This is a genomic window from Comamonas flocculans, assembly GCF_007954405.1.
GTDB lineage: Bacteria > Pseudomonadota > Gammaproteobacteria > Burkholderiales > Burkholderiaceae_C > Comamonas_C > Comamonas_C flocculans.
This window is the reverse complement of record NZ_CP042344.1, coordinates 2,117,633-2,171,722: the sequence shown is the minus strand read 5'-3', so window position 1 is coordinate 2,171,722 and position 54,090 is coordinate 2,117,633. Positions and strand designations below refer to the sequence as shown.

General features: G+C 70.2%; 53 protein-coding genes, 1 tRNA gene and 2 pseudogenes (1 of these 56 running past the window's edge). 33 read left to right on the top strand and 23 right to left on the bottom strand.

The genetic code is table 11. The features are described from left to right. Positions 1-67: 67 nt before the first annotated feature. Positions 68-2,401, bottom strand: a complete 2,334-nt coding sequence (gene metE / locus FOZ74_RS10435; protein WP_146913004.1) for a 5-methyltetrahydropteroyltriglutamate--homocysteine S-methyltransferase — start codon at positions 2,399-2,401, stop codon at positions 68-70. Between the two features lie 103 nt (positions 2,402-2,504). Here metE and FOZ74_RS10430 point away from each other — a divergent pair, with 103 nt between their 5' ends. From FOZ74_RS10430 to glnQ, 4 genes are all read left to right on the top strand, one after another. Then, positions 2,505-3,425, top strand: coding sequence for a LysR family transcriptional regulator (locus tag FOZ74_RS10430; RefSeq protein WP_146913003.1), 921 nt, complete (start codon positions 2,505-2,507; stop codon positions 3,423-3,425). An 89-nt stretch (positions 3,426-3,514) separates the two neighbouring features. Next, positions 3,515-4,264: a glutamine ABC transporter substrate-binding protein GlnH gene (gene glnH, locus FOZ74_RS10425; RefSeq protein ID WP_146913002.1), complete on the top strand. Its 750-nt coding sequence runs from the start codon at positions 3,515-3,517 to the stop codon at positions 4,262-4,264. Positions 4,265-4,341: 77 nt separating this feature from the next. Continuing rightward, positions 4,342-5,169 carry an ABC transporter permease subunit gene (locus FOZ74_RS10420; protein ID WP_255437565.1) on the top strand — a complete coding sequence of 276 codons (828 nt, stop codon included), beginning with the start codon at positions 4,342-4,344 and terminating at the stop codon, positions 5,167-5,169. Further along, complete coding sequence (gene glnQ / locus FOZ74_RS10415; RefSeq protein WP_146913001.1) at positions 5,166-5,894, top strand: glutamine ABC transporter ATP-binding protein GlnQ; 729 nt, start codon at positions 5,166-5,168, stop codon at positions 5,892-5,894. The genes FOZ74_RS10420 and glnQ overlap by 4 nt, the downstream gene beginning before the upstream one ends. A gap of 7 nt (positions 5,895-5,901) precedes the next feature. Here the strand turns inward: glnQ and FOZ74_RS10410 are convergent, their stop codons facing one another. From FOZ74_RS10410 to FOZ74_RS10400, 3 genes are all read right to left on the bottom strand, one after another. Next, positions 5,902-7,233, bottom strand: a complete 1,332-nt coding sequence (locus FOZ74_RS10410; protein ID WP_146913000.1) for an ATP-binding protein — start codon at positions 7,231-7,233, stop codon at positions 5,902-5,904. Next, entirely contained in the window at positions 7,230-7,886 is a 657-nt protein-coding gene (locus tag FOZ74_RS10405; RefSeq protein WP_146912999.1) for a response regulator, read from the bottom strand. Before FOZ74_RS10405 ends, FOZ74_RS10410 begins: the two co-directional genes overlap by 4 nt. A gap of 67 nt (positions 7,887-7,953) precedes the next feature. Then, positions 7,954-9,471 carry a DegQ family serine endoprotease gene (locus FOZ74_RS10400; protein WP_146912998.1) on the bottom strand — a complete coding sequence of 506 codons (1,518 nt, stop codon included), beginning with the start codon at positions 9,469-9,471 and terminating at the stop codon, positions 7,954-7,956. Between the two features lie 211 nt (positions 9,472-9,682). Between FOZ74_RS10400 and FOZ74_RS10395 the strand changes: the two genes are divergently transcribed. The 3 genes from FOZ74_RS10395 to FOZ74_RS10385 all read left to right on the top strand — a co-directional run bounded on the left by FOZ74_RS10395 (position 9,683) and on the right by FOZ74_RS10385 (position 13,613). After that, positions 9,683-10,876 carry a CaiB/BaiF CoA transferase family protein gene (locus tag FOZ74_RS10395; RefSeq protein ID WP_146912997.1) on the top strand — a complete coding sequence of 398 codons (1,194 nt, stop codon included), beginning with the start codon at positions 9,683-9,685 and terminating at the stop codon, positions 10,874-10,876. Between the two features lie 178 nt (positions 10,877-11,054). Next, positions 11,055-11,420 carry a hypothetical protein gene (locus FOZ74_RS10390; RefSeq protein WP_146912996.1) on the top strand — a complete coding sequence of 122 codons (366 nt, stop codon included), beginning with the start codon at positions 11,055-11,057 and terminating at the stop codon, positions 11,418-11,420. Positions 11,421-11,546: 126 nt separating this feature from the next. Beyond that, complete coding sequence (locus tag FOZ74_RS10385; RefSeq protein ID WP_146912995.1) at positions 11,547-13,613, top strand: TonB-dependent receptor domain-containing protein; 2,067 nt, start codon at positions 11,547-11,549, stop codon at positions 13,611-13,613. 115 nt (positions 13,614-13,728) lie between these two features. On the opposite strand, the gene FOZ74_RS10380 is transcribed toward FOZ74_RS10385, so the two are convergent. After that, positions 13,729-13,818, bottom strand: a tRNA-Ser gene (locus tag FOZ74_RS10380). A gap of 32 nt (positions 13,819-13,850) precedes the next feature. Beyond that, a complete protein-coding gene (gene serS / locus FOZ74_RS10375; RefSeq protein WP_146912994.1) occupies positions 13,851-15,167 on the bottom strand; it encodes a serine--tRNA ligase in 1,317 nt (438 codons plus the stop codon). A gap of 159 nt (positions 15,168-15,326) precedes the next feature. On the opposite strand from serS, the gene FOZ74_RS10370 reads away from it, so the two are divergent. Continuing rightward, positions 15,327-15,992, top strand: a complete 666-nt coding sequence (locus tag FOZ74_RS10370; protein ID WP_146912993.1) for a CBS domain-containing protein — start codon at positions 15,327-15,329, stop codon at positions 15,990-15,992. Positions 15,993-16,020: 28 nt separating this feature from the next. Here the strand turns inward: FOZ74_RS10370 and FOZ74_RS10365 are convergent, their stop codons facing one another. From FOZ74_RS10365 to FOZ74_RS10355, 3 genes are all read right to left on the bottom strand, one after another. After that, positions 16,021-17,325, bottom strand: a complete 1,305-nt coding sequence (locus tag FOZ74_RS10365; protein ID WP_146912992.1) for a hemolysin family protein — start codon at positions 17,323-17,325, stop codon at positions 16,021-16,023. Between the two features lie 412 nt (positions 17,326-17,737). Continuing rightward, complete coding sequence (gene ispH / locus FOZ74_RS10360) at positions 17,738-18,733, bottom strand: 4-hydroxy-3-methylbut-2-enyl diphosphate reductase (protein WP_186764578.1); 996 nt, start codon at positions 18,731-18,733, stop codon at positions 17,738-17,740. 2 nt (positions 18,734-18,735) lie between these two features. After that, positions 18,736-19,206: an FKBP-type peptidyl-prolyl cis-trans isomerase gene (locus tag FOZ74_RS10355; RefSeq protein ID WP_146912990.1), complete on the bottom strand. Its 471-nt coding sequence runs from the start codon at positions 19,204-19,206 to the stop codon at positions 18,736-18,738. Positions 19,207-19,264: 58 nt separating this feature from the next. Here FOZ74_RS10355 and radC point away from each other — a divergent pair, with 58 nt between their 5' ends. Genes radC through FOZ74_RS10340 form a run of 3 tightly spaced genes read left to right on the top strand, consistent with a single transcriptional unit; the run spans position 19,265 to position 21,788 of the window. After that, positions 19,265-19,975 carry a RadC family protein gene (gene radC, locus FOZ74_RS10350; RefSeq protein WP_146914171.1) on the top strand — a complete coding sequence of 237 codons (711 nt, stop codon included), beginning with the start codon at positions 19,265-19,267 and terminating at the stop codon, positions 19,973-19,975. Continuing rightward, on the top strand, positions 19,975-21,132 hold the full coding sequence (locus tag FOZ74_RS10345) for an esterase-like activity of phytase family protein (protein WP_186764577.1): 1,158 nt from the start codon (positions 19,975-19,977) through the stop codon (positions 21,130-21,132). The genes radC and FOZ74_RS10345 overlap by 1 nt, the downstream gene beginning before the upstream one ends. 20 nt (positions 21,133-21,152) lie before the next feature. Beyond that, the gene (locus FOZ74_RS10340) at positions 21,153-21,788 is read left to right on the top strand and encodes a Smr/MutS family protein (RefSeq protein WP_146914172.1); all 636 of its coding nucleotides are present in this window, start codon (positions 21,153-21,155) and stop codon (positions 21,786-21,788) included. 101 nt (positions 21,789-21,889) lie between these two features. On the opposite strand, the gene FOZ74_RS10335 is transcribed toward FOZ74_RS10340, so the two are convergent. The 4 genes from FOZ74_RS10335 to FOZ74_RS10320 form a co-directional block, all read right to left on the bottom strand. Beyond that, complete coding sequence (locus tag FOZ74_RS10335; protein WP_146912988.1) at positions 21,890-22,993, bottom strand: M48 family metalloprotease; 1,104 nt, start codon at positions 22,991-22,993, stop codon at positions 21,890-21,892. A 24-nt stretch (positions 22,994-23,017) separates the two neighbouring features. Beyond that, on the bottom strand, positions 23,018-23,611 hold the full coding sequence (locus FOZ74_RS10330; RefSeq protein ID WP_146912987.1) for a LemA family protein: 594 nt from the start codon (positions 23,609-23,611) through the stop codon (positions 23,018-23,020). A 90-nt stretch (positions 23,612-23,701) separates the two neighbouring features. Continuing rightward, on the bottom strand, positions 23,702-23,965 hold the full coding sequence (locus FOZ74_RS10325) for a hypothetical protein (RefSeq protein WP_146912986.1): 264 nt from the start codon (positions 23,963-23,965) through the stop codon (positions 23,702-23,704). Between the two features lie 14 nt (positions 23,966-23,979). Then, complete coding sequence (locus FOZ74_RS10320; protein WP_146912985.1) at positions 23,980-26,532, bottom strand: ABC transporter permease; 2,553 nt, start codon at positions 26,530-26,532, stop codon at positions 23,980-23,982. 113 nt (positions 26,533-26,645) lie between these two features. On the opposite strand from FOZ74_RS10320, the gene FOZ74_RS10315 reads away from it, so the two are divergent. The 5 genes from FOZ74_RS10315 to FOZ74_RS10295 all read left to right on the top strand — a co-directional run bounded on the left by FOZ74_RS10315 (position 26,646) and on the right by FOZ74_RS10295 (position 32,759). Next, on the top strand, positions 26,646-27,371 hold the full coding sequence (locus FOZ74_RS10315) for a ferredoxin--NADP reductase (RefSeq protein WP_146912984.1): 726 nt from the start codon (positions 26,646-26,648) through the stop codon (positions 27,369-27,371). After that, on the top strand, positions 27,361-28,095 hold the full coding sequence (locus FOZ74_RS10310; protein WP_146912983.1) for an RNA polymerase sigma factor: 735 nt from the start codon (positions 27,361-27,363) through the stop codon (positions 28,093-28,095). Before FOZ74_RS10315 ends, FOZ74_RS10310 begins: the two co-directional genes overlap by 11 nt. 179 nt (positions 28,096-28,274) lie before the next feature. Next, entirely contained in the window at positions 28,275-29,888 is a 1,614-nt protein-coding gene (locus FOZ74_RS10305) for an FAD-dependent oxidoreductase (RefSeq protein WP_146912982.1), read from the top strand. Beyond that, positions 29,885-31,039 carry an L-lactate dehydrogenase gene (locus FOZ74_RS10300; RefSeq protein ID WP_146912981.1) on the top strand — a complete coding sequence of 385 codons (1,155 nt, stop codon included), beginning with the start codon at positions 29,885-29,887 and terminating at the stop codon, positions 31,037-31,039. The genes FOZ74_RS10305 and FOZ74_RS10300 overlap by 4 nt, the downstream gene beginning before the upstream one ends. 61 nt (positions 31,040-31,100) lie before the next feature. Beyond that, positions 31,101-32,759 (top strand): acetolactate synthase large subunit, encoded by a 1,659-nt coding sequence (locus tag FOZ74_RS10295; RefSeq protein WP_146912980.1) that lies wholly within the window; start codon positions 31,101-31,103, stop codon positions 32,757-32,759. A 46-nt stretch (positions 32,760-32,805) separates the two neighbouring features. Here the strand turns inward: FOZ74_RS10295 and FOZ74_RS10290 are convergent, their stop codons facing one another. Then, positions 32,806-33,285: an outer membrane protein assembly factor BamE gene (locus tag FOZ74_RS10290; RefSeq protein WP_146914170.1), complete on the bottom strand. Its 480-nt coding sequence runs from the start codon at positions 33,283-33,285 to the stop codon at positions 32,806-32,808. 61 nt (positions 33,286-33,346) lie between these two features. On the opposite strand from FOZ74_RS10290, the gene FOZ74_RS10285 reads away from it, so the two are divergent. Then, complete coding sequence (locus FOZ74_RS10285; RefSeq protein WP_146912979.1) at positions 33,347-33,577, top strand: DUF3460 family protein; 231 nt, start codon at positions 33,347-33,349, stop codon at positions 33,575-33,577. Between the two features lie 21 nt (positions 33,578-33,598). Then, positions 33,599-34,450: a segregation and condensation protein A gene (locus FOZ74_RS10280; RefSeq protein WP_146912978.1), complete on the top strand. Its 852-nt coding sequence runs from the start codon at positions 33,599-33,601 to the stop codon at positions 34,448-34,450. On the opposite strand, the gene pgi is transcribed toward FOZ74_RS10280, so the two are convergent. The 3 genes from pgi to FOZ74_RS10265 form a co-directional block, all read right to left on the bottom strand. After that, the gene (pgi, locus tag FOZ74_RS10275; RefSeq protein ID WP_146912977.1) at positions 34,435-36,060 is read right to left on the bottom strand and encodes a glucose-6-phosphate isomerase; all 1,626 of its coding nucleotides are present in this window, start codon (positions 36,058-36,060) and stop codon (positions 34,435-34,437) included. The genes FOZ74_RS10280 and pgi overlap by 16 nt on opposite strands. Positions 36,061-36,304: 244 nt before the next feature. Then, entirely contained in the window at positions 36,305-37,249 is a 945-nt protein-coding gene (gene tal, locus FOZ74_RS10270) for a transaldolase (protein ID WP_146912976.1), read from the bottom strand. A gap of 77 nt (positions 37,250-37,326) precedes the next feature. Continuing rightward, complete coding sequence (locus FOZ74_RS10265) at positions 37,327-38,535, bottom strand: M20 aminoacylase family protein (RefSeq protein WP_146912975.1); 1,209 nt, start codon at positions 38,533-38,535, stop codon at positions 37,327-37,329. Between the two features lie 211 nt (positions 38,536-38,746). Between FOZ74_RS10265 and relB the strand changes: the two genes are divergently transcribed. Then, a complete protein-coding gene (gene relB, locus FOZ74_RS10260; protein WP_146912974.1) occupies positions 38,747-39,184 on the top strand; it encodes a type II toxin-antitoxin system RelB family antitoxin in 438 nt (145 codons plus the stop codon). A gap of 49 nt (positions 39,185-39,233) precedes the next feature. Beyond that, complete coding sequence (locus tag FOZ74_RS10255; RefSeq protein WP_146912973.1) at positions 39,234-39,542, top strand: type II toxin-antitoxin system RelE/ParE family toxin; 309 nt, start codon at positions 39,234-39,236, stop codon at positions 39,540-39,542. Positions 39,543-39,659: 117 nt separating this feature from the next. On the opposite strand, the gene FOZ74_RS10250 is transcribed toward FOZ74_RS10255, so the two are convergent. Beyond that, entirely contained in the window at positions 39,660-39,908 is a 249-nt protein-coding gene (locus FOZ74_RS10250; protein WP_146912972.1) for a CopG family antitoxin, read from the bottom strand. On the opposite strand from FOZ74_RS10250, the pseudogene FOZ74_RS16555 reads away from it, so the two are divergent. Next, a pseudogene (locus FOZ74_RS16555) lies at positions 39,907-39,969 on the top strand (hypothetical protein); the annotation flags it as partial. The gene FOZ74_RS10250 and the pseudogene FOZ74_RS16555 overlap by 2 nt on opposite strands. A 9-nt stretch (positions 39,970-39,978) precedes the next feature. Here FOZ74_RS16555 and FOZ74_RS10245 read toward each other — a convergent pair. Together FOZ74_RS10245 and FOZ74_RS16510 are read right to left on the bottom strand one after the other, a co-directional pair. Beyond that, positions 39,979-40,173, bottom strand: a pseudogene (locus FOZ74_RS10245) (BrnT family toxin); the annotation flags it as partial. A 60-nt stretch (positions 40,174-40,233) separates the two neighbouring features. Beyond that, positions 40,234-40,644: a type II toxin-antitoxin system ParD family antitoxin gene (locus FOZ74_RS16510; protein WP_146912970.1), complete on the bottom strand. Its 411-nt coding sequence runs from the start codon at positions 40,642-40,644 to the stop codon at positions 40,234-40,236. 52 nt (positions 40,645-40,696) lie between these two features. Here FOZ74_RS16510 and FOZ74_RS16075 point away from each other — a divergent pair, with 52 nt between their 5' ends. Continuing rightward, positions 40,697-40,855, top strand: a complete 159-nt coding sequence (locus FOZ74_RS16075) for a hypothetical protein (protein ID WP_186764576.1) — start codon at positions 40,697-40,699, stop codon at positions 40,853-40,855. Positions 40,856-40,887: 32 nt separating this feature from the next. On the opposite strand, the gene FOZ74_RS10235 is transcribed toward FOZ74_RS16075, so the two are convergent. Further along, complete coding sequence (locus FOZ74_RS10235; RefSeq protein ID WP_146912969.1) at positions 40,888-41,892, bottom strand: porin; 1,005 nt, start codon at positions 41,890-41,892, stop codon at positions 40,888-40,890. A gap of 197 nt (positions 41,893-42,089) precedes the next feature. Further along, positions 42,090-42,539: an OsmC family protein gene (locus FOZ74_RS10230; protein ID WP_146914169.1), complete on the bottom strand. Its 450-nt coding sequence runs from the start codon at positions 42,537-42,539 to the stop codon at positions 42,090-42,092. Between the two features lie 135 nt (positions 42,540-42,674). Here FOZ74_RS10230 and ilvA point away from each other — a divergent pair, with 135 nt between their 5' ends. After that, positions 42,675-44,240 (top strand): threonine ammonia-lyase, biosynthetic, encoded by a 1,566-nt coding sequence (ilvA, locus tag FOZ74_RS10225; RefSeq protein WP_146912968.1) that lies wholly within the window; start codon positions 42,675-42,677, stop codon positions 44,238-44,240. A gap of 142 nt (positions 44,241-44,382) precedes the next feature. On the opposite strand, the gene FOZ74_RS10220 is transcribed toward ilvA, so the two are convergent. Further along, positions 44,383-44,865, bottom strand: coding sequence for a type II secretion system protein N (locus tag FOZ74_RS10220; protein WP_146912967.1), 483 nt, complete (start codon positions 44,863-44,865; stop codon positions 44,383-44,385). Positions 44,866-44,984: 119 nt separating this feature from the next. Here FOZ74_RS10220 and gspG point away from each other — a divergent pair, with 119 nt between their 5' ends. The 10 genes in view from gspG to FOZ74_RS10170 are tightly spaced (at most 41 nt apart) and all read left to right on the top strand, a layout consistent with a single transcriptional unit that may run on beyond the window. Continuing rightward, positions 44,985-45,362, top strand: coding sequence for a type II secretion system major pseudopilin GspG (gspG, locus tag FOZ74_RS10215; RefSeq protein ID WP_255437852.1), 378 nt, complete (start codon positions 44,985-44,987; stop codon positions 45,360-45,362). After that, positions 45,337-45,825, top strand: coding sequence for a type II secretion system protein (locus FOZ74_RS10210; RefSeq protein ID WP_146912966.1), 489 nt, complete (start codon positions 45,337-45,339; stop codon positions 45,823-45,825). Before gspG ends, FOZ74_RS10210 begins: the two co-directional genes overlap by 26 nt. A 5-nt stretch (positions 45,826-45,830) precedes the next feature. Continuing rightward, the gene (gene gspI, locus FOZ74_RS10205) at positions 45,831-46,184 is read left to right on the top strand and encodes a type II secretion system minor pseudopilin GspI (protein ID WP_146912965.1); all 354 of its coding nucleotides are present in this window, start codon (positions 45,831-45,833) and stop codon (positions 46,182-46,184) included. Then, positions 46,184-46,879 (top strand): PulJ/GspJ family protein, encoded by a 696-nt coding sequence (locus FOZ74_RS10200; protein WP_146912964.1) that lies wholly within the window; start codon positions 46,184-46,186, stop codon positions 46,877-46,879. The genes gspI and FOZ74_RS10200 overlap by 1 nt, the downstream gene beginning before the upstream one ends. A 41-nt stretch (positions 46,880-46,920) precedes the next feature. Next, positions 46,921-47,874 carry a type II secretion system minor pseudopilin GspK gene (gene gspK, locus FOZ74_RS10195; RefSeq protein WP_146914167.1) on the top strand — a complete coding sequence of 318 codons (954 nt, stop codon included), beginning with the start codon at positions 46,921-46,923 and terminating at the stop codon, positions 47,872-47,874. Then, the gene (gene gspL, locus FOZ74_RS10190; RefSeq protein WP_146912963.1) at positions 47,871-49,091 is read left to right on the top strand and encodes a type II secretion system protein GspL; all 1,221 of its coding nucleotides are present in this window, start codon (positions 47,871-47,873) and stop codon (positions 49,089-49,091) included. The genes gspK and gspL overlap by 4 nt, the downstream gene beginning before the upstream one ends. Further along, complete coding sequence (locus tag FOZ74_RS16355; RefSeq protein WP_146912962.1) at positions 49,088-49,579, top strand: type II secretion system protein M; 492 nt, start codon at positions 49,088-49,090, stop codon at positions 49,577-49,579. Before gspL ends, FOZ74_RS16355 begins: the two co-directional genes overlap by 4 nt. Next, the gene (gspN, locus tag FOZ74_RS10180; RefSeq protein WP_255437564.1) at positions 49,576-50,370 is read left to right on the top strand and encodes a type II secretion system protein N; all 795 of its coding nucleotides are present in this window, start codon (positions 49,576-49,578) and stop codon (positions 50,368-50,370) included. The genes FOZ74_RS16355 and gspN overlap by 4 nt, the downstream gene beginning before the upstream one ends. Before the next feature lie 4 nt (positions 50,371-50,374). After that, entirely contained in the window at positions 50,375-52,708 is a 2,334-nt protein-coding gene (gene gspD / locus FOZ74_RS10175) for a type II secretion system secretin GspD (protein ID WP_146912960.1), read from the top strand. A gap of 5 nt (positions 52,709-52,713) precedes the next feature. After that, positions 52,714-54,090: the 5' portion of a GspE/PulE family protein gene (locus FOZ74_RS10170; RefSeq protein ID WP_146912959.1), read on the top strand. 12 nt of this gene lie beyond the right edge of the window; only the first 1,377 of its 1,389 coding nucleotides appear in the window; its start codon is at positions 52,714-52,716; its stop codon lies off the right edge, out of view.

Sequence of the window (54,090 nt, the reverse complement as noted above, 5' to 3'; positions counted from 1 at the left end):
CATTATAGCGGGCTGCGGGAAAGCTCCCGCCCCGCCGCAGACGCCGGACGCGCAGGCGCCGGCCATGCTAGGCGGCGGCCTGCGCCGCTTCGCGCAGCGGCGTGGGCACGCGCAGCTGGCGCGCTGCCGCCACCATGTGCGCGAGCGACGGCACAACCTCCTTCCACTGACGCGTTTTCAGCCCGCAGTCGGGGTTGACCCAGAGCTGGCTGGCCGCGATGCGCCGCGCCGCCGCGCGCATGCGCTCGACGATCTGCGCCTGCGTGGGCACGTTGGGCGAGTGGATGTCGTACACGCCCGGGCCGATGCCGTTGGGGTAGGCAAAGTCCTCGAAGGCGGCCAGCAGCTCCAGGCCCGAGCGGGAGTTTTCGATGGTGATCACGTCCGCATCCATGGCCGCGATGGAGGCGATGATGTCGTTGAACTCCGAATAGCACATGTGGCTGTGGATCTGCGTCTCGTCACGCACGCCGTTGGCCATGAGACGGAAGGACGCAATCGCCCAATCCAGGTATTCCTGCCAGTGCGCACGGCGCAGCGGCAAGCCTTCACGAAAGGCCGCCTCGTCGATCTGGATGATGGGCACACCCGCTGCTTCCAGGTCCAGCACCTCGCCGCGCAGGGCTAGTGCCAGCTGGCGGCAACTGAGCGAGCGCGGCTGGTCGTCGCGCACGAAGGACCAGTTGAGCATGGTGACCGGGCCGGTGAGCATGCCCTTCATGGGCCGCCGGGTGAGCGACTGCGCATACTTGATCCAGTCCACGGTGATGGGGCGGGTGCGCTTGACGTCGCCATAGAGAATCGGCGGCTTGACGCAGCGCGAGCCGTAAGACTGCACCCAGCCATGGCTGCTGAAGGCATAGCCCGCCAGCTGCTCGCCAAAGTATTCGACCATGTCGTTGCGTTCGGCCTCGCCGTGCACCAGCACGTCCAGGCCCACGGCTTCCTGCTCGCGCACGCAGTGGGCGATCTCGGCGCGCATGGCCTTTTCGTAATCCGCATCGGACAAGTGACCGGCCTTGTGCTCCTTGCGCGCACGGCGGATTTCGGCGGTTTGCGGAAACGACCCTATGGTCGTCGTCGGCCACGCGGGCAGGCCGAGCTTCTTGGCCTGCAGCGGCGCGCGCACAGCGTAGGCGCTGTGGCGCTGCTCCAGGGCGGGCGTGGCCTGCTGCAGCGCCTGCGCCACTTGTGCATCGTGCACTCGGGGGGAAGCGCGGCGGCTGGCGAGCGCGGCGGCGTTGTGCGCCAGTTCGCTGGCCACGGCTGCGCGCCCTTCGTTGAGCGCGCGGCCGAGCACGCGCAACTCATCGAGCTTTTGCAGTCCGAAGGCGAGCCAGGATTTGATTTCCGGATCCAGCGTGGTTTCACTCTCCAGATCGACCGGCACGTGCAGCAGCGAGCAACTGGGCGCCAGCCACAGGCGCTCGCCCAGCTGCGCGGCCAGGGGTTCGAGCCAGGCCAGCAGCTCGCCGAGGTCGCTCTTCCAGACGTTGCGCCCGTCGATCACGCCCAGCGACAGCACTTTGTGCGGCGGCAGCAGGCCGATGAGTTGCTGCACGTCGGCGCGGTCGGCCAATGCATCCACGTGCAGCCCGGCCACCGGCAGGTTGGCGGCCAGGTATTTGTTGTCCAGCAGCGGCCCGAAATAGCTGGCCAGCAGGATCTTCACGCGGCAGCTCTTGAGCTGGTGGTAGGCGGTGTTGAAGGCATGCTGCCAGTCGGCATCAAGCTCCGTCACCAGAATCGGCTCGTCGATCTGCACCCACTGCACGCCCTGAGCCGCCAGTTGCTCCAGCAGCTCGGCGTACACCGGCAGCAGGCGATCCAGAAGCTCCAGCCGGTCGGAGCCATCGTGCGCCTTGCCCAAGGCCAGATAAGTCACCGGGCCTATGAGCACCGGCTTGGCATTCACGCCCTGTGCCTGCGCTTCGGCCAGTTGCGCCAGCAGGCGCGAGGCGTCGAGCTTGAAGGCGGTGTGGGCGTTCAGCTCGGGCACGATGTAGTGGTAGTTGGTGTTGAACCACTTGGTCATCTCGCCCGCGGCCACGCCGCCGCAGCAGGCGTGGTGCTCGTCGTGTCCGTGGGCGGCGCTGTCGGCGCTCCTGCCGCGCGCCACGCGGAAATAGTTGTCCAGTTCGTCACCGTGGTAGCCGCGCACGCGCTCGGGCAGATTGCCCAGGGTGAAGCTCATGTCCAGCACCTGGTCGTAGAGCGAAAAATCGCCCACCGGCACCGCGTCCAGCCCCTGCTGCGCCGCCCAGTGGCGCGCACGCAGTTCGGCGGCGGTGGCCAGCAGCGCCTCGCGCCCGCTCTCGCCCTTCCAATAGCGCTCCAGCGCCCATTTGAGTTCACGCTGCGCGCCTATGCGCGCAAAGCCCAGGTTGTGCAGTCTGGCCACGGTTTCCTCCTTCAGATTCGGGTTGACTGCGGGCATCGTAGGCAAGCCAACCCATGAAGTAAAATGGTATTAATTCACCGATTGATGAATTTGATTCATTCATATGCTGGAACGCATCCACCTGTCCGTCGTGGCCGAGGTCGAGCGGCAGGGCTCGCTCACCGCCGCCGCCGAGCAGCTGTGCCTGACCCAGTCGGCGCTGAGCCACAGCATGCGCAAGCTGGAAGAGCAGCTGGGCACCGCCATCTGGCTGCGCGAGGGGCGTGGCCTGCGCCTGACGCAGGCCGGGCGCTACCTGCTGGCCCAGGCCCAGCGCCTGCTGCCCCAGCTGGAGCTGACCGAAGCGCGCCTGCGCCAGTTCGCCCAAGGCCAGCGCGGCACGCTGCGCATAGGCATGGAGTGCCACCCCTGCTACCAGTGGCTGCTCAAGATCGTCTCGCCCTACCTCAGCGCCTGGCCGGACGTGGATGTGGACGTACGCCAGAAATTCCAGTTCGGCGGCATCCAGGCACTGCAGAACCACGAGATCGACCTGCTGGTGACGCCCGACCCGGTGCAGCACGACGGCCTGCTCTTCGAGCCGGTGTTCGACTATGAGCAGGTGCTGCTGGTGGCCGCCAGCCACCCGCTGGTCGGGCGCGAATACCTGCGCCCGCGCGACCTGGCGGGCGAGACCCTGATCACCTACCCCGTGCCCAGGGACAGGCTGGACGTGTACACGCAATTCCTGCTGCCCGCCGGCCAGGCGCCGCGCGAGCACAAGACCATAGAGACCACCGACATCATGGTGCAGATGGTGGCCAGCGGCCGCGGCGTGGCGGCGCTGCCGCGCTGGCTGGCACTGGAATACGCCGGGCGCATGGCGGTGGCGGCGCTGCGCCTGGGCAGGAAGGGCATCGCCAAGCAGATTCATCTGGGCGTGCGCGAGGGCGAGCTGGCCACCGACTACCTGGGCGCCTTCGTGCAGCTGGCACGCGCCTATCCGGCCGCCGCCGGGGCCGGTTCCAGCAACGGTGCGGGATAGAAAAACCCGCCCGCTTATACTTTTGCGCCTCAAAACACCTCTTTCAGGCAGGGCCACGAGCCCCTCGCCTTCTTGCTCCGGGAGACCCCATGAAATTCACCCAAACCCTCAAGGCGGCCGCCGTCGCCCTCGCCATGACTCTGGCCATGCCGGTCACGCACGCCGCCGACAAGACCCTGGTCGTGGCCACCGACACCGCCTTCGTGCCCTTCGAGTTCAAGCAGGACGGCAAGTACACCGGCTTCGACATCCAGCTGTGGGAAGCGATCGCCAAGCAGGCGAACCTGGAGTACAAGCTGCAGCCCATGGACTTCAACGGCATCATCCCGGGCCTGCAGACCAAGAGCATCGACGCGGCCCTGGCCGGCATCACGATCCGCGAGGACCGCGCCAAGGTGGTGGATTTCTCCGACCCCTACTATGAGTCGGGCCTGGCCATCCTGGCACCGGAAAACAGCACCATCAAGACCGCCAAGGACCTGGACGGCAAGACCGTGGCGGTGAAAACCGGCACCGTGGGCGTGGACTACATGAAGGCCAATGTGCCGGGCGCCAAGCTCAAGCTCTTCCCCAACATCGACAACGCCTTCCTGGAGCTGGCCACGGGCCGCATCGACGCCGTGGTGCATGACACGCCCAACGTGCAGTACTACGCCAAGACGGCAGGCGCGGGCAAGGTGAAGGTGACAGGTTCGCTCAAGAGCGGCGACTTCTACGGCATCGCCTTCCCCAAGGGGAGCGATCTCGTGCCCGTGGTGAACAAGGCGCTCAAGGAGCTCAAGGCCAACGGCACCTACGACAAGCTGTACGAAACCTGGTTCGGCAAGAAGCCCGACTGATCAGCCGCATTTGCGCCTGAAGACGCCGCCCTCTCCCGCAGGAGGGGCGGCTTTGTTTTTACTAGCGGAGCATCACGATGGTCTTTGACTGGTCTTCCATCTGGGCCGCCTGGCCCGACCTGATGGCGGGCGCCTGGATGACGCTGAAAATCACCGCCCTGGGCCTGCTCGGCGGCTGCGTGATCGGTGCGCTGTCGGGCATCGTCGTCACCTACATCCAGGTGCCCATCAACCGGCGCAGTGCGCTGTACGGTGCCGCCGTGCTGGTGCTGATCGGCCTGGTGGCGCACTTTGCCGGCGGCCCGCTGGCCCGGGTGCCGGGCGGCGTGCTGGCGGCCGCGGTGCTGGCGGCGCTGGCCCTGCTGCTGTGGCGCTGGCCCGAATGGCTGGGGCGCGGTGCGTCTATGCTGGCGCAGCTCTTCATCCTGGTGATACGCGGCACGCCCATCGTGGTGCAGGTGATGTTCATCTACTTCGCGCTGCCGCTGCTGGTGAACCTGCGCATCGACGGCTACACCGCGGCCATCTTCACGCTGATGATCAATTCCGGCGCCTACATCGCCGAGATCGTGCGCGCGGGCCTGCTGTCGGTACCCAAGGGACTGCACGAGGCCGGCCTGGCGATGGGCTTGCCCTTCCACAAGATCATGGCCTACATCATCGGCCCGGTGGCGCTGCGCCGCATGATCCCGACCATGGGTAACCAGTGCATCATCAGCCTGAAGGATTCATCGCTCTTCATCGTCATCGGCGTGGCCGAGCTCACGCGCCAGGGCCAGGAGATCATCGCGACCAACTTCCGCGCGGTGGAGATCTGGGGCACGGTGGCCATCATCTATCTGTTCATGACGGGCTGCATCGCGCTGGTGCTCAAGGTCGTGGAACACCGGACGCGCATCCTATGAGCATCGTCGAATTCAGGAACGTCACCAAGCGCTTTGGCAGCAACACGGTGCTCGACGGCATCAGCCTGGCCATCGAGCCGGGCGAGGTGGTGGTGATCGTGGGCCCTTCGGGCTCGGGCAAGTCCACGCTGCTGCGCTGCATCAACGCGCTGGAAACCATCGAGGGCGGCGACATCGTGGTCGATGGCCTGAGCGTGCGCGGCAAGCCCGCGCAGGTGCGCCTGCTGCGGCGCGAGGCGGGCATGGTGTTCCAGCAGTTCAACCTGTTTCCCCAGCTCACCGCGCTGGAGAACGTGATGTTCGGCCCCCTGCACACCCGCGCCGTGCCCAAGGCACAGGCGCGCGAGCAGGCACGCGCGCTGCTTTCACGCGTGGGCCTGGCCGAACGCGAGAACCACTACCCCGGCCAGCTCTCGGGCGGGCAGCAGCAGCGCGTGGCGATTGCGCGCGCGCTGGCCATCAAGCCCAAGCTGATGCTGTTTGACGAGCCCACCTCGGCGCTGGACCCCGAGCTGCGCCACGAGGTGCTCAAGGTGATGCAGGACGTGGCCGAAACCGGCATGACCATGATCGTCGTCACGCACGAGATGGAGTTCGCGCGCAAGGTGGGCAGCCGCCTGCTGTTCATGGACGGCGGGCGCATCGCCGAGGACGGCAACCCCGAGGAGTTGCTCACCCGCCCCAGTTCGCAACGCCTGCAGGAATTCTTGCAGCACGTGGCCTGAGGCGACGCTAGGCAAACGCCAGGCACACGCACAGCCCGCCCAGGCGCTCGGAGCGCCCAAGCCTCAGCCGCGCACCGTGGCGCTGGGCCACCGCCTGCACGATGGCCAGGCCCAGGCCGCTGCCCGGCGCCTGAGGCGCGCTGTGGGGCGAGCGGTAAAAGCGCCCCAGCACGCGCTCGCGCTCGGCCTCGGGAATGCCGGGGCCGCTGTCTTCCACGCGCAGCTGCACCGCCGCGCCGTCGCAGGCCAGCACCACGTCCACGCGCCCGCCCTCGGGGGTGTATTTGATGGCGTTGTCCAGCAGGTTGCGCAGCAGCAGGCGCAGCTCTTCGGCCACGCCTTGCACCGGGCAGGCAGCTGGCGCGGGTTGGGCAAGCCCGGCGTCGATGCCGCGCGCCTGGGCGCTGGCGGCCACGTCGGCCAGGGCCAGGCGGGCCACCTGCAGCAGATCGACCGGCGCCATGGCCCCAGCCGCGGCCTCCTGGCGCGCCAGCACCAGCAACTGCTCCAGCAGCCGCGCGGCGCGGTCGATGCCGGCTTCGAGCCGGGCCACGGCGCGCTCGCGCGTGGGCGCGTCGCCAGCGCGGCGCAGGCCCTGGGCCTGCAGCTTGAGCGCGGCCAGGGGCGAGCGCAGCTCGTGCGCGGCGTCGGCCACGAAGTCCTGCTGCGCGGCGAAGGCCCGGCGCACGCGCTCGAACAAGGCGTTGAGCTCATCGACCAGCGGCTGCACCTCGGCGGGCAGATCGGCCGCGTGCAGCGCGGACAGGTCCTGGGGCTGGCGCCGCGCCACCTGGGAGCGCACGCGCTCCACCGGCACGAACAAGCGCCCGAGCAGCCACCACACGGCCAGCGCCAGCAGCGGCGCCATCACCGCCAGCGGCAGCAGCGAACGCCAGGCCAGGCCGCGCGCCATCTTGCGCCGCACCGCCAGGTCCTGCGCCACCTGGATGACCTGCGAGCGCGTCTGCAGCGAGAACACGCGGTAGCTCCTGCCGTGGGCGCGCACGTCCTGAAAGCCCAGCACCGCGCGCTGGGGCAGCAGGTCGCCCAGGGCGGATTCAAAGATGCGCAGGCCCTCGTTGGTCCAGACCTGCACGATGAACTCGTTGTTCGCGTATTCCGGGCGCGGGCGGCCCATGCCCTTGGCGTCCGCGGGCAGGCCGGCGCGCAGCGCAAACGCCGTCTGCTGCATGTGGTAGTCGAACAAGGCGTCCGCCTCACCCAGCGCGGTTTTGTAGGCAAAAAGGCCTTGAACGCCCGCCGTCACTGCGATGGCAGCTATCAAGACGATGAGCAACCGCAGGCGCAGCGATTGCGGCAGGCGCCAGCGCGGACTCATTTGGGCACCATGTAGCCCACGCCGCGCACGTTCAGCACCAGCGCCGCGCCCAGCTTCTTGCGCAGGCCGTGGATGAAGACTTCCACCGCGTTGCTGCCTATCTCTTCGCCCCAGCCGTAGAGCTTGTCTTCCAGCTGCTGGCGCGAGAGCACCATGCCGGGGCGGGCAATCAGGGGCTCCAGCACCGCCCATTCGCGCGCCGAGAGCACCACCGGCCGGCCCTGCACCGTGGCCTCGCGCGTGGCCGGGTTGATGGCCACGCCCTTGTGCTCGTAGACCGGCTCGGCGCGCCCGGCGGCGCGGCGCAGCAGCGCGCGGATGCGCGCCAGCAGCTCATCGAGGTCATAGGGCTTGAGCACGTAGTCGTCCGCGCCCGCGTCCAGCCCCTCGATGCGCTGGGCCACGCCGTCGCGCGCGGTGGCGATCAGCACCGGCGTGCGGTCGCGCCGCGCACGCAGTGCGCGCAGCACCGCCAGGCCATCGCGCCCGGGCAGTCCCAGGTCCAGCAGCACCAGGTCGTAGCCCTGGGCGGCCAGCGCGGCATCGGCCTGGCGGCCGTCGCGCACCCAGTCCACCGCATAGCCCTGGGCGCGCAGCAGGTCGTGCACGGCTTCGCCGATCATGGCGTCGTCTTCCACAAGCAAAAGGCGCATGGGCGTCAGGATAAGACAAGGGACGGCGCGCCCGCGCGCGGCCCCTGCGCGCCAGGGGCCGGGCGGCTCAGCCGACGTTCACCGGCACGAAGATGCGGCTGCCATCGCGCTCGATCAGCAGCGCCACCGACTTGCCCGCCTTCTGCATGGCGGCGCGCACCTCGGACATGCTCTTGACCGGCGTGCCGTTGATGGCCAGCAGCACGTCGCCGCCCTGCACCCCGGCCAGTGCGGCCGGGCCGCGCGCCTGGGCGATGACCATGCCCTGGTCCACGCCCGCGGCCTGCGCCTCTTCGGGCTGCAGCGGGCGCAGCATCAGGCCAAGCTGGCCCTTGCCCAGCGCTTCGTCGGCGCGCGCGCTGGCCACGCCCTTGTCGCCGGCGTTGCCCAGCGTGGCCACGAGCGTGCGCGCCTTGCCGTCGCGCCAGACTTCGAGCTGCACCTTCTGCCCCGGCAGCGACTGGCCGATGTAGGCGGGCAAGTCGCCCGAGGTGACGATGGGCTCGTCGTTGATCTTCAGGATCACGTCCCCGCTCTTGAGGCCCGCCTTGGCCGCCGGGCCGTCCTCATCCACATTGGCCACCAGCGCGCCTTCGGGCTTGGCGAGCTTGAAGGAATTGGCAAAGGTCTGGTTCACGCCCTGCACCGTCACGCCCAGGCGCGCGTGCTCCACCTTGCCGGTCTTGACGATCTGCTGCTCCACGTGCTGCGCCACCTCGATCGGGATGGCAAACGACACGCCCTGGTAGCCCCCGGTGCGGCTGTAGATCTGCGAGTTGATGCCCACCACCTCGCCGCGCGTGTTGAACAGCGGCCCACCCGAGTTGCCCGGGTTCACGGCGGCATCGGTCTGGATGAAGGGCACGTAGCTGTCGTCGGGCAGGCTGCGGCCCTTGGCGCTGACCACGCCCGCGGTCACCGTGTTCTCGAAGCCGAAGGGCGAGCCGATCGCCAGCACCCACTCACCCACCTTCAGGTCGGCGGAGTTGCCCAGCTTGACCGTGGGCAAGTCCTTGGCGTCGATCTTGAGCACCGCGATGTCGGTCTTGGGGTCGCTGCCCAGCACCTTGGCCTGGAACTCGCGCCGGTCGGTGAGCTTGACCGTCACGCGGTCCGCGCCCTTGACCACGTGGGCATTGGTCAGCACCAGGCCGTCGGCGTCGATGATGAAGCCCGAGCCCTCGCCACGCATGGGCTGGGGCTGCATCTGCGGGCCGCGCAGGGCGCCGCCGGGTATGCCGAAGTGGCGAAAGAACGGCGCAAACGGGTCGTCGGGGTCGATCTGCGGGCCACGGCGCGCAGGCGCGCCGTCGTCCTCATCGTCCGAGACCTTGCGCACGCCGCTCACGCTGATGTTGACCACCGCCGCGCCATAGCGCTGGGTGATCCGGGAAAAGTCCGGCAGCGTGACCAGCGGCGGCGCGGCCTGCGGCGCACCGGCCGTTGCGCCCGCCACCGGCACATTGCCGAAGGAAAACGCGTGCGCGTCGCGCGCCGTCACCAGCCCGGCGCCCGTGGCGCCGAGCGCGCCGGCCGCAAGCAGCGCCACCACCAGGCGGCGCGGAGTGGAAATCAAGCGGTTCATGGTTTGCCCTTCCTTGGGAGATTGCTTCAATGCAAGGGCAGTGTGGACAAGCGCGCTTAGCGGAAACTTAAGCGCTGGCAGCAACAGCAGGCAGATGGACTAGGATTTGCATAGCGTCTTGCGCTCGCCACATAAGCATTTCAAATACAAAACACCCCCAATCTCTTTCACCACCAGCGCATACAGCTCTGTTTTTTGAAGATTCCCTTCCATGACGAAGACGCAGACCCGGCCCCGCCCGCTCGACGGCATCACCATCGTCTCGCTGGAACACGCGGTCGCCGCGCCCTTTGCCACGCGCCAGCTGGCCGACCTGGGCGCACGCGTCATCAAGGTGGAGCGCCCCGGCAGCGGCGACTTTGCGCGCGGCTACGACCAGCGCGTGCGCGGCCTGTCGTCGCACTTCACCTGGATCAACCGCAGCAAGGAAAGCCTGGCGCTGAACCTGAAGCAAGCCCAGGCCAGGGCCGCACTGATGCAGCTCCTGCAAACCGCCGACGTGCTGGTGCAGAACCTTGCGCCCGGCGCGACGGCGCGCATGGGCCTGTCGTACGACGCCTTGAAGGCGCACAACCCCAGGCTCATCGTCTGCGACATCTCCGGCTACGGGCAGGACGGCCCCTGGCGCGACAAGAAGGCCTACGACCTGCTGATCCAGAGCGAAGCCGCCTTCCTGTCCGTCACCGGCACGCCCGAAGCCCCCGTCAAGGCCGGCATCTCCGTGGCCGACATCGCCGCGGGCATGTACGCGTACAGCAGCGTGCTCTCGGCCCTGCTGCTGCGCGGCAGGACCGGCGAAGGCAGCCACATCGACGTCTCCATGCTCGAAGCCATGGCCGAATGGATGGGCTACCCGCTGTACTACGCCTTCGACGGCGCGCCGCCCCCGCCGCGCACCGGCGCATCGCACGCCAGCATCTACCCCTACGGCCCCTTCACCGCGGGCGACGGCGCCAGCCTCATCCTGGGCGTGCAAAACGAGCGCGAATGGCAGGCCTTCTGCGAAGGCGTGCTGCAGCGCCCGGAACTCGCCCGCGACCCGCGCTTTGCGGGCAGCAGCCAGCGCAACACCCACCGCGCCGAGCTGCAGGCGCTGATCGCGCAAAGCTTCGGCCGCCTGAGCGCCGCCGAACTCGCCCAGCGCCTGGACACCGCCGGCATCGCCCACGCCCGCGTCAACGACCTGGCCGGCCTGTGGGCCCACCCCCAGCTTGCCGCCCGCCAGCGCTGGCGCGAGGTCGGCTCCCCCGTCGGCCCCCTGCCCGCGCTGCTGCCGCCCGGCGCCAGCAACGCCTTCAGCTGCCGCATGGACCCCATCCCCGCCGTCGGCCAGCACACCCGCGCCATCCTGGCCGAACTGGGCTGGAGCGAGGAGCAGATCACCCGGCTGCAGGCGCAAAGCTGAACGCGGCGGCGCCGCCGGCATGCGCCAAACAAAAGCCTTGCAGGTGCTGTGCCTGCAAGGCTTTGCGGGTACGGGATGCGGCTGCCCACCGGCGGTCCCGAATTCAGCACCTGATGGAAGATCCTTGCCAGTCGGCGCCGGCAGGCCGCGCGCAGGGCGTTATCCTGCGGCCTTCGCCATGCTGCCCGCACACGCCCCTCGCCGCCATGCCCTGGCCCGTCGCATCGGGCTGTGGTGGCTGCTGCTTGCGCTGGTGCTTGCCCCCGCGCTGGCGGGCATGCACCGCGTGCTGCACCTGCCCACGGCCCCGGCGGGCAGCGTGCAGCAGCATGGCGGCGCGCACGGACTGGGCGCGCTGTTCGCAGGGCATTCCGCGTCCGACTGCCAGCTGCTCAACCAGTTGGCCCACGGCAGTGCGCCCGGCGCCTCCTGGGCCCTGCCCGTCACGGCTGCGCTGCCCGCATACCCTGCCGCGGCGCCCGTGCAGGCAGCGCTGCCACGCGCTCCGCTGCCCTTCCTGGCGCGCGCGCCGCCCCTGGCCTGAGTTCATCCTTTCGATAGCTGCCAGCGCTTGCTCCGCAAGCGCTGGCAGCCATTTTTTGCCGTGGCCGCCTGCTGGCCCACGGCGCTGCCGCGGTCGTGCGCCGCGGCCCACTCAGGAACCCTTTACATGCCTTGCTTTATCTCTCTGGGCGCCCGGCTGCGGCTGGCCGCCCTCGCCGGCGCACTGCTGGCCGGCACCCCGGCGCGGGCCCAGACAGCCGCGCCCGACGACGCCCCTACCCTGCTGCCCGAGGTCAACGTCTCGGCCAGCGGCCTGCAACTGGGCAGCAGCGACATGGCCACGCCCGTGAGCGTGCTCGAAGGCGACGAGCTCGTGCGCCGCCGCGCCGCCACGCTGGGCGAGACGCTGGACGGCGAACCCGGCATCCAGTCCACGCACTTCGGCGCGGGCGCGAGCCGCCCGGTGATCCGCGGCATGGACGGACCGCGCGTGCAAGTGCTCTCCGACGGCTCCGAGCTGCAGGACGCCTCCACCGTCAGCCCCGACCACGCGGTGGTGTCCGAGCCCCTGCTGGCGCGCCAGATCGAGGTGCTGCGCGGCCCCTCGGCCTTGATCCATGGCGGGGGCGCCATCGGCGGCGTGGTCAACGTGCTCGACGACAAGATCCCCACGGCCATCCCCGAAAAGGGCTACGAGGGCAGCGTCGAGCTGCGCGGCGCCAGCGGCGCGCGCGAGCAGACCGGCGCGCTGCAGCTCACCGGCGGCGCTGGCCACGTGGCCGTGCACGTCGAAGGCCTGGCGCGCGATGCGAGCGACTACCGCGTGGGCAGCGGCTGGAGCGGCGGCGCCGCGGTGCCCGGCAGCTTCAACCGCAGCGACGCGGGCAGCGTCGGCCTGTCCTGGATCGCCGACCGGGGCTACCTGGGCCTGGCTTATACGCGCCAGGGCGCACGCTACGGCCTGCCCGGGCACAACCACGGCTTCGAGGGCTGCCATGCCCACGGCGACCACCTGCATTGCGGCGACGACGGCCACGACCACGGCGGAGCGGACGAGCCGGAGCACGGCGCAAACGACGTGCCCGTGGTGGACCTGCGCAGCGGCCGCTGGGACCTGCGCGGCGAACTGCGCCGCCCCTTCGCCGGCGCCGAAGCCCTGCGCCTGCGCGCCAGCAGCACCGACTACCGCCACGACGAGGTGGAGGACGGCAGCATCGCCACCACCTTCCGCAACAAGGCGCACGACCTGCGCGTGGAACTGCAGCACGCGCCATTGGCGGGCTGGCGCGGCGTGCTCGGCGTGCAGGCGATGCAGCGGCGCTTCAGCGCCGAAGGCGAGGAAGCCTACGTGCAGCCCACCGAAACGCGCCGCGCCAGTCTCTTCATGCTGGAAGAAACCCAATGGCGGCAATGGCGCTTCAGCGCCGCGCTGCGCCATGAACGCCAGACGGTAGACGCGCTGGAATCAGGGCTGCGCAGCAGCCTGGGCGGCAGCTCGGTCGCGCTGGGGGCGGTATGGAAGTTCACGCCCGGCTACCAGCTTTCGGTCTCGCTCACCCATGCGCGGCGCATGCCCACGGCCGAGGAGCTCTATGCCAAGGGCCTGCACATGGCCACCAGCACCTATGAACGTGGCAACCCGGCGCTGCGGCCCGAGCAGGCGCGCTCCATCGATTTCGGGCTGCGCAAGACCGCTGGCGACACCACCTTTGCCGTGAGCCTGTACCGCAACCGCGTGAAGGACTATATCTACGGCCGCACGCTGGACGTGCTCGACGGCCTGCAGCTGCTGCAATACAGCCAGCAGGATGCGAGCTTCACCGGCATGGAGGCACAGCTGCGCCAGCGGCTCAACCGCTACCTGGGCGTGACGCTCTTCGGCGACCTGGTACGCGCGCAGCTGGCGGGCGGCGCGATGCTCGCGCGCATTCCCGCCGCGCGCGCCGGCCTGCGCCTGGATGGCGCCTGGCAGGGCTGGGACGGCCAGATCGAGTGGGTGCAGGTGATGCGCCAGAACCGCATCGCCGAGTTCGAGACCGCCACCCCCGGCTACGGCATGCTCAATGTCGGCGCCACCTACAACGGCCGCTTCGGCGACGGCACGCCCTGGCAGTTCTACGTGCGCGCGGGCAATCTGACCAACCGGCTGGCCTGGGCCCACACCTCGTTCATCAAGAACGCGGCGCCGCTCATGGGGCGCAACATCGTGGTGGGCATGCGCGTGCCGTTCTGAAACCCCGGCCCCGGGTGCGGCGCAGCCGCGTCCCGCCCGTCGCCGGCGCCACAAGGCGGCTCACGCGCAAAACAAAAGCCTTGCAGGCTCGGCACCTGCAAGGCTTTGCGGACTCTGGCGGAGAGGGTGGGATTCGAACCCACGGTACGCTTGCACGTACGCCTGATTTCGAGTCAGGTACATTCGACCACTCTGCCACCTCTCCGCGACTCGAACCGGCGATTGTAGCGGGGATTTTCAGGGTGCCAGCCGCGCGAGTCCGCCCATGTAGGGGCGCAGTACTTCGGGGATGGTGATGCTCCCGTCCGCCTGCTGGTAGTTCTCCATCACCGCCACCAGCGCGCGGCCGACGGCCACGCCCGAGCCGTTCAAAGTGTGCACCAGCTCGTTCTTGCCCTGGGCGTTCTTGAAGCGCGCCTGCATGCGCCGCGCCTGGAAGGCTTCGCAGTTGCTCACCGAGCTGATCTCGCGGTAGGTGTCCTGCGCGGGCAGCCACACCTCCAGGTCGTAGGTCTTGGCGGCGCCAAAGCCCATGTCGCCGGTGCTCAGGCTCACCACGCGGTAAGGCAGGCCCAGGCGCTGCAGGATGGTTTCGGCGTGGCCGGTCATCTGCTCCAGCACCTCGTAGCTTTGCTCGGGGTGCACGATCTGCACCATCTCCACCTTGTCGAACTGGTGCTGGCGGATCATGCCGCGCGTGTCGCGCCCGTAGCTGCCGGCTTCGGAGCGAAAGCAGGGCGTGTGCGCGGTCAGGCGGATGGGCAGTTCGGACTCGGGCACCACCACGTCGCGCAGGAAGTTGGTCAGCGGCACTTCGGCGGTGGGGATGAGGTAGAGCTGGGCATGGTCGGGCACGGGCTCGGCGTCCTGCCCGCCCTTGTGCGCGGCAAACAGATCGCCCTCGAACTTGGGCAGCTGGCCGGTGCCGCGCAGGGTGTCGGCGTTGACGATGTAGGGCACGTAGCATTCGGTGTAGCCGTGCTCGGCGGTGTGCACGTCCAGCATGAACTGCGCCAGCGCCCGGTGCAGGCGCGCGATGGCGCCCTGCATGACCGCAAAGCGCGGGCCGGTGAGCTTGGTGGCCAGGTTGAAGTCCAGGCCCAGCGGTGCGCCCAGGTCCACGTGGTCCTTGACCGCGAAGTCGAAGTTGCGCGGCGTGCCCCAGCGGCGCACTTCCACGTTGGCCGATTCGTCCGCGCCCACGGGCACGCTCTCATGCGGCAGGTTGGGCACGGCGGCCAGCATGGCCTGCAGCGCATGCTGGATCTGCTCCAGGCGCGCGGCGGACGTATCGAGCTCGCCCTTGAGAGCACCGACCTCGGCCTTGGCCGCCTCGGCCGCGTCCTTGTCGCCCTGGCCCATGAGCTGGCCGATCTGTTTGGACAGGCGGTTGCGCGTGGATTGCAGCTCTTCGGTGCGCGTCTGGATGGCCTTGCGTTCGGCCTCCAGCGCCTGGAAGGCCGGCACGTCGAGCCAGGGCTGGGGGGTCTTGCGGGTTTGCAGGCGCGCGACAGCCGTGGCGAGGTCTTTGCGCAAAAGGAGAATGTCAAGCATAGTCTGGCGATTTTAGGGTGGCGCCGCGCCCGTCCATGCAAGGCGGCGCGCCCTGGATCGGCATGGGATGCAAGCCGGCTCGGGGGCGCGCGCAACGGGCGGACGCGGCCTTGTTTCGGCGGGCGGACGCCGGCCCGCGCGGGCCGGGAGGGTGGCGCGATGTTCTTCGTTTTCGGCCCGACGGGGCGCGTGCTGCGCGGCGATGCGGACGCGGTCTCGCGGTTCGGGCTGGTCAAGCGCGTGGGGCGCCCGCAGGCGCTGCGCACGCGGGTCGGGCAGGAGCAGGCTCCGGCTTTTTCGGCCGGCGAAGCCGCCGCGCGCGAAGGGCCGGCGAGCCGCCCCGCGCCCATCCTGGCCTACGAGGAAACCGCCGCCGGCCCCGGTGCGCAGCGCCGCGTACTGCGCCACGTGAGCGACGTGATGACGCGCGGCGCCATCACCGTCAGCCCCGGCGCGCGGGTGAACGATGCCTGGCAGACCATGGCCCAGCATGGCGTGGCCCAGGCGCCGGTGGTGGACGAGCAGGGTCAGCTGCTGGGTCTGCTGCTGCGCGCGGACATGGCGCCGCTGGACCTGCTGCCCGAACCCGGCGCGATCGAGCAGGCGATTGCGCTCGCGCGCCGGCCGGTGGCACAGGTGATGCTCAGCCCCGTGCCCGCGGTCTCGCCCGATACCGACCTGCGCCGCGTGGCGCGGGTCTTCCTGGACACCGGGCTGCCGGGCCTTCCGGTGACCGACGAAGCCGGGCACTGCACCGGCTTCATCTCGCGCACCGACATCCTGCAGGCCCTGGTGGCCGACCCGCCGCTGGATTTGTGGGGCTGAGGGCGCCCACGCCCGGCCGCCGGCGCGCTCAGGTGGCCGGCGAATCGACCGGCAGGCGTGAGGCCAGCACCTTGTCTATGGTCTTGCCGTCCATGTCCACGATCTCCAGGCGCCAGCCTTCCCACTGCACCACGTCGGTTTCGCTGGGCAGCTTGCCGGTCAGCAGCATCAGCATGCCGCTGAGCGTCTGGTAGTGGCCCCGGTCCTCTTCGGGCACGCTCGCCAGGCCCAGGCAGTCCTTGAGCTCGGGCACGGGAATGTGGCCGTCCAGCAGCCAGGAGCCGTCGGCACGCTGCACCGCCCAGGCGTCGCCCGGGTCGGGTGTCTGGAATTCGCCGGTGATCGCCTCCACCACGTCCGTCACGGTGACGATGCCCTGCACCTCGCCGTACTCGTCGACGACGAAGGCCATGTGCACCGCGGAGCTGCGAAAGTCGTGCAGCAGCTCCATGCCGTCTATGGTCTCGGGCACGTACAGCGGCGGCTGCAGCTGCTCGCCATCGAGCGCCTGCGCGGCCGGATCGCGCAGCACGCGGGTGAGCCACTGGCGCGCGCGCACCACGCCCAGGATGTGCTCCATGCCGCCGCGCACCACCGGAAAGTGCGCGTGGCTGGAGCGTTCGATCACCGAGAGGTTGTGCTCGAAGGGCGCGAGCACGTCCAGGAACACCACGTCCGAGCGCGGCACCATGAGCGAGCCGATCTGGCGCTCGTCCAGGCGAAAGACGTTGCGCACCATCTGGTGCTCGTGGCTCTCGATCACGCCGGCGGTGGTGCCTTCGGCCAGCATGGCGTGGATCTCGTCCTCGGTCACCGCCTCGCGCCCGGTGTGCACGCGCAGCAGGCGCAAGAGCGCCTCGGTGGAGACGGTCAGCAGCTTGACGAAGGGCTGCGTGGCGCGCGCCAGGCCGTTGATCGGCCGCGCCACCCAGCGCGCCACCAGCTCGGGCTGGCTCTGCCCCAGGCGCTTGGGCACGAGCTCGCCCACGACAATGGAAAAGTAGGTGATGACCACCACCGCCACGCCGAGCGCCAGATAGCCGGCGGTGGCCGGCTGCATGCCCAGCCGGATGAGCCAGGCGGCCAACGGCTGGGCCAGCGCCGATTCACCGACGATGCCGTTGAGCACGCCGATCGAGGTGATGCCGATCTGGATGGTGGAGAGAAAGCGCGTGGGGTCCTCGCCCAGGCGAACGGCGGCCAGCGCGCCCGCGTCGCCCTCGTCGATCAGCCGCTGCAGCCGGGCCCGGCGCGCGGATACCAGCGCCAGCTCGGACATGGCAAACAGCCCGTTGAGAAAGATGAGCGCAAGAAGAACGAGGATTTCAACCATGGAATCAGGGCCGGCGCGATGCCCTGATTGTGGGGCCAATCCTGTGGCGGGTTTCGGGTTTCAAGCCAAATCGGCCGCTAACGCTTTCGGGTATTGCGCATACAGCTATCAAAAAAATACCTCCCAGGGCACGCCACCACCTGTCCCCCTCTGGGAGAGGGCCGGGGTGGGGGCCTGCAGCCAGCCGCAACTTGCAACGCCCGCTGCCCCCATCCCCACCTTCCCCCAAAGGGGGAAGGAGCGGCGCCACGGTGGCCACCGGGTCTTGCGCTCTGGGTATTTCCCCCTCCCCCTCTGGGGGAGGGCTGGGGTGCGGGCCAGCAGCCAGCCACGGCTTGCAATGCCTGCAGCCCCCCGTCCCGGCCTTTCCCCAAAGGGGGAAGGAGCGGAAATACGGAGGCCGCGCAAGCCCTCAGGGCTGCGCGTCCTGCGCGCGCACATGCAGCGCCGAGCGCTCGGGCTCGGCGTCGCCCTCGAGCTTGAGGCCCTTGGGCAGCGGAAAGCGCATGTCCTCGGTCACGCCGTCCATGGTGCGCACCGTGACGCCGCTGATCTGCTTGATGCGCTCTATCACCTGCTGCACCAGGATTTCCGGGGCCGAGGCGCCTGCCGTGAGGCCGATGCGCGCCATGCCCTTGAACCAGGCGTCCTGCAGCTCGGAGGCAGAGTCCACCATGTAGGCCGGCGTGCCCATGCGTTTGGCCAGTTCCAGCAGGCGGTTGCTGTTGGAGCTGGTCTGGCTGCCGACGACGATGACCATCTGCACCTGCCGGGTGAGCAGCTTGACCGCGTCCTGGCGGTTTTGCGTGGCATAGCAGATGTCCTGCTGCTTGGGCTCGCGCACGGCCGGGAAGCGCGCGCGGATCGCGGCGGTGATCTCGCGCGCATCGTCCACCGACAGCGTGGTCTGCGTCACCAGCGCCAGTTTTTCCGTCTGGCGCGGCTGGATCTTGTTCACGTCGGACAGGTCCTGCACCAAGTAGATGCCGCCTTCCAGCTGCCCCATGGTGCCTTCCACCTCGGGGTGGCCGGCGTGGCCGATCATGATGAATTCATAGCCCTCGCGCGCGAGCTTGGCCACTTCCACGTGCACCTTGGTGACCAGCGGGCAGGTGGCGTCATAGACTTTCAGGCCGCGCTCCACCGCCTCCTGCTGCAGCGCGCGGCTCACGCCGTGGGCCGAGAAGATCACGATGGAGCCTTCGGGGATGCCCTCCAGCGTGTCGACGAAGATCGCGCCCTTGGCCTTGAGGTCGTTGACCACGTAGGTGTTGTGCACGATCTCGTGGCGCACGTAGATGGGGGCGCCGAACTTGATCAGCGCGCGCTCGACGATTTCGATGGCACGGTCCACGCCGGCGCAAAAGCCGCGCGGCTGCGCCAGCACGACTTCCTGGGGTAGGTTCACGCTCATAACACTCCGATGATCTGCACTTCAAAGGTGACGGGGCGACCCGCCAGCGGATGGTTGAAATCCACGCGCAGCGCGCCGTCTTCCCGCACCTGCAGCACCGCACCGGCGTAGGTGCCGTTGCCGTCGGGCGTGGCGAACTCCACCACCTCGCCCACATGGTATTCGTCCTCGGGGTCGCCCATCGCGTCGAGCAGCTTCTTGGCCACCCACTGCTGCATCTCGGGGTTGCGCTCGCCGAAGGCCTCGCCCGCGGGCACCTCGAAGGTGGCGCGCGCGCCCTCGGTCAAGCCGATCAGGCGCGCTTCCAGCGCGGGCGAGAGCTCGCCCGCGCCCACCGACAAGGTGGCCGGGCGGCTGCCGAAGGTGTTGATCACGTCGCCGGCCGGGCCGGCCAGGCGGTAGTGCAAGGTGAGGAAGGAACCGGGCTCGACCTTGGCAGGCTCGGCAGCGGCAGTGGAGTCGGTCATGGCGCAGGCTCTGGATAAACTGGCCGATTCTAAGAAGCACGCGCAAACCCCTACCGCCATGCCGCTCAAAGACCTGCCTGCCGACAGCCAGCCGCGCGAAAAGCTGCTGGCGCGCGGCGCCGCCGCGCTCACCGATGCCGAGCTGCTGGCGCTGCTGCTGCGCACCGGCATCCAGGGCAAGGGCGTGCTGCAGCTGGCGCAGGAGCTCCTGCAGCCCGCGCCGGCGGCCAACGGCGCAGGCCAGCGCGGCGGCTTTGGCGGCCTGAGCGGCTTGCTGGCCGCCTCCAGCGAGGACCTGGGGCGCATCAAGGGCCTGGGCCCGGCCAAGCGCGCCGAGCTGCTGGCGGTGATGGAGCTCGCGCGCCGCGCCCTGGCCGAACAGTTGCGCTCGCGCGCCGTGCTGGACACGCCGCAGGCGGTGCGCGAGTACCTGCAGCTGCACCTGGCACGCCAGCCGCACGAGGTCTTCGCCCTGCTGCTGCTGGACAGCCAGCACCGGCTGCTGGCCTACGAGGAGCTGTTTCGCGGCACGCTCACGCAGACCGCCGTCTACCCGCGCGAGGTGGTGTTGCGCGCCCTGCACCACGGCGCGGCCGCCGTGGTGCTCGCGCACAACCACCCCAGCGGCAGCCTCGCGCCCAGCCGCGCCGACGAAGCCCTGACGCAAACCCTCAAGAGCGCGCTGGCGCTGGTGGACGTGCGCGTGCTCGACCACATCATCGTGGCCACGGGCGGCGCGCTGTCCATGGCCGAGCGGGGCCTGGTGTGATGCGTTCGCGCCTGGCGGTGCTGGCGCTGGTGCTGGCGGGCTGCGCCTTTGCGCCGGCGCCGCCGCAGGCGCCCGCGCCACCGGCGCGCCTGCAGCTGATCGGCGTGGCCGAGCTGCCCACCGGCAGCGAATACGGCGGCACCACCGTGGGCGGGCTCTCGGGCATTGCCTACAGCGCGGCGCGCGACGAATACCTGCTGATCAGCGACGACCGCGGCAACGACGGGCCGGCGCGCGTCTACCGCGCCCGCATTGACATTGGCAAGGCGCCGCTCGCGCCGCCGCGCCTCACCGGCGTGCTGCACCCGCGCCATGCGGGCGGCGCGCCGTTCGCGCCCTGGTGGCGCCCCGCCGACGGCGTGGACCGGCCCGACGCCGAGGCCCTGCGCTGGCTGCCCGGCAGCCAGGCCTACGTCTGGAGCAGCGAGGGCGACTTTGCCCGGGGCTTTGGCCCGCGCGTGCGCATCAACCGGCTCGACGGCGGCTACCTGCGCGAGCTCGCGCTGCCCGCCGCGCTGCAGCCGGGCAAGGGCGAACAGGGCGCACGCGGCAACGCCGCGCTCGAGGGCCTGGCGCTCACGCCCGACGGGCGCACGCTGTGGCTTGCGATGGAGCTGCCGCTCAAGCAGGACGGACCGGCCGCCACGCCCCGGGACGCGGGCGCGCCGGTGCGCATCACCGCGCTGGACCTGGCCAGCGGCCGGCCGCTGCGCCAGATCGCCTACCCGCCAGAGCGCGTGCCGCTGCCGCGCCGCCTGCCCGGCCCGCAGCTCAACGGCGTGAGCGAAATCCTGATGGAGGACGCGCACCACATGCTGGTGCTCGAACGCTCCTACAGCGCCGGCGCGGGCTTTGGCGCGCGCCTGTACCGCATCGACACGCGAGGCGGCAGCGACACGCTGGGCGTGGACGCGCTTGCGCCGGGCGGCGCCTGGCAGCCCGTGCCCAAGCAGCTGCTGGCCGACCTGGGCGCGCTGGTGCCTGGGCTGGACAACATCGAAGGCATGGCCTGGGGAGCGCACCTGGCCGACGGCGGCTGCACGCTGGTGTTCGTCTCGGACAACAACTTCAACCCCGCGCAGACGACGCAGTTCATCGCTGCGCGCTACCTGGGGCCGCCCGGCGGCGCCAGCAACTGTCCGGAGCCGGCGCGGTGAAGGGGCCGCTGGCGCGCTCCATGGGCGAGCTCGGCCTGCTGCGCCGCGCGCTGCAGCACGCGCGCGAGCAGGAGGCGGCGCGCCAGCGCGCCCAGGAGCAGGCGCGCCAGCAGGCCTGGGCCGCGCAGCATCTGTTCGAGGCGGCGGTCGGCGAGGTCACGCCGCTCAAGAGCGGCGCCAAGCGCCACTGGAGCGCGCCGCCCGCGCCCGAACCCCGGCCCGTCCAGCGCGAGAAGGACGAGCGCCAGGTGCTGCAGGAATCGCTGAGCGACGAGTTCGACGTCTCCACGCTGCTGGACGTGGACGACCAGATGAGTTTTCGCCGCCCGGGCATAGGCCTGGACGTGACGCGCAAGCTGCGCGCCGGCTACTGGAGCCTGCAGGGCCAGCTCGACCTGCACGGCCTGCGCCAGGGTGAAGCACGCGAGGCGCTGGCCATGTTCATCCGCCTGTCGCACCGTGCGGGGCTGCGCTGCGTGCGCGTGGTCCATGGCAAGGGCCTGGGCTCGCCCGGCAAGACGCCGGTGCTCAAGGGCCGGGTGCAGGCCTGGCTGGCGCAAAAGCGCGAGGTGCTGGCCTTCGTACAGGCGCGGGCGGCCGAAGGCGGCGCCGGGGCCTTGGTGGTGCTGCTGCAGCCGAACCGGAAAAAATATTGAACAAATCCGCCTCCAGCCCTTTCCCAGACTGCGCTGGCAGCTATCGTTTGAGCAAAATCACCAGCCGCACCGCGGTGCGCTCCGGGGTGGCCGGGCTCTGCTCACCCGGCCTGCCTGCGGCGTGCGAATGGGTCGAACCGGGCGGCCAGCGGCAACGCGCCTGCGGGCGCGGCTTCGCGCTGCGCAGCCGGTTCGGGCGCGGCCGGCAGCGGCCGCACCGGCAGCGGCGGCATGGGGTGGCCGTAGATTGCGCGCACGCGCTCCCTGAGCGGCGGATGGCTGTCCAGGCGCTGCATCCAGCGGCGCTCGTCGGGCGCCTGCACCAAGAGCAGGTGCTGCAGCGCCGGATGCGCCAGGCCGCCGTAGTCCCGCATCAGCGAGCGCCGGCGGCGCTCCCCCTGTGCGCGCTGCGTCATCACCTTGCGCAGCACCTGGCCCAGGCCGTCGCGCGAGCGCGTCCACTGCACCGCGCGCGCATCCGCCAGGTGCTCGCGCTGGCGCGAGACCGCCGCCTTCAGCAGGCGCCCGGCCAGCCAGCCGGCGCTGCCCGCGAGCATGATGGCGCTGCCGAACCACCAGGCCAGGCCGCCGCGGTCGCGCACCGTGTCGCCGAAGTGGTAGATCAGCTCCAGCCCGTAGACCATGCCGATGAGCTGCATGTTCAGCCGCGTGTCGCCCTCGTGCAGGTGGCTGAGTTCGTGCGCCACCATGCCCTGCAGCTCTTCGCGGCTGAGGTAGTCCAGCGCCCCCTGGGTGACGGCGACGACCGCGTCGCCGGCGTCCCAGCCCGCGGCGAAGGCGTTGATGGCGTCGGCGCGCGGCATCACCATGACCTGCGGACGCGGCATCTGGGCGGCGATGCACAGCTCGTCGACCACGTTGCACAGGCGCTGCTCGGCGTGCGAGACGCCCGCTCGCGCCTCGCGCGCGCCGATGCGCCGGGCCAGCCTGGGGCCGCCGCCGCGCAGGTTGGAGGTCTCTATCCACCAGCCGCCCAGCACCAGCATCAGCGACACGCCGACGTTGGTGACGAGAAAACCCGCGGGAAACGGCAGGTGCACCGGCAGCACCCAGGCCATCAGCACCCAGGCCAGCGCCAGCGCCAGGTGCACGCCCAGCAACAGCAAGCCCACCGCCAGCGCGAACGCCAGCAGCAGGCGGCGCGTCTGCGCGCGTGCGGCGTCCTGCCGGTCCCAGAACTTCATGGCGCGTGGCGGTGCTCGGCGCGCCTAGAACTGCACCCGGGGCACCTCGCGCTCGGCCGGCCCCTGGGTGGAGCGCAGCATGGGCGCGCTGCCAAAACCGAACAGGCGCGCGACGATGAGCGCGGGGAACTGCCGGGCCGCGTCGTTGAATTCCAGCGCCTGATCGTTGTAGGCCTGGCGCGCAAAGCCGATGCGGTTTTCGGTGCTGGTCAGCTCTTCGGAGAGCTCGCGCATGGTGGCGTCGGCCTTGAGCTCGGGGTAGTTCTCGGTCAGCACCATCAGCCGCCCCAGGCTGCCGCCCAGCAGCCCCTCGGCCTGCGCCAGCGCCCCGATGCGCGCCGCGTCGCCGGGCGCGGCGCGCGCCGCGTCGGCCGCACCCACGGCCTGCGCGCGCGCCTGGATCACCGCTTGCAGCGTCGAGGCTTCGTGCTTGAGGTAGCCGCGCGCCACCTCCACCAGATTGGGCACGAGGTCGTGGCGGCGCTTGAGCTGCACGTCGATCTGTCCGAAGGCGTTGGCGATGCGGTTTCGCAGCACCACCAGCCGGTTGTAGGCGGCCACGGCCCAGACCAGCACCACCACCAGCAGCGCCAGCATTGCCCATCCCGTCTGCGTCATCGCGTCCTCCTAGCTCCGTCCTGCGTTGTTTTCGCTGCGCGCCGCGGGGGGCCGCTCCTGGCCGGGCCCGGCGCGTGCGCCGCGCCATTGTCACCCAGGGACCGGTCCCGGGGGCACGCAACCGGGGCGCAGGCGCACGCTGGCGTCCCAGTGCGCATCGGGCGCGCCGGCGCCGGCAAACTGCTGGTTGCGCGAATTCGAGCGCCACACGCCGCCGGGCCAGTTCAGGCGCGGCTCGGTGCGATACCAGAACCAGCGCCCGTCCGCATCCTGCGCCAGCCAGTTCCAGCCTTCGCCCTCGGGCGCATCGGCCCAGTCGGGCACGGCGCCCGCGGCGGGGATCGTCTCGTTCATCGTTCACCCCTTTTTTACTGCGCCGCCGCACGCAAGGTCTGCACCACCGGGCGGCGCAGCACCTCGCGCAGGCCCCACCAGCCCGCAAGCCACGCCAGCAGCGCGCCGGCCACGGCGCCGGCCAGCGGTATCCAGGGCGGCGCCGTCCAGGCGAAGTCGAACACCTTGAGCGCCAGCAGGCCGCCCAGCAGCATGGCCACGGCGCTGGCCAGCAGCCCGGCGAGCAGGCCCACGCCCAGCAGCTCGGCCCGCTGCACCTGGCGCAGCAGGCGCGCGCGCGCACCCATCGCCCGCATGATGGCAAATTCCCTTGTCCTTGCTTCGCGTGTGGCCGTCACCGCGGCAAACAGCACCAGCAGGCCGGCGGCGAGCGTGAAGGCGAAGAGGAATTCCACCGCGCGCACCACCTGCGCCAGCACCGCCTGCACCTGCGCCAGCGCCGCGCTCATGTCCACGTTGGTGACGTTGGGAAAGCGCCGCACCAGCGCGTTGTCGAAACCCGCCACGGCGGGCGCGCGGTAGGCCGCCAGGTAGGTGATGGGCAGCTCGGGCATGTCCGCCAGCGGGTAGAGCACGAAGAAATTGGCGCGCATCGTCGCCCAGTCCACCTTGCGCACGCTGGTGATGCGCACCTCGCTGTCCATGCCTGCTATGTCAAAGCGCAGCAGGTCGCCCAGCTTCAGGCCCAGGGTCTTGGCAATGCCCTCTTCCACGCTGACCGCGCCCGCCTCGCCCGGCGTCCAGCGCCCCGCGACGATGGGGTTGTGCTCCGGTGCCTGCAGCGTGTGCGAGAGGTTGAATTCGCGCTCCACCAGCCCGCGGGCGCGCTCGTCGGCGTAGTCGGCGGCGCTCACCGGCCGGCCGTTGATCGCCGCCAGCCGGCCGCGGAACATCGGATACCAGTCGTAGCGCTGCACGCCCGCGCCGGCCAGCAGCGCGCGAAAGTCCGCCGCCTGGTCGGGCTGGATGTTGATGACGAAGCGGTCGGGCGCATCGGCGGGCGTGGCCTGCTGCCAGCTGGCGATCAGGTCGGTGCGCAGCAGCACCAGCAGCACCAGCGCCAGCAGCCCCACCGCCAGGCTGCTGACCTGCACCACCGCATAGGCCGGGCGCGCGGCGATCTGGCGCGTGGCCAGCACCAGCCAGCGCGGCGCGCTGCCCTCGTGCACCGCCAGGCGCAGCGCCCCCACCGCCAGCCAGGCCAGCAGCGCGAACACCAGCACCGCGCCGGCAAAACCGCCCACGGCGATCAGCCCCAGGCGCCAGTCGCGGCTGACGATGAGCAAGAGCGCGGCAAAGCCGGCCACGCCCAGCAGCAGCACCGCGGCCGAGGCCGGCTTGATCGCGCCCACATCGCGGCGGATCACGCGCAGCGGCGGCACGCGCGCCAGCTGCAGCACCGGCGGCAGGCCGAAGGCCGCCAGCAGCGTCAGCCCCACGCCCAGGCCCAGCAGCGCCGGCCAGGCGCTGGCCGGTGGCAGACCGGCGGGCACCAGCGCCGCCAGCAGCCAGACGAAGACCCAGTGCACGCCCCAGCCCAGCGCCACGCCGGCGCAGCTCGCCAGCAGGCCGGCCAGCGCGAACTCCACCACGTAGGCGCCGGCGATGCGCCGCTGCGCCAGGCCCAGCACGCGCAACAGCGCGGCGCCGTCCAGGTGCTGCGCGGCAAAGGCGCGCGCGGCCAGCGCCACCGCCACGGCCGCCAGCAGCGCCGCCAGCAGCGCCACCAGGCTCAGGAACTGCTGGGCGCGCTCCAGCGTCTGGCGCATTTCGGGGCGCCCGCTCGCGAGCGTCTCCACGCGCACCCCGCGCACGCCCGCGGCCTTTGCCTGCTGCTCGGCCCAGGTGTCGTAGCGCGCCACCGCACGCGGCGCGCCCGCCACCGCATAGCGCCAGGTGATGCGGCTCGCGGGCTGGACCAGCGCGGTGGCGGGCAGGTCGGCGGCGTTCATCAGCACGCGCGGCGCGAAACCCATGAAGCCGCTGCCGCGGTCGGGCTCCAGCGTGATGACGCGCGCGATCACGAGGCGCGCATCACCGAGCCAGAGCGCGTCGCCCACGGCCAGCTCCAGCGCGCCAAGCAGCGGCGCGTCGACCCAGACCTCGCCGGGCGCGGGGATGTCGGTCGTCGCCTGGCCGGGCTGCTGCGGGTCGGGAGCGGTCTGCACCTGGCCGCGCAGGGGGTAGCCGGGCTCCACGCTCTTGAGCGCCACCAGGCGGCTGGCGCCGCCCTGGGCGTCGTCGGCGCGCGCCATGGTCGGAAAGCTCAGCGTCTGCACGCCCGCCAGGCCCAGCGCCTGCGCCTCGCGCACGAAGGCCTCGGGCGTGGCCTGGTCGCTCACGATCACCGCGTCGCCGCCGAGCAACTGCACCGCGTCGCGCTGCAGGCTGCCCTGCAGCCGGTCGGCAAAGAAGCCGACGGCGCTGAGCGCGGCCACCGCCAGCAGCACCGCCAGCATCAGCAGGCGCAACTCGCCTGCGCGCAGATCGCGGCGCAGCGCGCGCCAGCCCAGCAGCAGGGCACCGGGGGGACGGGCGTCGGCCCGGAGTGAAGGATGGTGTGGCATGGCTGTGATTGTCCCCAATGCGCGTCCGGTCATGCGCCCGCCGCGGGGGCTGTGGGAATATCTGCGCTGCCTTGTGCATCCAATGCCAGGAAAACAAAGCAGGAGGTCTGTCCATGACAACACAAACGGTGCATCTGAAATCGAAAAACGAAGTCGCCCACGGCACCAAGGCGTTTCACTTCGACAAACCCGCGGGGTTCGAGTTTCGGCCCGGCCAGGCGCTGGACCTGATCCTGAGCAACGCGGGCGCCGACCCCAACAGCTCGGACGTGCGCCACGCGTTTTCCATCGTCAGCGCGCCGCACGAGGACGAACTCGTGATCACCACGCGCATGCGCGCCAGCAAGTTCAAGAACGCGCTGGACAGCCTGCCGCCGGGCGCGGCGCTGGAGCTCGACGGGCCCTTCGGTTCGCTGACCCTGCACAAGAAGGTCGAGCGCGCGGGCGTGCTGATCGCCGGCGGCATAGGCGTCACGCCCTTCATGAGCATGCTGCGCCACGCGGCGCACCAGCAAAGCGCCCAGCCGCTGCTGCTGCTGTATTCCAACCGCCGCCCCGAGGACTGCGCCTTCCTGGACGAGTTGCGGCAGCTTGAGCGGCAAAACCCGCACTTCAGGCTGCTCGCCACGATGACGGCGATGGACAAGTCCAGCCAGCCCTGGAGCGGCGCCACCGGCCTGCTGGACGCCGCCTTCATCCAGAAGGCCATCAAGGGTCTGCCCGCGCCGGTGTTCTACATCTCCGGCCCGCCCGCGCTGGTGCAGGCCATGCGCGAGACGCTGGAGCAGGCCGGCGTGGACGAGGACGACGTGCGCAGCGAGGAGTTCTATGGCTACTGAATCCGCCGCAGTGCGCGCACCGCAGGCTCCGGCGCCGTCCAAGCTGGGCGTCGAGGCCGGCGACGCGGAACTCGTTGCGCAGGCGCTGGCCGGCCGGCGCCACGCGTTCGAGGCCATCATGCGCCGGCACAACCAGCTGCTGTTTCGCACCGCGCGCGCCATCCTCAAGAACGACGCCGAGGCCGAGGAGGTGGTGCAGGACGGCTACCTGCAGGCCTGGCGCGCGCTGGCGACGTTCCGCGCCGAGGCCCGCCTGTCCACCTGGCTGGTGCGCATCGTGGCCAACGCGGCGCTGGCACGCCTGCGCCGGCGCCACGGCCAGGTCATCCCGCTGGACGCGGCCATGCTGATACCGGACGCCCAGGTGCAGGCGCACTTCACCGCCGATCCGGATCTGCAGCCCGAAGGAACTGCCATGCGAGAAGAGTTGCGAAAGATGCTGGAAGAGCGCATCGACCAGCTGCCCGACATCTACCGCGCCGTCTTCGTGCTGCGCGCGGTGCAGGAGCTCAGCGTGGCCGAGGTGGCGCACGCGCTGGGCGTGCCCGAGGCCACGGTGCGCACGCGCTTCTTTCGCGCGCGCAGCCTGCTGCGCGAGGGCCTGGCGAGCGAGATCGACCTGACGCTGGGCCAGGCCTTCGCCTTTGACGGCGAGCGCTGCGACCGCCTCGTCGAGCACACGCTGCGCCGCGCCACGCGCGAGGGACTGATCACCGCGGCCTGAGCGGCCCGCCGCCGCGGGCCCGGCGGCACGAAAGGCCCCTTCCAAGCCTGCGCCCAGGCGCGTGACGCCAGCGCGGCGGCCGGGCGCCGGTCCCGGGAGCGACATGAGGCCCCGCCCCTTGGCGCTACAAAGCCCCTCTGGCATGCTTGCAGGAAAAGCCGCCGCACAGGAGACAGGACTTGGCAGACCAACAGGCAGACGTGGCCGTCGTGGGGGGCGGTCTTGCGGGCATCGTCGCCGCGCTCGAACTGCTGCGCGCGGGCCAGCGCGTGGCGCTGATAGACCGCGACACGCCCGAGCGCTTCGGGGGCCTCGCGCTCTGGGCCTTTGGCGGCATGGCGCTCGTCGGCACGCCGCTGCAGGCGCGCATGAAGATTCCGGACACGCCCGAACGGGCGCTGGCCGACTGGCTGCGTTTTGCCGAACTTTCGCCCGACGACGCCTGGCCGCTGGCCTGGGCGCGCCACTACGTGGAGCATTCGCGCACGCAGGTCTACGACTGGCTGCTCTCTCACGGTCTGAAGTTCATGCCCGCGGTCAACTGGGTGGAGCGCGGCATGCAGGGCGACGGCAACAGCCTGCCGCGCTACCACATCGTCTGGGGCACCTCACGGCACATGGCGCGCACGCTGATCGCCGCGCTGCACGCGGCGGCCGACGGGCGCCTGAGCCTGCTGCACCGCCACCGGGCGACGGCGCTGGAGCATGCGGGCGGGAGCATGGCGGGCGTCCTCGCCACCCACGAAGACACCGGCGCCGAGACGCGCATTGCCGCCCCCGTGGTGCTGCTGGCCACCGGGGGGCTGAACGGCAGCCACGAAGAGGCGCGGCGCAACTGGCCCAAGGAGCGCCCGCTGCCCGCCGCCATGCTCAACGGCGCCCACCCCCATGCCGACGGACGCATGCACCACTGGGCGGCCGAGCATCTGGGCGCGCAGATCACCCACGCGGGCGAGATGTGGAATTACGCGGCCGGCATACCGCACCCCTTCCCGCACTTTGCGGGCCACGGGCTGTCGCTGATCCCGTGCAAGTCGGCGCTGTGGCTGGACCACACGGGGCGACGCATCGGCCCCGAGCCGCTGGTGACCGGCTTCGACACCCACTGGCTGTGCCAGCGCGTGGCGGCCCAGGAAAAGCCCTGGACCTGGCAGCTCATGAACTGGCGCATCGCGGCCAGGGAGTTCGCGATCTCCGGCGCCGAGCACAACGCGCGCATCCGCGACCGCCAGTTCCCCGCCTTCCTCAAGGAAACCCTGCTGGGCAACCACCGGCTGCTGCGCCAGATGCAGCGCGAGAGCCGCCACTTCCTGGTGGCCGGCACGCTCGCCGAACTGGCGCTGCGGATGAACCAGCTGAGCGCCTCGCACGACGTGGACGCCGCCGTGCTGCAGGCCACGGTGGACGCCTTCGACGCCAACTTCGCCCTCGGCCGCAAGCTGGAGAACGACGACCAGATCCGCCGCATCCTGCACGCCCGCCAGTGGGGGCCGGACCGGCTGCGCACCTGCAAGCCGGCGCCGCTGCAAAAACCGGGCAGCGGCCCGTTCATCGCGATCCAGACCCAGCTCATCACGCGCAAGAGCCTGGGCGGCCTGCAGACCGACCTGCAAAGCCGCGTGCTCGGGGGCGATGGCGCGCCCGTCGCCGGCCTGTACGCCGTGGGCGAGGCGGCGGGCTTTGGCGGCGGCGGGGCCTCTGGCCGGCGCTCGCTGGAAGGCACCTTCCTGCCCGGCTGCATCCTGACCGCGCGGGCCGCCGCGCGCGACATTACCCATGGAGCAGCGCCATGAGCCTGGCCTATCCCGCCACCACCGACGACTGGCAGCGCCTGGCGCAACGGCGCCTGCCGCGCTTCTACGCCGACTACATCGACGGCGGCGCGGGCGCGGAACGCACGCTGGCGGCCAACGTGCAGGCCTTTGCCGCGCTGCGCCTGCGCCAGCGCGTGCTGGTGGACGTGGCGCAGGTCAGCACCCGCGCCCGCCTGGCCGGCGAAGACTGCGCGCTGCCACTGGCGCTGGCCCCCGTGGGCCTGGCGGGCATGGCCGCGGCGCGCGGCGAAGTGCAGGCGGCGCGCGCGGCCCAGGCCGCGGGCGTGCCCTTCACGCTGTCCACCGTCGGCATCTGCCCCTTGGGCGAAGTGGCGAGCGCGGTGCAGGCCCCGTTCTGGTTCCAGCTCTACATGCTGCGCGAGCGCGGCGCGGTGCAGGCCCTGCTGCAGGACGCCTGGGCCAGCGGCTGCCGCACCCTGGTCTTCACGGTCGACCTGCCGGTGACCGGGCTGCGCTGGCGCGACGTGCGCCACGGCCTGGCCGACGGCGGCGCGCGCGCCGCGCTCATCAAGGCCTGGCAGGTGCTTGCGCGTCCGGGCTGGGTGCGGCGCGTGGCCCTCGGGGGCAAGCCGCTCACCTTCGGCAACCTCGCGGCGCAGGTGCCCGGCGCGCGCGACCTCAACGCCTTTCGCGCCTGGGTGGACGCGCAGTTCGACCCCAGCGTGACCTGGCAGGACATCGCCTGGCTGCGCCAGCAATGGAAGGGGCGGCTGCTGCTCAAGGGCATCCTCACGGCCGAGGACGCGCAGGCCGCGGTGGATGCGGGCGCCGACGGCGTCGTCGTCTCCAACCACGGCGGGCGCCAGCTCGACTCGGCCCCCGCCACCGCCAGCGTGCTGCCCGCCATCGCGCAGGCCGTGGGCAGCCGCACCGAACTGCTGGTCGACGGCGGCATCCGCTCGGGCGTGGACGTGTTCAAGGCGCTGGCGCTGGGCGCGCACGGCGTGCTCATCGGCCGCCCCTGGGTCTGGGCACTGGCCGCCGGCGGCGAGGCAGGCGTGGCCCGGCTGCTGGCGCACTGGCAGCGCGAGCTGCGCACCACGATGATGCTCACCGGCGTGAGGCGCACGGCCGACATCAACGCCAGCCATCTGGAACGCTTTTCATGAACAAAATCAGGCTCTATCGCTTGCCAGACAAGCGTTGGCAGCTATCAAGGACATAGTGAACATGAACGGAGCCCACGCCCTCATCCAGACCCTGGCCGACGCCGGCATCGAAGTGGTCTTCACCAACCCCGGCACCAGCGAGATGCACTTCGTCGCCGCGCTGGACGACGAACCGCGCCTGCGCGCCGTACTCGCCTTGTTCGAGGGCGTGGCCACCGGCGCGGCCGACGGCTACGCGCGCATGGCCGGCAAGCCCGCGGCCACGCTGCTGCACCTGGGCTGCGGCCTGGGCAACGGCCTGGCCAACCTGCACAACGCACGCAAGGGCAAGGTGCCGGTGCTGAACATCGTGGGCGACCACGCCACGCACCACGTGCAGTACGACGCGCAGCTGCAGTCGGACATAGAAACCGTGGCGCGCAACGTCTCGCCCGGCTTCGTGCGCACCTCGCAAAGCACCGCCGCGCTGGCGCAGGACGCGGTGGACGCGCTGGTGGCCGCGCGCGGCCTGCCCGGACAGGTGGCTACGCTGGTCCTGCCGGCCGACGTCTCCTGGGGCGAAGGCGGCCTGCCCTGCGCCGCGCCGCCCGCAAGCCCCGCGCCGCCCGCCGATGCGCAGACGGTGGCGCAGATAGCCGAGCTGGTGCGCTCGGGCGAACCCGTGGCTCTGCTGCTGGGCGGCCAGGCCTTGCTGGAGCCCGGCCTGGTGGCCGCCGCGCGCATCGCCGCGCAGGCGGGCGTGAAGCTCCTTGCCGAATGCTTTCCCACGCGCATGGAGCGCGGCGCGGGCCTGCCGGCGGTGGAGCGCATTGCCTATCTGGCCGAGCTCGCGAGCGTGCAGCTTGCGCCCTTCAGGCACCTGCTGCTGGTGGATGCCAAGAGCCCGGTCTCCTTCTTCGCCTACCCCGGCAGGCAGAGCGACCTGGTGCCCGAGGGCTGCACCGTGCACACGCTCGCCAGCCCGGCGCAGGACGCCGTCGCCAGCCTGCAGGCCCTGGCCGCCGCCCTGGGCGCCAGCGGCGAGGCAGCCGCGCTGCAGCCGGCGCGCGCCCCCGGGCGCCCGCGCGGCAGGCTCACCGCGCCCAAGGTCTGCAAGGCCGTCGGCCACCTGCTGCCAGAGCGCGCCATCGTCGTCGACGAAGCCATCACCAGCGGCCTGATGCTGGGCGTGATGACCGCGGGCAGCCCGCGCCACGACCTGATCACGCTCACCGGCGGTGCCATAGGCCAGGGCCTGCCCAGCGCCGTGGGCGCAGCCATCGCCTGCCCCGACCGGCCGGTCATCGCCCTGGTGGGCGACGGTAGCAGCATGTACACCATCCAGGCGCTGTGGACCATGGCACGCGAAGGGCTGAACGTCACCGCCATCATCTTCAACAACGCCAGCTACTCGGTGCTCAACGTGGAACTGGAGCGCGTGGGCGCGGCCGGCGGCGGTGGTCCCAAGGCACGCGCCCAGCTCGATCTGCAAGGCCCGGCGCTGAACTTCGCGCAGCTCGCCCAGGGCATGGGCGTGCACGCGGTGCGCGCCGATACCGCCGAGGGCTTTTGCCGCGCCTTCGAATACGCCCTGGCCCGGCCCGGCCCGCATCTGATCGAGGCGCTGGTGCCCGAGTCGCTCGCCGGCGCCAAGCGCCGCGTGCTGCCCTGGATGCTGCGCGCCCTGCCCAGCCTGCCGCCCGCGGTGGCGCTGGCCATCAAGCGCAAGATCGCGCCGTGATGCCGGAAACGGCCCTCGGACATCCCTGCGCGAGCGGCTTCGGCCGCTACTGCGCCGAAGGCAGGTCTTCGTGGCTGCCCGCGCGGCGCACGCGCCCGTCGGGGCCGAAGGTGGCGGTGAACACCATGGCGCGCGTCGGGCCGTCCAGCCACTTCCAGTCCCAGTCGGTCTCGCGCGTCAGCTCGTAGGTCACCTTGCGCGCGGGCTGGCCCAGCAGGCGGCGTACGCCGAGCATGTCCGCGCCCGGCTGCACGCGGGCAAAGTTCTCGGGCACCAGCACCTGGCGCGTCTGGCGCAGCGTGCCGCCCGGCGCCAGCGTGATCATGTAGTTGACGTGGCCCTCGGGCTGGCGGTTGTACTCGAAGGTGCGCGCGCCGTCGGCCTCCGGCCAGATGCGTTCGGGCTCGCCAAATCGTGCGCGCACGTCGGCTTCGGTGGAGACGCCTTCGTGCAGCTCGGCCAGACTTTGCTGGTCGCAAGCCGCCAAGGCGATGCAGGTGCCCGCCAGGGCTGTCAGCAATGCCATCGTGCGCATGGGAGCCTCTGTTCGAATCAGTAAAATGGCGGATTACCGGAGGTTGCCAGACATGCATCTTATTCGCCGCCCGGACTACCAGTCCGACACCACGCAGTTCATCCATCAGCTGCGCGAGAAGAAGCCGGGCCTGGAAGAGCGCCAGTTCCAGGGCCGCGAGCTGCTGTGGGACAAGGACGTGGACCGCGAACTCTGGCAAGACCTGCAGGCCGGCCGCCTGCGCCAGAAGGCCTACGTCTACTACTCCTTCGACGAAAACGGCTACGACTCCATCCCGACTTGAGGCAAATCGCCCTCCAGCCCAATGCAGGCCAGCGCAGACAGCTCTGTATTGGATAGCGCCGCGACGGCTGCGCAACAGCCGGGCGTAGTGGACCAGGTGGCGCTGGCCAGGCTCTACGGCGAGCCCCTGTTTGCGCTGCCGCAGGACTTGTACATCCCGCCCGACGCGCTGGAAGTCTTTCTCGAGGCCTTCGAGGGGCCGCTGGACCTGCTGCTCTACCTGATCCGCAAGCAGAACTTCAACATCCTCGACATCCCCATGGTCGGCGTCACGCGCCAGTATCTGGCCTACGTGGACGAAATCCGCGGGCGCAATCTGGAACTGGCCGCCGAATACCTCCTGATGGCGGCCATGCTGATCGAGATCAAGTCGCGCATGCTGCTGCCCACGCGCTCTGAGCAAGGCGCGCCGGAGCCCGAGGACCCGCGCGCCGACCTGGTGCGCCGGCTGCTGGAGTACGAGCGCTTCAAGCTTGCCGCGCAGCAGCTCGGCGAGCTTCCGCAGCACGGGCGCGACTTCCTGAAGGCGCGGATCACCGTGGAGCAGAGTCTGCAGCCGCGCTTTCCCGAAGTGTCCGTCGCCGACCTGCAGGCCGCCTGGGCCGAGGTGCTCGGGCGCGCCCGGCTGGTGCAGCGCCACCACATCCCGCGCGAAGAGCTTTCGGTGCGCGAGACCATGAGCCAGGTGCTCAAGCGCTTGCAGGGGCGGCGTTTTCTCAGTTTCGAGGAGGTGTTCGAGCCGGCGCGCGGCGTGGCCGTGCTCGTGGTCACCTTCGTCGCGCTGCTCGAGCTGGCCAAGGAGGCGCTGATCGAGCTCACCCAGGGCGCGGCCTACGCGCCGATCTACCTGCGCCTGGCCTATACGCCGAGCTGAGACGGAGCCGACGCGCTCAGGCGCATCAGCTCGCGCGTGGACGCGTCCACGCCCGCCCAGTCGCCCGAGCCCTGGCGCGCCACCAGCTCGCGCGCCAGGCACTTGCCCAGCTCCACGCCCCACTGGTCGAAGCTGTTGATGCCCCAGACCGCGCCCGAGACGAAGACCCGGTGCTCGTACAGCGCGATCAGCGCGCCCAGCGCTTGCGCGTCCAGCCGCTCGAGCAGCAGGAAGGTGCTGGGCCGGTTGCCGGGGCAGCGCCGGTGCGCGGCGTCGGACGCATGGCCGAGCATCAGCGCCTGCGCCTGCGCCACCGCGTTGACCAGCAGGTCGTGGTGGTGTTCGGCCGGGCCGCCCACGGGCTCGCGCGCGGCGATGAATTCCACCGGCACCACGTCCTGCCCCTGGTGCAGCATCTGGAAGAAGGCATGCTGGCCGTTGGTGCCGGGCTCGCCCCAGACCACCGGCGCCGTGGCCACCGCCAGCGGGCGGCCGTCGCGCGTCACGCCCTTGCCATTGCTCTCCATCTCCAGCTGCTGCAGATAGGCCGGCAGACGCCGCAGGCCGTGGCTGTAGGGCGCGATGCAGCGGCTGCCCAGACCGCAGAAATCGCGGTACCAGACATCGAGCAGGCCCAGGCGCAGCGGCAGATTGGTCTCGGGCGGGGCGGCAAGAAAATGCGCGTCCATGGCGTGCGCGCCGGCCAGCAAGGCGCGAAACGCCGCGCTGCCCACGGCGATGGCGATCGGCAGGCCGATGGCCGACCACAGCGAATAGCGCCCGCCGACCCAGTCCTCGAAGCCCAGCACCCGCGTGATGCCAAAGCGCGCCGCGGCCTCGGGCTGCGCCGTCAGCGCCACGAAATGCCGGGCGATGCCCCGCGCATGCGCCGCATCCTCGCTGCCGCCCTGGGCCAGGAACCAGGCGCGCGCCGTGTGGGCGTTCATCATGGTCTCGGCCGTGGTGAAGGACTTGGAGGCGATCAGGAACAGCGTGTTTGCCGCCCGTACCCGGCCCAGCACCGCACCGAGCTCCCCGCCGTCGACGTTGGCCACGAAATGGATGCGCGGCCCGCCGGCGGCCAGGTGCTGCAGCGCCTGCACCGCCAGCTCGGGGCCCAAGCAGGAGCCGCCGATGCCGATGTGCACCACGTCGGTGATGGCAGCGTCGGCACGCACTTCGTCGGCCAGGTGCAGCATGGCCTGCAGCGTGCGCGCCGTCTCCTGCAGCGCGCCGCGCACGCCCGCGCCCCAGCCCCGCGCGGGCGGCAGCGCCCCGAGCAGCCCGGCATCGGGCGGCGTGCGCAGCAGCCAGTGCATGGCGGCGCGCTGCTCGGTGGTGTTGACCGCCACGCCCGCGAACATCGCATCGCGCCAGTCAAGCACCCCGCAGCCATCGGCCAGGCGGCGCAGCAGCGCCTCGGTGCCGGGCAGCAGCCAGTTCTTCGACAGGTCGGCCCACAGGTGCGGTGCGCGCTGGCTCAGCGTGGGCAGGCGCTGGCCATCACGGGCGAACTCGGCACGCAGGTCGATGTGGCTTGCCTCCTGGCGCCAATGCGCCTGCAACCGCGCCCACGCGGGGGTTTCATGGCACAGGGGCGAATCAATCATCGGCAGCAGCCCCCATCCCTGCCTTCCCCCAGAGGGGGAAGGAGCGATACCAGCACCGCCCGGCTTGCCTCCCTGCCCCGACCGGACAGCCACAAGGGCGGCGGAGTCTTGCCGCCAGCAGCGGGGCCGGGGTGCTGCCCGGCATGGAAGCGTGCGACGCGCCGCCTGCCTCCCTCCCCCTCTGGGGGAGGGCCGGGGTGGGGGCCTGCGGCGCCCGATGCGGCCACATGTCAGCCATGAGCCATCAAGCCTGCATCAGCGCTTCGAGCTTCACCGCGTCCGCCGCAAAGGCGCGGATGCCCTCGGCCAGTTTCTCGGTTGCCATGGCGTCTTCGTTGAGGGCGTAGCGAAAACTCGCCTCATCGAGCTGCACATGCTCGATCTGCAGGGCCCGCGCCGCCTCGGCGTCCAGCGCCCGGGGCAGCGGCGCCTCGCTCGCGGCCAGCTCGGCCATCAGCGCGGGCGCGATGGTGAGCAGGTCGCAGCCGGCCAGCGCACGGATCTGGCCGACGTTGCGAAAGCTCGCCCCCATGATCTCGGTGGCGATGCCGAAGTGCTTGTAGTACTCGAAGATGCGACGCACCGATTGCACGCCGGGGTCCGCGCCGCCGGACATTGCCGTTGCGTCCCAGCTGCTGCCCGCCCTGGCCTTGTACCAGTCGTGGATGCGTCCGACGAAGGGCGAGATCAGCTGCACCCTGGCCTGCGCGCAGGCGACGGCCTGGGCAAAGGAAAACAGCAGCGTCATGTTGGTGGCAATGCCCCGGCCCTGCAGCCGGCGCGCCGCCTCTATGCCTTCCCAGGTGCTGGCCACCTTGATCAGCACGCGCTCGATGTGCACGCCCTCGGCCTGGTAGAGCTCGATGAGCCGCTCGGCGCGCGTGACCATGGCTTCGGTATCGAAGGACAGGCGGGCGTCGACCTCGGTGGACACGCGCCCCGGGATGTGTGCCAGGGTCTCGCAGCCAAAGCGCACGATGAGCCTGTCCATGCGCTCGGCCAGGTCGCGCCCGCTCCAGCGCGCGGCGTTGTCGCGCAGCAAATGGGCGTAGTCGCTCTTTTGCACCGCCTTGAGGATCAGCGAGGGGTTGGTGGTCGCATCCTGCGGCGCGAAACGCGCGAGTTCGTGAAAGTCGCCGGTGTCGGCCACGACCGTGGTGACTTGCTTCAAGGCTTCGAGTTGGTTCACCGGGCGTCCTTTAGTTCAATAAACATAGCTGCTAGCGCTTTTTGCATCAGCGCGCAAGGCCGATTTTGCACCAATGTTCAGTCGCCCGGCGGCAAGGGCATGGCCTGTTCGACCAGGCCCGCGTGCAGCGCCGCACCCAGTGGCAGCACCTCGTCGTTGAAGTCGTAGCGGCTGCTGTGCAGCGGCGCGCCGCCCTGGCCCAGGCGCAGGTAGGCGCCGGGCTTGTGTTGCAGCATGAAGGAGAAATCCTCCGCGCCCATGCTGGGCTCGAGCTTGCGCTGCACCTTGGCCTCGCCCACCAGCCGGGCGGCGACGTCGCCCGCGAAGCGCGCCTCGGCGGCGGTGTTGATCGTCGCCGGGTAGATGCGCTCGTAATGCACGCTGGCGCTGGCGCCAAAGCCCAGCGCCACCGCCGCGCAGACCTCGTGGATGCGCCGCTCCATCAGGTCCTGCACCTCGGGGCTGAAGGTGCGCACCGTGCCCACCAGCGTGGCTTCGCCCGGCATCACGCTGAAGGCGGCCAGGTCACCGGCCTGCGCCGCGCAGATGCTCAGCACCGCACTGTCGATCGCGCGCACGTTGCGCGCAACGATGCCCTGCAAGGCGGTGACGATGTGCGCGGCCACGAGCACCACGTCCACCGTCTGGTAGGGGTGCGCGCCGTGCCCGCCCTTGCCGCTCACCTGGATGGTGATGCGGTCGGCCGCGGCCATCATCGCGCCCTCGTTCAGCCCCACGGTGCCCGGCGCCATCATCGGCCAGTTGTGCAGCGCATAGACCGACTGCACCGGGAAGCGCTCGAACAGGCCGTCCTCGATCATCACGCGGGCGCCGCCAAAGCCCTCCTCGCCCGGCTGGAATATCAGCACCGCCGTGCCGTCGAAATTGCGGCTCGCCGCAAGATAGCGCGCCGCGCCCAGCAGCATGGTGACGTGCCCGTCGTGCCCGCAACCATGCATCAGGCCGCTCTTGTCCGACTTCCAGGCGAAGTCGTTGTGCTCGGTCATGGGCAGCGCGTCCATGTCGGCGCGCAGTCCGACCATCGCGCCGCTGCCCCGGCCGCGCCCGTGGATCACGGCGACCACGCCGGTGCCGCCCACGCCCTCGTGCAGCTCATCGACCTGACAGGCGCGCAGCACCTCGCGAACGCGCGCGCTGGTGCGGTGCTCTTCAAAACCCAGCTCCGGATGGGCGTGCAACTCGCGCCGCAGCGAGGTCAGCTCGGGATGAAAGCGCGCGATGGCCGCAAAAGCCCGCCCGCCCGCCTGGTAACGCAGGGTCTGCATGGGTGTTCCTTTTCACGATGGGCTGCCGCCAGCCACCGCATGAGTATCTCGCGGCAGGCGGCTCATGAAGCATCTCGGATGGTTTCAAATCGGACTGTCTCGCGAATTCCACAAGACCAACGTGTTCCGACCGGAAAACACTTGCACGACTTCCATAGGTCATGCACGATCAAGGCTAGGGGAACATGTTTGATCTATAAAGGAGCGAATCATGCAAAGCATGACACTAGAGCAGCTGCGCGCCACGGCCAGCGCCGGCGGCGTTGTCGGCGTCACCTTGAAAGGGCAGGGCAGCAGTTTCTTCATGGAGATTGCCACCCGCAGCGGGCAAGACGCATTTTTAGTGAAGGCCCGCGGCACCGAGCCGCGCCGCTTCGGCAGTCCGAATTCCGCGCTGATCGTGTTGCGCCATCTTGGCATTGCCGTTGTGAAGCTCGACGCGACCCACTGGAACCCCGACCAAAAAGAAGTCACGCAGAACCGGGACAGCCGCGCTCAAGCGATGCGTCAAGCGCACCAAGCCGCCGCCTATAACCAGTGGCTGACCGGCGAAATTCAGGAGGCCATCGACGACCCCCGCCCGAGCGTGCCGCACGATGAAGTCATGGCCCGAATGGATGCCCGCATTCAGCGGCACAAGACGGCCTGAGTGAAGCGAGCATGAGCCAGCAGGCCATTGACCCATGACAAAGTGACCGATGGCAAAGCCCAAGACCCCTTACAGCATCGTCTGGCGACCGATCGCCGAGGCCGACTTGGACCACATCGTTGACTACATCGCCCAGGACAACCCGATCAAGGCCGAAGAATTCGGCCAGGAGCTGCGCGACAAGGTGCTCCCGCTTGCGCAGCACCCAAGACTTGGCCGCACCGGCAGGCCCGGCCTGCCGGACTTCCTGCGCGAGTTGGTCGCACATCGGAACTACATCATTTTTTATCGCGTGCTGGACGAGACGCGCACCGTCGAGATTTTGAGAGTGAAGCACGCGGCCCAACAGGTGCCGTGAGGTTGAGGTCAGGAGCGATGACCCAAGTTCTTGATGCCCAGCGGTCGGCCCATCAAACCGTCACCAGAATGCCCGGTGCAAGAAGTCGGGAGAGAGCAAGCGCGCCTTTCCCGGCCCTCATTCCGCATGCTGCAAGTCTGCTTCCAGCACCATCCGCACATAGCGGGAATACGGGATACCTTTGGCTTTGGCCTTGGCGCGTACCGCGTCCAGCAGGACGGCGGGCAGGCGCATGTTCAGGGCGGCTTCCTTCTTCACCACCTCGAACCGCATCGGCTTGAACTGCTTGAGGTCAAGGTCGGAAAGGTCTTGCTCCAAGAATGCCTCGGCTTCGTCATCGGTCTTGAACTCAGGTACTCGTTTCATGGTTGCTCGCCTCCTTGGCGTGCATGTAGCGGGCGCTGATTGGGCGAATGAGACCGCCCCGGAAAGCAAACGCCACGAACATTGCCCGGCCATCCACCCGGCCCGCCGCAATGTGGCGGCTCTCGGTCGGTTTGGTGTGCTTCAGGTCAGGCGCAACGCGCGCTTGACCTTCAAGAAATAGCCGTTCGATTTCTTCACGGGAAACCCCATGCTTCCCGCACTTCGGCCGGTTACCTCTGTCCCAATCAAACCCGCCGATTTTCATGGTTTATTGTAGATGAATGTCTACACAATTGGAAGGTGTTCAAGGCCGTTTCCTCAAATGTCATCGTTCCTGTCCCGCCAGGCCGCCAGGCCGTTCAACCTTCCGTATCCACTCTACCTGGTACAGCAACCCGGAAATATCGAAACATGAAACCGCGTCTTCGCACCCATGGCGGCGTTGCAAATCCTCGCGATAGCTACGGCCTTCGCCAGCGGAGACAGCCGGTACGGCTTGGCCATTGCGCGCATGCATGCGGCGCAGAAATGCGTCGCTATCAAACAAGCGCGGCTCGCCAGACTCAAGACCGGCGTTCAAGGCATCTTGCAGTGCCTTCACCTTGGATTCGTGTTCTTCCAGCAAGCGCAAACCTGCCCTGATGACATCGCTGGCAGAGCCATGGCACCCATCTTGCACTTGAGCTTCGATGAAGCCGGTGAAATGCTGCCCGAGGAATACGGACGGGTTTCGCATGGGTGCCCCTCTGGAACAGCACTCAATACATACCCATGATTGGTATCGAGCCATGGCTGATCGCTTCGGCAAACGCCTTGTCTGCCTTGGCCTGCGCTACGCCCGCAGTCCCGCCATGGCTAACGCAGACAGCGACTTTCACCTGGCTATTGCGCCGAAGAATGCGGGACGCAGCCACGCAAAAAAGCCGCCCGAAGGCGGCTTTGACTGATTCAGGCGCTGCCCGTGGGGGCAGCGGCGTCATCAGAAGTTGTGGCGCAGGCCCACACCGTAGTTGTTGGTGCCGTCCAGCTTCAGGTAAGCAGCGTACGCGAAGGTGCGCTTGGACAGGCTGTACTTGCCTTCGAGCAGAACGTTGGTGAACTTGTGACCATAAACACCAGTGACCTCGTTCTTGGTGTCGCGGGTCAGGTCCAGCGTGACGGAAGCGGGGCCGAAGTTGGCCGTGCCACCGATCGCAAAACCACGACGGCGATATTCAGTACCAGCGGCATTAACCCCGATGTTGTGATACGAAGCAGCCACCACGAATTGGCCGAAGTTGTACTTGCCGCCCAAAGCGAAGTTGGTCGGCTGATCCTTCGTCTTGTTCACGCCCAAGCTGGCGGCGATCGGGCCATTGGCGTAGATCAAGTTGGCATCCCACTTGGCATTGCCACTGTTGTCATCCTTGAAAACGTAGCCCAACGTTCCGGAAAAACCACCGAAATTCGGCGTCTTGTACTGGAACAGGCTGCTGGAACGCGGGCCAATACCAGTGAAGCTGTAGGTATTGCCAATCACCGAATAGTTGGCGGTGCCGGTCAGTTCATAAGTAGCCAGAGCAAAGAAGGACGGGTTCAGCGTACGGCCCATCAAGAAGGTACCCCAGCCACCACCGACGTACATGTTGGCGGCACGGCCCCAGAAACCACCACCCGAACCCTTGGCTTCCCCGTCCTTGAGCGAGAGACCCGATTCAAAATTGAAACCAGCCTTCAGACCGCCACCCAGATCTTCCACACCGCGCACGCCCAGACGGCTATTGCCGTTGTTCATCGTGTCGGCGGAGGACATGCCGGTCCGGCTGGTCTTGTCCGCACCCAGCGCCCAAGCAGCGAGCGTACCCGCGCCAGTGCCAGGACCGCCAACATAGGTTTGAGCACGTGCCAAACCAGCGTCGGCCACGCCATACAACGTCACCGACGATTGCGCCATCGCAAAGCCCGAAGCGCCCAAGACTGCCAAGGCAATCAGAGATTTTTTCATTACCAATACTCCAAGGTTAAATAGAAGGCTCCGGCCTGAAAGACTTTGTCCATGCGAGCACTGCCTCGCCGGGCCAACCTCCTGGTGGGGAAGTTCTACGTATTGCAACAGAGACCGGGCGGATAAGCAAAGCAAATCGCCTCGAAAGCGGCCACTGCCACGGGTTCTGTTGTTCAATGACAACAACCCGCCGCAGCTCAGGACTCGCGCAGTTCAAAGCCGGTGGTGATTTGCGCCGTGCCCGAGAGCATGGCCAGCGCCGAACAGTACTTTTCGTGGCTGAGCTGCACCGCGCGCTGCACCGCCTCGCGCGGCAGCTGGCGCCCGGTGACGGTGAACTGCAGGTGGATGCGCGTGAACACCTTGGGGTCGGTGCTGGCGCGCTCGGCCTTCAGGTGCACGCTGCAGCCGCGCACGTCGTGGCGGCCGCGGCGCAGGATCAGCACCACGTCGTAGGCGCTGCAGCCGCCGGTGCCCGCCAACACGGTCTCCAGCGGACGCGGGGCCAGGTTCAGGCCGCCGTGTTCGGGGCGCTCGGCGTCGGGCGCGCCGTCCATGTTGAGGATGTGGCCGCTGCCGGTCTCCGCGACGAAGCCCATGCCCGAGCGCGGGCCCGCAGCGCCCGTCCAGCTGACGGTGCATTCCACCATGGCAAGTTTCCTTTCGACGTGATCGGCGCGACGCGGCGCAAGGCCGCCATTGTCCCACCGCCCCTGCGGCGCCCGCCCGCCGGGGCGCGAGGCCTATGATTGCCGGTTTTGCCGCCCCTGCACCGACCGCCCATGGCCCCAGCGCTCACCCCCTTCGACTACCTGACCCGGATATTGACCGCACGGGTGTACGACGTGGCGATCGAGTCGGCGCTGCAGCCGGCCAAGGCGCTGTCGCGGCGCCTGCACAACAAGGTGCTGCTCAAGCGCGAGGACCAGCAGCCGGTGTTTTCCTTCAAGCTGCGCGGGGCCTACAACAAGATGGCCAGGCTCACGCCCGAGCAACTGGCCAAGGGGGTGATCTGCGCCTCGGCCGGCAACCACGCCCAGGGGGTGGCGCTGAGCGCCGCGCGCATGAACGCCCGTGCGGTGGTCGTGATGCCGACCACCACGCCCCAGGTCAAGATCGACGCAGTGAAGAACCTGGGCGCCGAGGTGCTGCTCAGCGGCGAGAGCTATTCGGACGCCTACGAGGAGGCGGTGCGCCTGCAGCGCCAGCAGCAGCTGACCTTCATTCACCCTTTCGACGACCCGGACGTGATCGCCGGCCAGGGCACGATCGCGATGGAGATCCTGCAACAGGTGCAGCAGCTGGGCAGCAGCCGGCTCGACGCCATCTTCGTGCCCATAGGCGGCGGCGGCTTGATCGCCGGCGTCGCCAACTACGTCAAGGCCGTGAATCCCGAGGTCAAGGTGATCGGCGTGCAGATGAGCGATTCCGACGCCATGGCCCAATCGGCCGATGCGCGCAAGCGCGTGCAGTTGCAGGACGTGGGTCTGTTTTCCGACGGCACCGCGGTCAAGCTGGTGGGCAAGGAAACCTTTCGCATCGCCAGCGCGCTGGTGGACGAGTACGTGCGCGTCGATACCGACGCGGTGTGCGCGGCGATCAAGGACATCTTCATCGACACGCGCAGCATCGTCGAGCCCGCCGGCGCGCTGGGCGTGGCGGCCATCAAGCAGTACGTGGCCGCGCACAAGCGCCGTGGCGAGACCTATGCGGCCATCCTCTCGGGCGCGAACATGAATTTCGGACGCCTGCGCTTCGTGGCCGAGCGTGCCGAGGTCGGCGAAGAGAAAGAGGCGCTGTTCGCGGTCACCATCCCCGAAGAGCGCGGCAGCTTCAAGCGCTTTTGCGAAGTGGTCGGCGCGCTGCCGGGCGGGCCGCGCAGCGTGACGGAATTCAACTACCGCATCAGCGACCCGCAGCGCGCGCACGTCTTTGTCGGCCTGTCCACCCACAGCCGCGGCGAATCGGAAAAAATCGCCCGCTCCTTCGAGAAGAACGGCTACGCGGCGCTGGACCTGACGCACGACGAAATGGCCAAGGAGCACCTGCGCCACCTGGTCGGCGGGCATTCCAGCCTGGCACGCAACGAGCGGTTGATGCGCTTCACCTTCCCCGAGCGGCCGGGTGCGCTGTTCAAGTTCCTGAGCCTGATGGCGCCGGCCTGGAACATCTCGCTGTTCCACTACCGCAACCAGGGCGCGGACTATGGCCGCATCCTCGTGGGCATGCAGGTGCCGGCACAGGACAGCGCGGCGTTCGATGCGTTCTTGAAGGCGCTGGGCTATCCGTATATCGAAGAGACGCAAAACCCGGCCTATCGCCTGTTTCTGGAGGCCAACGGGCACTGAGCCTGGTTGGGTCCTTGTCCCTTTGGGGAGAGGATGAGCGGGGGAGCAAGACGGTGCTCGGGCTGGCTCCTCGCCCCTTTGGGGAGAGGCTGGGAGAGGGGCTGCCCGATCGCAGCAGGGGGCATGAATGCGCCGCTGGCCCTCAGCCCTTCCCTCTGCCTGGGGGCGAGGGGGAAAGAGAAGGAGAAGGGCGCGGCAGCTCCAGCGTCATCGTGGCCGCGCCATCGAGTGCCGCGCCCAGCCGGGCCTCGCGCGCGCCGAGCGACTGCACGACCAGGCCGGGCGCGACCTGAGCCCCCACCCGATACGGCTTGGCCGGCTTGTCGCCCACGGCGATCAAGGCCGCGCCCTGCCCGCTGCGCGTGCCCGCCAGCACGCCGCGCAGCACCAGATGGGCGGACTCGGGTTCGGCGGCGTCCGAAACCACGGCCGGGCTGGCGCCCAGCAGACGTGCCAGCGCGGCGGCGTCCACCGCCGGTGGCTCGGCGGCGGCCACGGGCACCGGCGCGACGGCGGGCGCGCGCGCGAGCCGGATCGCCCACCAGGCAAGGCTGGCGCCGCACAGCAGCCACAAGCCCAGCGTGGCAAGGCGCAGGCTCCAGGGGTGGCGGGCAGGGGCGGACATGGGCCCATTATCATTGAGCGGCTTGCCATTTTTCATCCTGCCGAAAGAGCCCTTCCGTGCCCCTGTCTTCCATTTCTGGCCGCTTGCGCCGCGCTGCGGGCTTCACCCTGATCGAGCTGATGGTGGTGCTGGTCATCATCGGGGTGCTGGCCGCGCTCATCGTGCCCAATGTGCTGGACCGTGCCGACGACGCGCGCGAGACGGCCGCGCGCACCGACGTGACCAACCTCATGCAGGCGCTCAAGCTCTACAAGCTGGACAACCTGCGCTATCCCACCGGCGAACAAGGCCTGCAGGCCCTGGTGAGCAAGCCGACCGCCGCACCGGTGCCGCCCAACTGGCGCCCCTATCTGGAAAAATTGCCCACCGACCCCTGGAAGAACCCCTACCAGTACCTGAACCCGGGCATCAAGGGCGAGGTGGATGTGATGTCCTTCGGCGCGGACGGCCAGCCCGGTGGCGAGGGCAAGAATGCGGACATCGGCAGCTGGCAATAGCGGCACCTGCGTACGTACGCCGCGCACCGCGTCCCGCCCCGCCAGGGGCTTGCGCGGCTTCACGCTGCTGGAGCTGCTGGTGGTCGTGGCCATCATCGCGGTAGCCAGCGTGGGCGTGGGTTTTGCGCTCGGCGACACGGGCCGCCACGCGCTTGAGCGCGAAGGCGAGCGCCTCGCGGCGCTGCTGGAGTCGGCGCGGGCGCAGTCGCGCGCCTCGGGCAATGCGGTGCGCTGGCGTGCCGAGCCGGGCGGCTTTCGCTTCGAGGGCCTGACTGGCGAGCCGCTGCCCCGGCACTGGCTGCAGGCGCAGACCCGGGTGTTGACGCCGGCGCCGCTGTGGCTCGGGCCGGAGCCGCTGATCGGTCCGCAGGAGGTGCTGATCGTCAACCCCGAACTGCCCGGACAGACGGTGCGCGTGGCCAGCGACGGACTGCGCCCCTTTGCCGCGCACGCGCTGCATTGAAGTCCATGCGCGCACGCGGCTTCACGCTGGTGGAGGTGCTGGTGGCGCTGGGCATCGTGGCGATTGCGCTGCTGGCCGGCTCGCAGGCCAGCAATGCGCTGGTGCGCAACAGCGCGCGCCAGACCGACATCACGCTGGCCCATGTCTGCGCCGAGAACGCGCTGGTGGCGGTGCGCCTGTCGCGTCAGATGCCCTCGCTGGGCGACAGCAGCGGGCCCTGCGTGCAGGCCGGGCGCGACTATCTGGTGCAGTTGCAGGTCACGCCCACGCCCAATCCGCAGTTTCGCCGCGTGGATGCGCAGGTTTTTCAGGCCAAAAACCCGGTTTTGCGCCTGTCCACCATCGTGGGACGCTATTGATGAAGGAGCGCGCCGGACCCTCTCCCGGCGGCTTCACGCTGGTGGAGCTGCTGGTGGCGATCGCGGTGCTGGCGCTGCTGGCCGTGGTCAGCTGGCGCGGGCTCGACGCCATGGTGCGCGCGCAGCAGCAGACGGGCGCGCACACCGACGCGGTGCTGACGCTGCAGACCGTGCTCGACCAGTGGGAGACCGACCTGAACGCGGTGCAGACCCTGGAGCACACCACCCCCATCGCCTGGGACGGCCAGCTGCTGCGCCTGACGCGGCGCAGCCCGCAAGCCGAGGACCCGGGCCTGCGCGTGGTGGCCTGGGCGCTGCGCAGCGTGGATGGCAGCGACCAGTGGCTGCGCTGGCAGTCGCCGCCCGTGGCCACGGCCGCGCAGTGGCAGCAGGCCTGGGACCAGGCGGCGCTCTGGGCGCGCACCCCGAGCGCGCAGACGCGCCGCGGCGAAACCGTGTTGCTGCCGCTGGCCGGCTGGCAGCTGTTCTTCTATCGCGAGGGCGCCTGGGCCAACGCCTTGTCCAGTGCCAGCGCGCCGCGGCCGGTGGACGGCGGCGCGCAGCCGGTGGCCACCCCCGCGGTGACCCTGCCCGAGGGCGTGCGCCTGCAGATCACGCTGGCACCGGGCGGCGCGCTCAGCGGCCAGATCACGCGCGACTGGGTCAACCCGACGCTGGGAGGCAACAAGTCGTGAACGCGCGGCGCGACCAGCGCGGCGCGGCGCTGCTCACCGCGATGCTGGTGGTCACCCTGGTTGCGGCCTTCGCCGCCAGTGCGCTATGGCAGCAATGGCGCGCGGTGCAGGTGGAGGCGGCCGAGCGCGCGCGCGTGCAGTCGGCCTGGATCCTGGTGGGCGCGCTGGACTGGGCACGGCTGATCCTGCGCGAAGACTCGCTGGCACGCGGCGACGGCACGGACAACCTGAGCGAGCCCTGGTCGGTGCCGCTGGAAGAAGCGCGCCTGTCCACCTTTCTTGCGGCCCAGCATGGCGCGGTGAGCGACGCCAGCACCGACGTGGCCGATGCCTTCCTCTCGGGCGAGATCATCGACCAGCAGGGCCTGCTGAACCTGCGCAATCTGGCCCAGGGCAACGCGGTGGACCCGGTGGCGCTGCGCCAGTTCGCGCGGCTGTTCTCCTACCTGGGGCTGGACACCGCGCTGCTCGATCGGATCGCCCGGCACATGGTGCAGGCCACGCGCGGCGACACCGGCGGCGAAGCGGCCGCGGCCGCGCCGCTGCTGCCCCAGACCCTGCAGCAACTGGCCTGGTGGGGCGTGCCCGCGCCGGTCGTGCGCCAGCTTGCGCCCTACGCCACCATCCTGCCGGTGCGCACGCGGCTGAACCTCAACACCGCCAGCGCCGTGCTGCTGTGGGCCGGCATGGACGGCATTTCCATGGCCGACGCGCAGCAGCTCGCGCAGCAACGCCAGGCGCGCTATTTCACCCGCGTGAGCGACGCCGCCAGCGCGCTCGGCAAGCCCGACGCGGTGCGCGTGGACGTGCACGACGTGGCCTCCAGCTACTACGAGGTGCGCGGGCGGCTGCGGCTGGAGGACGTGGTAGTGCAGGAACGCTCGCTGGTGTTCAAGCAGCGCGGCGCGGCGCGCACCCTCTGGCGCGAGCGCGGCGGCTGGCCGCAGGACGCGGGCACCCCCGCACCTACAATGCCCGACCTGCCCCCGCCATGAGCACGCTGATCGTTCCCCTGCCGCCCGAGTCGCCCGGGCCCAGCACCGAGCTGGGCTATGTGCTGACGGACGATGGCTATGGCGCCGCACGCACCGGCCAGTGCACCGCGGCCCTGCTGCCCGCGCCGGGGCGCACCGGCGAAACCGTCGCCGTGGTGCCGCTGTCGCGCCTTTCCTGGCAGCGCGTGACGCTGCCGCAGGGCACGCTGGGCCAGGCGCAGCGTCTGCGCACGGTGCTGGAGGGCCTGCTCGAAGAGCAGCTGCTCGATGAGCCGGCGCTGCTGCATTTTGCGCTGCAACCCGAGGCCGCCACCGGCACGCCGATCTGGGTGGCGGTGTGCGAGCGCGCCTGGCTGCAGGGCGCGCTGCAGGCGCTGGAAGCCGCCGGCCACCGCGTGGCCCGCGTCGTGCCTGCCTGGGCGCCCGGGCCCACCGCCAGCGGGCAGATGGAATGCACCGTCGTCGGCGAGCCCGAGCACGCCATGGCCGTGCTCACCGGCATGGGCGAGAACCTGGCCCTGGGCCAGCTGCCCCTGCACGCGCCGGCGCTGCGCAGCCTGCTGCAGCCGCAAACGCCGCTGCGCGCCGAGCCCGCCGTGGCCGAACTGGCCGAGCGCGTGCTCGAACGCAGCGCCGCCCTGCTGCCGCGCGCCGAGGCCTTGCTGGCCGCTGCGCGCGGCTCCTGGAACCTGGCGCAGTTCGACCTCGCGCGCAACCGCCGCCAGCGCACGCGCCGCTGGCTGGGCGCGGGCGTCAGCGCGCTGCTGCATGCGCGGCAGTGGCGCGCCGCACGCTGGGCGCTGGTGCTGCTGGTGGCCTTGCAGCTGCTGGCGCTGAACCTCTGGGCCTGGCAGGACGCGCGCGGGCTGCGCCAGCGCCAGGAGGCCACGCGCAAGCTGCTCACCCAGACCTTCCCCCAGGTCAAGCTGGTGGTCGACGCGCCGGTGCAGATGCAGCGCGAGGTGGACGAGCTGCGCCGCGCCTCCGGTGCGCTGGCGCCGGGCGACTTCGAGGCCCTGCTCGCCATGGCCGCCGCCGTGCTGGCGCCGGGGCAGGTGCCCAGCGGCATCGACTACGGCCAGGGGCGGCTGCGCCTGGCAGGCCTCTCGCTCAGCGAGGAACAGCTCGGCGCGGCGCGCCAGCAGCTGGCGGCAGCGGGCCTGCAGCTCGGCCGCGAAGACCAGGCGCTGGTGCTGCAACTGCGGGGCGCTCCATGAAGGCACTGGCTTCCGCTCGCAGCGCCTGGGGCGCACTGGCGCCGCGCGAGCGCACGCTGGTGCGCGCGGCGCTGGGCGTGGTGCTGCTGGGGCTGCTCTGGGGCCTGCTGCTGGCGCCGCCGCTCAAGGCCTTGCGCAGCTCGGCCGAGCGCCATGCGCGCGTGGATGCGCAATGGCAGCAGATGCAGCAGCTGCAGGCCCAGGCTGAGCAGCTCAAGGCCGCGCCGCGCCAGGACGAGGTCGATGCCCCCGCGCAATTGCGCCAGAGCAGCCAGGCGCTGCTCGGCGCGGGTGCCACGCTCAGCATCAGCGCGGGGCGCGCCACCGTGGTCCTGACCGACGTGCCCGCCGCCGCGCTGGCCTCATGGCTGGCTCAGCTGCGCGCCAGCGCCCAGGCACTGCCCGAGCAGGTGCAGCTGAAACAGGTGCCGGGCGACGAGGCACCGCGCTGGAGCGGCAGCGTCGTCCTGACCCTGCCCGCGCCGTGACGAGCACCCGCGCGAACGCCGCGCCGCGCCCGCCCTGGAGCTGGGCCGGCCTGGGTCTGACCTTGGGGGTGTTGGCCGTGCTCGTGCTGCAGCCCCCCGCGCACTGGCTCGCGGCCGCGCTGGAGCGCGCCAGCGCCGGACAGCTGCGCCTGACGGCGAGCGAGGGCACGCTCTGGAGCGGCTCGGCACAGCTGCAATTGACCGGCGGCCAGGGCAGCCACGACGCGCTGGCCCTGCCCGGGCGCGTGCACTGGCAGATCCGGCCCGCATGGGCCGGCGCGCGGCTGCAGCTGCGCCTGGACTGCTGCACGCCCACGCCGCTGCAGGCGCGCCTGCGCCTGGGCTGGGGCACGGCGCAAGTACAGGTGGGCGACGGCCAGAGCCTGTGGCCGGCCGCGCTGCTCGCGGGCCTGGGCACGCCCTGGAACACGGTGCAGCTGCGCGGCCAGCTGGCGCTGGACACCAGCGCGCTGGAGCTCGCCTGGGCGCGCGGGCGCATGGAGCTTTCCGGCACGGCGCAGCTCGAGCTGCGCCACATCTCCTCGCGCCTGTCGACGCTGCAGCCCATGGGCAGCTACCGGCTGGTGCTCAGCGGCGGCGCTGCCCCGCGCCTGACGCTCTCCACGCTGGAAGGCGCGCTGCGCCTGTCCGGCAGCGGCCAATGGGTGGGCCAGCGCCTGCGTTTTGCCGGCGAAGCCACGGCGGCGCCGGGCAGCGAGGCGCAGCTGGCCAACCTGCTCAATATCATTGGGCGGCGCAGCGGTGCGCGCTCCGTCATCACGATTGGTTGAATCCATGTACTTCCGGCCTCTGCCGATTCTGCGGCAAACTATTTTTTTAATAGCTGCTTGCGCTTTGTGGACGGGCGCTTGGGGCCAAAATCATTCAAAAACCGCCAGAGCGGCGGGCAGCGTGCAGGCCAGCGAGCCGGTGACGCTGAATTTCGCCAACGCCGACATCGAGGCGGTGGCGCGCACCATGGCCACCATCACCGGACGCAACGTGGTGGTGGACCCGCGGGTGAAGGGCCAGCTCACGCTCTCGACGGAAAACCCGGTGCCGCCGATGCAGGCCTTCAACCAGTTCCTGGCGGCGCTGCGCCTGCAGGGCTACACGGTGGTCGAGTCCGGCGGCCTGTACAAGGTGGTGCCCGAAGCCGACGCCAAGCTGCAGACCGGCACGGTGAGCGTCTCGCCGGGCGGCGGCAGGGGCGTGGCCGCGGGCGGGCAGATCGTCACGCAGATCTTCAAGCTCAATTTCGAGAGCGCCAACAACCTGGTGCCGGTGCTGCGCCCCCTGATCAGCCCGAACAACACCATCAACGCCAACCCCGGCAACAACTCGCTGGTGATCACCGACTATGCGGACAACCTGCAGCGCATCGCGCGCATCATCGCCGCGATGGACGTGGCGCACGCCACCGACCTGGAGGTGATGCCGCTGCGCCACGCGATCGCCTCCGAGCTGGCGCCGCTGGTGGCGCGCCTGATCGAAGGCGGCACGCCCACGTCCTCCACGCCCGGTGCACCCGCGGCGGTGCAGGCCCAGGCGGACACCGCGTTCAAGACCACGCTGCTGGCCGAGCCACGCAGCAACGCCCTGATCGTGCGCGCAGCCAATCCGGCGCGCCTGGCGCAGGTGCGTGCGCTGGTGGCGCAGCTGGACCAGCCGGCCATCAGCACCAGCGGCGCCGCCAGCGGCAACATCCACGTGGTCTATCTGAAGAACGCCGACGCGGTGCGCCTGGCCACCACGCTGCGCGCCGCGCTGGCGGCCGAGGCCCCCGGGCACGAGGGCGCAGGCGGCGGTATCCCGGCCAGCACCCCGAGCACCGGCGCCGCCCGTCTGCGCGGCGCCGGCGGCCTGGGCGCGGCAGGCATCGGCGCCGCGTCCGGCCTGGGCGCGTCGTCCGCCGGCGGCCTGGGCAGCAACGCGGCGGCGGGCGGCGCGGGCGCCCCGCCCGAAGCCATCTCCACCGGCGGCATCATCCAGGCCGACCCGGCGACCAATTCGCTCATCATCACCGCGCCCGAGCCGCTGTTTCGCCAGATCCGCGCCGTCATCGACAAGCTCGACGGGCGGCGCGCGCAGGTGCTGATCGAGAGCCTGATCGTCGAGGTGAGCGCCAACAAGGTGGCCGAATTCGGCATCCAGTGGCAGGGCGTGCTCGGGCGCTACGGCGGCACCCTGGGGCTGCTGGGCACCAACTCGGGCGTGGGCGGCACCAACATCCTGGACCTGGCGCTGGCCGCGGCCAGCGGCGACGCCAGCACGCTGGCCGAAGCCCGCCCGAACGCGGGTTTCAACCTGGCGGTGGCGCCGCGCATCAACGGCAAGTACTACCTGGGGGCGCTGGCCAACTTCCTGGAAAACAGCGGCAGCGCCAACGTGCTGTCCACGCCCAACCTGCTGACGCTGGACAACGAGGAGGCGCAGATCATCGTCGGCGAGAACGTGCCCTTCCCCACCGGCCAGTACACCAATACCGGCGGCAACAACGGCTCGGTCAACCCCTTCACCACGGTGGACCGCAAGGACGTGGGCCTGATGCTGCGCGTGCGCCCGCAGATCAACGAGAACGGCACCGTCAAGCTCACGCTCTACCAGGAAGTCTCCAACGTGGACAAGTCCACGCTCTCCAGCCCCTACGGACCTTCGACCAACAAGCGCTCGATCGAATCGACGGTGCTGGTGGACGACGGCAACATCATCGTGCTCGGCGGCCTGCTCGAAGACGCGTATTCGCTGGGCGAGGACAAGGTGCCGGTGCTGGGCGACGTGCCGGTGGTGGGCAACCTGTTTCGCAGCGAATCGCGCACGCGCCAGAAGTCCAACCTGATGATCTTCCTGCGCCCCGTGGTGGTGCGCGACAGCAGCACCAGCGACACCCTGGTGATGGACCGCTACGAAGCCATCCGCGCACTGCAGCAGGCCACCCAGCCCGAGCAGCGCGCGGTGCTGCGCAGCGTGAGCGACGCTCCGGTGCTGCCGCCGCTGCCCGCCGGCGCGGCCGCGGGCGTGCCGCTGCCACTGCCCCCGGCCGGCATGCCGGCCGCCGCACCGCCCGCCGAAGCTGCGCCCGCCGCGCAGCAGATGCCGCTCGCAGGCGACCTGCCACCCAGCCCCTGAGTGCGATGCGCCACCCCCTGCCCTATGCCTTTGCGCGCGCCAACCAGCTGCTGCTGGAAGACGACGGCCAGCAGCTGCTGCTGTGGCACGGCCCCGAGCCCGGCGCCGCCGCCCTGTCGGAGGTGATGCGCAAGCACGCCGTCGCCCAGCTGCTGCCCCTGCCGGCGCCCGAGCTGGCCCAGCGCATCAGCGCGGCCTATGCGCAAAGCGAATCGAGCGCCGCCACGGTGGTGAGCGAGGTGGAGGGCGAGGCCGACCTGTCGCGCATGATGCAGGAGCTGCCCGCGGTGGAGGACCTGCTGGAGAGCGCGGGCGACGCGCCCATCATCCGCATGCTCAACGCCCTGCTCACGCAGGCGGCGCGCGACGGCGCGAGCGACATCCACATCGAGCCCTACGAGCGCCATTCCAGCGTGCGCTTTCGCGTCGACGGCCAGCTGCGCGAGGTGGTGCAGCCCAACCGCGCGCTGCACGCGGCGCTGATCAGCCGCCTGAAGATCATGGCGGACCTGGACATTGCCGAAAAACGCCTGCCGCAGGACGGGCGCATCAGCCTGCGCCTGGGCACGCGCGCCATCGACGTGCGCGTCTCCACCCTGCCCAACGCCCACGGCGAGCGCGCGGTGCTGCGGCTGCTGGACAAGAGCGAGAGCAAGCTGAGCCTGGAGGCCGTGGGCATGCAGGGCGAGGTGCTGGCGCGCTTTACGCACCTGATCGCCCAGCCGCACGGCATCCTGCTGGTGACCGGGCCCACGGGCTCGGGCAAGACGACGACGCTGTACGCCGCGCTCTCGCGGCTGGACGCGGCGCACGCCAACATCATGACGGTGGAAGACCCGATCGAGTACGAGCTGCCAGGCGTGGGCCAGACGCAGGTGAACGCGCGCATCGAGCTCACCTTCGCCAAGGCGCTGCGCGCCATCCTGCGCCAGGACCCGGACGTGATCATGATCGGCGAGATCCGCGACTTCGAGACCGCGCAGATCGCCATCCAGGCCAGCCTCACCGGCCACCTGGTGCTGGCCACGCTGCACACCAACGACGCGGCCAGCGCCGTCACCCGGCTGATCGACATGGGGGTGGAGCCCTTTCTGCTTTCCTCATCGCTGCTGGGCGCGCTGGCCCAGCGCCTGGTGCGCAAGCTGTGCACGCAGTGCCACGGCGCGGGCTGCGAAGCCTGCGGGCAGACGGGCTACCAGGGCCGCACGGGGGTGTTCGAACTGCTGACGGTGGACGATGCGATCCGCGGCCTGGTGCACCGCCAGGCCGGCGAGGCCGAAATCCGCGCGCAGGCGCAGGCCGCGGGCATGCAGCTGATGCGCGAGGACGCCGAGCGGCTGATCGCCAGCGGCATCACCAGCCGCGAAGAGGTGCTGCGCGTG

Bases quoted from the DNA above. Each gene is read 5' to 3' on its own strand.
- FOZ74_RS10430 (WP_146913003.1), top strand. From the start codon at position 2,505: ATGCTGGAACGCATCCACCTGTCCGTCGTGGCCGAGGTCGAGCGGCAG.
- glnH (WP_146913002.1), top strand. From the start codon at position 3,515: ATGAAATTCACCCAAACCCTCAAGGCGGCCGCCGTCGCCCTCGCCATG.
- FOZ74_RS10420 (WP_255437565.1), top strand. From the start codon at position 4,342: ATGGTCTTTGACTGGTCTTCCATCTGGGCCGCCTGGCCCGACCTGATG.
- glnQ (WP_146913001.1), top strand. From the start codon at position 5,166: ATGAGCATCGTCGAATTCAGGAACGTCACCAAGCGCTTTGGCAGCAAC.
- FOZ74_RS10410 (WP_146913000.1), bottom strand. From the start codon at position 7,233: ATGAGTCCGCGCTGGCGCCTGCCGCAATCGCTGCGCCTGCGGTTGCTC.
- FOZ74_RS10405 (WP_146912999.1), bottom strand. From the start codon at position 7,886: ATGCGCCTTTTGCTTGTGGAAGACGACGCCATGATCGGCGAAGCCGTG.
- FOZ74_RS10400 (WP_146912998.1), bottom strand. From the start codon at position 9,471: ATGAACCGCTTGATTTCCACTCCGCGCCGCCTGGTGGTGGCGCTGCTT.
- FOZ74_RS10395 (WP_146912997.1), top strand. From the start codon at position 9,683: ATGACGAAGACGCAGACCCGGCCCCGCCCGCTCGACGGCATCACCATC.
- FOZ74_RS10390 (WP_146912996.1), top strand. From the start codon at position 11,055: ATGCTGCCCGCACACGCCCCTCGCCGCCATGCCCTGGCCCGTCGCATC.
- FOZ74_RS10385 (WP_146912995.1), top strand. From the start codon at position 11,547: ATGCCTTGCTTTATCTCTCTGGGCGCCCGGCTGCGGCTGGCCGCCCTC.
- serS (WP_146912994.1), bottom strand. From the start codon at position 15,167: ATGCTTGACATTCTCCTTTTGCGCAAAGACCTCGCCACGGCTGTCGCG.
- FOZ74_RS10370 (WP_146912993.1), top strand. From the start codon at position 15,327: ATGTTCTTCGTTTTCGGCCCGACGGGGCGCGTGCTGCGCGGCGATGCG.
- FOZ74_RS10365 (WP_146912992.1), bottom strand. From the start codon at position 17,325: ATGGTTGAAATCCTCGTTCTTCTTGCGCTCATCTTTCTCAACGGGCTG.
- FOZ74_RS10355 (WP_146912990.1), bottom strand. From the start codon at position 19,206: ATGACCGACTCCACTGCCGCTGCCGAGCCTGCCAAGGTCGAGCCCGGT.
- radC (WP_146914171.1), top strand. From the start codon at position 19,265: ATGCCGCTCAAAGACCTGCCTGCCGACAGCCAGCCGCGCGAAAAGCTG.
- FOZ74_RS10345 (WP_186764577.1), top strand. From the start codon at position 19,975: ATGCGTTCGCGCCTGGCGGTGCTGGCGCTGGTGCTGGCGGGCTGCGCC.
- FOZ74_RS10340 (WP_146914172.1), top strand. From the start codon at position 21,153: ATGGGCGAGCTCGGCCTGCTGCGCCGCGCGCTGCAGCACGCGCGCGAG.
- FOZ74_RS10335 (WP_146912988.1), bottom strand. From the start codon at position 22,993: ATGAAGTTCTGGGACCGGCAGGACGCCGCACGCGCGCAGACGCGCCGC.
- FOZ74_RS10330 (WP_146912987.1), bottom strand. From the start codon at position 23,611: ATGACGCAGACGGGATGGGCAATGCTGGCGCTGCTGGTGGTGGTGCTG.
- FOZ74_RS10325 (WP_146912986.1), bottom strand. From the start codon at position 23,965: ATGAACGAGACGATCCCCGCCGCGGGCGCCGTGCCCGACTGGGCCGAT.
- FOZ74_RS10320 (WP_146912985.1), bottom strand. From the start codon at position 26,532: ATGCCACACCATCCTTCACTCCGGGCCGACGCCCGTCCCCCCGGTGCC.
- FOZ74_RS10315 (WP_146912984.1), top strand. From the start codon at position 26,646: ATGACAACACAAACGGTGCATCTGAAATCGAAAAACGAAGTCGCCCAC.
- FOZ74_RS10310 (WP_146912983.1), top strand. From the start codon at position 27,361: ATGGCTACTGAATCCGCCGCAGTGCGCGCACCGCAGGCTCCGGCGCCG.
- FOZ74_RS10300 (WP_146912981.1), top strand. From the start codon at position 29,885: ATGAGCCTGGCCTATCCCGCCACCACCGACGACTGGCAGCGCCTGGCG.
- FOZ74_RS10295 (WP_146912980.1), top strand. From the start codon at position 31,101: ATGAACGGAGCCCACGCCCTCATCCAGACCCTGGCCGACGCCGGCATC.
- FOZ74_RS10290 (WP_146914170.1), bottom strand. From the start codon at position 33,285: ATGGCATTGCTGACAGCCCTGGCGGGCACCTGCATCGCCTTGGCGGCT.
- FOZ74_RS10285 (WP_146912979.1), top strand. From the start codon at position 33,347: ATGCATCTTATTCGCCGCCCGGACTACCAGTCCGACACCACGCAGTTC.
- FOZ74_RS10280 (WP_146912978.1), top strand. From the start codon at position 33,599: ATGCAGGCCAGCGCAGACAGCTCTGTATTGGATAGCGCCGCGACGGCT.
- pgi (WP_146912977.1), bottom strand. From the start codon at position 36,060: ATGATTGATTCGCCCCTGTGCCATGAAACCCCCGCGTGGGCGCGGTTG.
- FOZ74_RS10265 (WP_146912975.1), bottom strand. From the start codon at position 38,535: ATGCAGACCCTGCGTTACCAGGCGGGCGGGCGGGCTTTTGCGGCCATC.
- relB (WP_146912974.1), top strand. From the start codon at position 38,747: ATGCAAAGCATGACACTAGAGCAGCTGCGCGCCACGGCCAGCGCCGGC.
- FOZ74_RS10255 (WP_146912973.1), top strand. From the start codon at position 39,234: ATGGCAAAGCCCAAGACCCCTTACAGCATCGTCTGGCGACCGATCGCC.
- FOZ74_RS10250 (WP_146912972.1), bottom strand. From the start codon at position 39,908: ATGAAACGAGTACCTGAGTTCAAGACCGATGACGAAGCCGAGGCATTC.
- FOZ74_RS16510 (WP_146912970.1), bottom strand. From the start codon at position 40,644: ATGCGAAACCCGTCCGTATTCCTCGGGCAGCATTTCACCGGCTTCATC.
- FOZ74_RS16075 (WP_186764576.1), top strand. From the start codon at position 40,697: ATGGCTGATCGCTTCGGCAAACGCCTTGTCTGCCTTGGCCTGCGCTAC.
- FOZ74_RS10235 (WP_146912969.1), bottom strand. From the start codon at position 41,892: ATGAAAAAATCTCTGATTGCCTTGGCAGTCTTGGGCGCTTCGGGCTTT.
- ilvA (WP_146912968.1), top strand. From the start codon at position 42,675: ATGGCCCCAGCGCTCACCCCCTTCGACTACCTGACCCGGATATTGACC.
- FOZ74_RS10220 (WP_146912967.1), bottom strand. From the start codon at position 44,865: ATGTCCGCCCCTGCCCGCCACCCCTGGAGCCTGCGCCTTGCCACGCTG.
- gspG (WP_255437852.1), top strand. From the start codon at position 44,985: ATGGTGGTGCTGGTCATCATCGGGGTGCTGGCCGCGCTCATCGTGCCC.
- FOZ74_RS10210 (WP_146912966.1), top strand. From the start codon at position 45,337: ATGCGGACATCGGCAGCTGGCAATAGCGGCACCTGCGTACGTACGCCG.
- gspI (WP_146912965.1), top strand. From the start codon at position 45,831: ATGCGCGCACGCGGCTTCACGCTGGTGGAGGTGCTGGTGGCGCTGGGC.
- FOZ74_RS10200 (WP_146912964.1), top strand. From the start codon at position 46,184: ATGAAGGAGCGCGCCGGACCCTCTCCCGGCGGCTTCACGCTGGTGGAG.
- gspK (WP_146914167.1), top strand. From the start codon at position 46,921: ATGCTGGTGGTCACCCTGGTTGCGGCCTTCGCCGCCAGTGCGCTATGG.
- gspL (WP_146912963.1), top strand. From the start codon at position 47,871: ATGAGCACGCTGATCGTTCCCCTGCCGCCCGAGTCGCCCGGGCCCAGC.
- FOZ74_RS16355 (WP_146912962.1), top strand. From the start codon at position 49,088: ATGAAGGCACTGGCTTCCGCTCGCAGCGCCTGGGGCGCACTGGCGCCG.
- gspD (WP_146912960.1), top strand. From the start codon at position 50,375: ATGTACTTCCGGCCTCTGCCGATTCTGCGGCAAACTATTTTTTTAATA.